Source organism: Candidatus Bipolaricaulota bacterium (assembly GCA_035528115.1).
Classification (GTDB): Bacteria; Patescibacteriota; Patescibacteriia; order UBA11705; family DATKZF01; genus DATKZF01.
Map to the genome: position 1 here is coordinate 1 of DATKZF010000002.1, position 57,671 is coordinate 57,671.

Sequence of the window (57,671 nt, forward strand, 5' to 3'; positions counted from 1 at the left end):
ATCGCTACGTTCCGCTCACCCTCACATAACACAGTATATGCGGTTCGCTCCTGCCGTCGCTCTCCCATATTTTTTGCCCTTATTTTCTGATAAAATAATAATGAAGTGAGCAAAAAACATCGCATATACTGAAACGTTATACGCAATTCAAAAAATATTTTTCTCAATGTAAAATGAAGATAGGCTTTCAAAGGAGAATAAATTTGATTTTTTCTTTATTTAAAGAGGGGGAATATGAATGAAAATTTTAAATTTTCGGGAACAAGAAGCGCAATAGAACAGGCTAAGTTAAGTGAAAAAGAATTACGAATCATAAATGGTGCTGGATTAACACCGGAGGACTTAGAAAAACTTCTTAGAAAACCTCCTTATGCAGAAGGTAGCTATGCCTTGATTTTTGAAGTAAATGAATCTGATCATAAAAATATTGCAAAAGTGTGGAAAAATCCTCAAAACGATGCAATTAGAGCGCGACATGAAAATGCGGCCTTGCGATTGTTGCGTAAACATAAATCTAAACAAGTACCTCGTAATTTAGGATATTTACATTCTGAGATAATTCTTTTTGAAGAAAAAATAAAGGGAAAGCATATAGTAGACTTCGATGAGCTTGCGATTTGTCAATTGGCAGAAACTTTGGCAAAAATACATAATATAAAGCTTAGCTCATATGGTAAATTGATTGAGCCAAGATTAAAGGGTACTCAAAAAGATTATCTTATGGCTGAGATAAGCAAATTAAGAGAATCTCTTTCAACTTCATCTGGAAAACCAGAATTACTTAAATTGATTGAGCAAGCGATAGATAAATTTGAAAATGCCGCAACGTCATCTCCGGAAGCTTTTAAAAAAAGAGTGTTCACGCTTATACATTTTGACTTGAATCGTAATAATATTTTGAAATCAAATGATAATAATAAGATTATAATTATTGATTGGGAACAGGCGGCTGCAGGAGATAATGCCATGGATATTGCAAAAATGTTTTTGAAATTGAATTTTACAGAGAAACAAAAAATGCAATTTATTGAAGAATACGGGAAATGGTTTGATAAAAATGATAATTCTTTTCAGGCTAGACTTGGGGTGTATGAGCCATTTGTTCTTATTAATTCAATTTTATGGAGGTTGCGGGTATTAAAAAATACGCCAAAAGAAACATCCTCTGCAAATGAAAAGGAGTTTTACGCTCGTGTTAAAAGTAATTTAGACTTAGAACTAATAAAACTAAAAAAATATTTATCATAAAAATTTAATTTATGTCCAAACTAGATCTACACATACACACTACTCATTCCGATGGCAAATTATCAGTGCCCCAAATAGCCGAGATTATAAAAGAAAAAAAAATTGAATACTGCGCTTTAGCTGATCATAATAGTATATCCGGCATTCAAGAACTCATAGACGCTCTTGAAGGTTCTGGAATTATCGTTATTCCAGCGGCTGAGCTGACAGCAAAACACAACAATAACGAAATCCATGTTTTGGCCTATGATTTTAATATAGCTTCGGCCGCGAAAATAATAAAAGAGCGCAATGAGATTGTGCATTCACAAAAAATAGAAGAAATGAAATTAGCTATTAAGCTTTCTCGGGAAGCGGGACTTGAGGTAACTGAAGGTCTCAGTCTTAACGAAAAGCAACCAGCAACCCTAACTATTGCTCTTGATATTTGCGCTAACAGTTCCAATCAAAACTTTTTTTTAAAAAAATTCGGCAAACAGCTAACTCCAGAAGATGTATTTTATGAATATCAGGCGCCTGGCAAATTTTGTGCAGTGGAAAGAGGCGGTGTTACTGTTGAATGGCTAATACAAAAATTTAAAGGGATCGCTCAAGATCTTATTATCGCTCATCCCTTCGTCTCTGTAAGCGTTGTCGCTCTGCCACTTAATGAATCTGAAATTAAAAATTTACTTAAAATGGGATTAACCGGCATTGAAGTCTACCACAATCGCACGACTGACGAACAAATAAATTTATTAAAAAAAATGGTTAAAGAAAAATCCCTCCATTACACTGGCGGGTCTGATTCTCATGGGAAGGAAAATGATACGCAGATAGGCCAGTACGGCGATTCCAGAGACATCCCTGATTTTTTTCTGACTAACCATAAATCAAATCTTATAAATAATTAAAAATATGTCCAATCTCATATTAATTAATGAAGTGACAACAAATCTTCGTTCTAATTTTAAAGAATTTAAATGTATACAATCAGCGTATCTTTATGGTAGCATCTTAACGGACAATTTCCATAAAAAAAGCGATATTGATGTTTTATTTATAGTCAAAGACATTAAAGACCGCCAAGCTTTTTTTAAAAAAATTAAAACCATTCGCACTAAAGAAAAAAAATTCAAACTAGATATAAACATTGTATTTGAGAGTGAATTTCGTAATCTTTGGCATATTTTTAGGCCACCAACATTTTTTGTCTGGATTAAGCAGCGAAATGCGTTGCTCTGGGGCAAAGACTGTATTCGCGATATTAAGCAAGAAAAAATAACGGTAAATTCCATATATAAGCGCGCGGTTGATTTAGCGCAAGGTTGCAGAGCGGTATACTTGAATGATAAAGATGTGGATTTTTGGGAAATAAAATATAGCAGATGGTTACGCGAGTTACAATATGGGATATTATATCTTTCTGGCGATTTAGAGCTTGATTCTAAGATCTGCGGCAGGAAACTATGCAAATCATTCCCTGAACTCAAAAAAGCCAGACTTCTTACTAAGAAACAATTACCCATTAAAAGTCTTTCTGAAATAGCAGAATCATTCGTACTTTGTGTTTATAATCATTTTGTAAAACCATGAAAATATTAATGCTTACATCTCGGTATGGCTTTGGATACGGTATGGGTTATTCTGCCTATAAAGAAGCAATGGCCTTAGCTGACTTAGGGGTTTCGGTTACTGTAGTTCATTGCTTCAATAGCCCTGAAATTTCAATGTTTTTTGATTCTAGGATTAATACCATCTATTTACCAATCATTAAATTGCCACTTATCGGTTTTTTTGTTTATTACTTTAAACTTAAAAATTTTTTAAAAAATGATCTCAAGATACAAGAATTTGATTTAATATACCTACAGTCCCTAGAGTTTGGCCTGCTTGACCTAAAAAAAATAAAGATCCCGATATATTATTTTGCCAGAAGCACAATGATTGGCTTACAAAAAACGTTACAAATGGAGCACATTAAAAAATCATTTTTGAATAAAATAATTCATTTTGTCCTTGCTTGTCTTGAAAAACGATGCATGCAATATGCTAAATTGATATTCGTAAAATCTATAATTATGGCCAAGGAAGTTGAAAGTCTTTATAATATCAACTCTCGAAAAATTGTCACAGTAATGGGGGGAATAGATGAAGTAAATTTCAAAATTACTAATAGTCCTTTCAACAAGGACCTCAGAGAGAAATTGTTCATACCGTCATCAGCCAAGATTATTCTTTATGCCGGAAGAATTGTCCCTCAAAAAGGATTGATTTATTTAATTAAAGCCTCCTTACAATTGCTAAAAAATTATAATTTTGTTGTTGTTATAGCAGGTTCTTGTACAGATAAACACTATTTGAAATCAATTACGAAACTTTTGAAAAATAATATCCACAAAAAATCATTTTATTTTTTAGGACATGTTAAACAGATGGAAATGTCTTCTATTTTTAATATCGCCGACTGCATTGTGACGCCATCTTTATATGAGCCCTTCGGCATGGTGAACTTGCAGGCAGCTTTTTTGGGTAAAGCGTTAATTACTACGAATACTACCGGTTCAATTGATGTTTTGCGAGATTATCAAAAGCTAACAATTGTCCAATCTGGCTCCGTTGAAGCAATTAGTGATTCCTTGGAAAGAATATTATTAATCAAGGACAATGTGGATATGCGACCTTATGATTTTAGCCAATATTCTTGGATGAATGTTGCAAGGAAGATATTAAGATTATTTAAAAAAATTTAGAAAGTTACATAAAAAGTGTTTTGGGCTTCGGTCATTCACCCCTTTAATTCCCCTCTGACAAAAATCCAAAACAAAAACAAATTTATATTATTTAAAAAAGCCTATCAAAATAAGATTGATTGAAAAATATTTTCTGAACAGCGTATAACACGGCGTATCTGGCTACACTTTAACCAAATTAAGACATTAATTAAATCGAAAAATTAAAGCGTTCCGCCCATATTGCTCGTTAAAGAATAATCAAAATATTACAAAATTCCCCGAATTCAAGACGAGCAACATCAGATATGCCGAAACGTTATCGGAAATAATTAAAAGTTTTTCCGCCTTCGGCGGGATTATTTGGGGGCTAATTTTTTTATTTTTTTATAACTCAAAACAAACTATGATATAATAAATATAGGCATTTCTTTAATTAACAACTTAACAAGTAATAAATTATGCAAATCTCAATGAGCAAAACGAGGGAGCAGTTTCCCTTGAGTACGAAAAAAGTTCTCAAAAAAACTGTGGCAGGAACGCTCGCAATATCAATAATACTATTTATTATCTGGGTCGTTATCGCCATTGCTATTGGCGCAAGTGATGGAAGTTCTGCTGGAATATTAGGAATAGCCACTTTTGGAATTTTTGGATTAATACTCCTCGTTGTATTCGGAACATATTTTTATCAAAAGTGGTATTATGCGGTATATTTTTATGACCTCACTGATGACTTCATTATTATTAAAAAGGGGCCAATCACGCCAAGCGAAATTACAATTCCGTATGAAAGAGTCCAGGATGTTTATGTTGATCAGGATTTGTTAGATAGATTGTTCGGAATTTATGATGTCCATCTATCCAGCGCGACAATTTCGTCTGGCATGGAAGCTCACATAGATGGCGTTGAAAAAGCGGCTGCTGATGGTTTACGCGGATTTTTATTACAGACTGTACAGCAAAAAATTGGCAAAAATCGTAATCAAAATTTTAATAATAATAACAATCAACCTAATCAATAAAAATATGGAAAATTTTTCGCAAACAATCACGGAAAAAAATTACCCAATAACCAAGCTATGGATTTTCAAAGCTCCAATCATAATTATATTGATGAATATAGTAGCATTATTTTTTGGATATTATTTTCCGTATCTCGTATTAGCTTTACCAATCATGTTAATCGCTAATCCCTTGATTAGAGCAAACTTCCATTATTCGTTAGATGATAAATTTTTTGGCGTAAAACAAGGTGTTATATCAAAAAAACAAAGAAGCTTGCCTTATGGCGTTATTCAAAATGTTTTTGTTAAGCAAGATTTATTTGATAGAATTTTCGGACTTGCTACTTTGAGAGTCGAAAACGCTTCACAGGCGGGTGGTGGCACCAAGGAGCGTTGGTGGAACAAAAGCTATGGTTCAAAATCTACCGCTTATGGACAGGGGGAAGGCGTTGGTTCTTCTGGAAATAAAGTAAATATCCCAGGACTTAAAAAACAAAACGCAGAAGAATTAAAAAGCTATATTCTCCAAAAAATAAAAGAAAATCCAATCGAAGACAGTCAATCGGGGTTATAAAAAAATAAAAAAATTTAGCCCCCAAATAATCGTTTTGCCATTCGGCAAAACAAAAACTTTTAATTACATCCGATAACAACGAGTATCCGGTTACGGCTTTTCCGAAAGCCTCCACCCAAATTTTTCTTACGCTTCACTTCAGAAAAACTTCGGATACTCGTAACGTTGTACGAAATTCCGACTAGTATTCGAGGTAGATTGAAAGTTTGTACAAACAAAAAAGAACGGTGATAATCCGTTCGTTAAATCAATGAACCCGTCGGAACTGTCGCACAACACCGAGTATGCGGTTACGTGAAGAAGAAATTATTGACTTTTCTTTTCAATTTTAATTGGGCTCTTTTCAATTTTTTCTCTCAGAAATGAAGAGGGGCAGGATTGCGAAGTTGCAATCCTGCCCCGATGTGGCACTGCGTCGTGCTACGGCTTGAACTCGTCGCGCGTACCGATCTGACCCGGCTGCAGGTTGGAAGGCAGGGCGTCGGAATTCGTCGCCCATACGATCTTCCCCGAACTCGAGGGGTACACCGGATCGCCACCGCTGCCGATGTGGACCGACTCACCCTGTCCCTTGCTGAAGCGGACGGGCTCACCCTGCCCACTCGTGAGATGCACACTTCTTGCCATGATGGCCTCCTATCTCCGTTACGGAGTATTTACTGAAGGTACAAGGATTTACCCAAAACGAGCTGTCCTCACCCTCAGGCAAAGATACATTACACCACCCTATGTAATCTGTCAATGGTAGGGTGACCCACGACGAAAGAATTGAAAAGAGCCCTAAATTAAGGAAAAAAAATCAATAATTTCTTCTTCACTCCACCCAAATCCCGCTCTTGAAATTGGAGGTTTGAAGTGATAAAATAGGTTTGTTGTTAAGTGAAAGTTTGTACTGTAAATGTAGGGCGGGACTTCGCATACTCGGGAACGTTAGCCGAAATTGGGCTGTTTTAATTCCTACATTTAAGATATAATTCACTTACTAATTAACCTAACCCAAATCATTATGGAATCAAAAAGCAATGTGTGGGCAATCGCCCTCGCCATCATCATCACCGCAGTTGTTGTCGGCGGTGGAATATACTGGTGGCAACAAGACAAAGTCGTTCAGGAAACACCCTCAACGGTGACAACTGATACAACAGACACAACAACTGCGGACAAAGAGGAGCCAAAAGAACCTCTAACTTATTCAACAAGTGGCGTCTCCGCCTCTGTTTCAAAAACGACAGCACCATTTGGTTACACCTCTGATCAATTGGTTTCAATGGCAGAAGAATGCGGTAATAGTCAAACGGCAAGTTATTTCAGTAATTTGGTTTCTCAATTCAGCGGTGCAACCAAAACCGTCTACAACTTCAAATATACTGGTGCTAGCCAAGAATCTGACACTTTCGTCGTAACACTTTTACCAAACGAAGCAGGCTACTCATCGCTTAATGATTTCAAAAAGGACTTTGATCAGTGTTACGCCGGCGGAGACGCTTATCCTAAAATGCTAAATAGTAATTGGCTCCTCTTTGTCAACTCCTGCGGAACAGGTTTTGATGATGGCTCGGGCAAACCGATTGGATGCCAAGAAGTTCGTGATGTTGTAGAACCAACGCTTAAACTGAATTAAAAAAACAGCCCAACATCGGCTAACACGCAGTATGCGGTTTCGCTCCCGTTGGTCGCTACACCCATATTTGGCAGTGGTAAGCTCCTCCGTCGCAAATTTTACCACTGCCAAACATCGCATACTGCGGAACGTTATGCGTAATCTCTTATTTTCCTTTGTTGTACCACCAAAGTAACCTGAGCACTTAACGGGCTTTCCTTCGTTTAGCGAGGAAAAAACAAACTGAACAATTGCTTTGCAACTGTATATAACAAATACTAAACGGTTCGTTTCACTCTCCCAAATTTTTGCCAATGAACGGGGGATTTCTTTGCTAAATGTAACATCTAAGTAGTTACAATAAAAAGATTTAAATACTCTAGAGTACCTACCATTAACTATGAACTCAAAAACTACTATTAATGGAATTAAATCTTTAATCTTAGTAGTTATGGGTATGATGCTTTAAACGCATCACATTGTCTTTTCTCTTCTTAAAAATTTTTGAAGTTGGTTTCTCCTGTGGTGTTCATTTCTGATTAAAACCACCTATAAAAAAATAACTAGGAGGCATTAAAAATGAAAACCGAAACAAGAATAATAACTGCAGCACTTCCCTTTGTAAATAATATCCCTCATCTGGGTAATATTATTGGTAGCCATCTTCCGGCAGACATATTTGCAAGATTTTGCAGATTGAAGAATTATAGAACCATTTTTGTTGGAGGTACTGATGAGCATGGCACAGCAATAGAGTTTGCTGCACAAATCCAAAAGAAAACACCAGAACAATTATGTACTGAACTATACCAAGAACATAAAGAAATTTATGATTGGTTTAAGATTAGTTACGACAATTTCTCCAGAACTTCAAGAACAATCCATCATGAATTAGTCAAAGACTTTTTCCTTAAATTATACAAAAACGGATTTATAACAGAAAAAACCATCAAAATTCCATTTTGCCTAAAATGTAAAAAAGGATTAGCAGATAGATATATTACGGGAATTTGCCCTCACTGTAGTTATGAGCAGGCAAATGGAGATCAATGTGAAAAATGTGCTACTTTAATTGATCCAATAGAATTAATTAATGCTCATTGTTCTGTCTGCAAATCAAAAGAAGTAGAATTTAGAGATACTAAACATTTATTTCTGGATTTAAGAAGTATTTCTGGAGATATTGAAAAATGGATTGATAATAATAAAAACCTCCGACAACAAGTTAGGAATCTTGCAAAGGGATGGTTAAAACAGGGAATCCAAGAAAGATGTATTACTAGAGATTTAAAATGGGGTGTTCAAGTTCCTTTAGAAGAATATAAAGACAAAGTATTCTACGTTTGGTTTGATAATGTGATTGGATACATTTCTGCAACTTATGAACTTTTAGGTGAGGAAGCACTTGAACTTTGGAAAGATAAAAATGTAAAGACATACTATTTTCTTGGAAAAGACAATATCCCTTTCCATACTATCTTTTGGCCTGGACAAATAATCGGACAAAAAGAATTTGTCTTGCCTTATAATGTAGTTGGCTACCAATATCTTAATTTTGAGGGACAAAAATTTTCAAAAAGTAAGAAAATAGGGATATTTTCAGATCAAGTAAAAAATAGTAATGTTCCTCTTGATTATTGGAGATTTTATTTAACAAACATTCTTCCAGAAACCAAAGACACTGATTTTTCAGTTGAAGATTTTCAAGAAAGAATCAATAAAGAACTTATTGGCAACTTTGGAAATTTTGTAAACAGAACCTTAAATTTCATCTGGAATAAGTTTGATGGTAAAGTACCCAAAATCTCTAATATTGACGAAGAACTAGAAAAAGAAATCAATCAAAGAATAAAAAAGATTGAGGAATGTTACGAAAAATGTGATCTTCGGGAAGTGCTGCAGGAAATTCTAAAATTATCAGATTTGGGAAACCAGTATTTCAACAAAAAAGAACCTTGGAAAACAGGTGATAAAGATTGCTTAGCATACTGCTATGAACTTTGCAGAATACTATCAGTATTGTTTTCTCCAATAATTCCAGACTCAACTGAGAAATTAAGAATTTTGTTGAATACTGAATATAAAGAGTTGAAAATAAACGGAAGGGAAAAGACAATTAACAAACCTGAAATCTTATTCAAGAAATTAGAGAATGAAGATTTGGACGAGTTTAAACTTAAAGCAAAGAAATCCCCTTGAGATAGTCTCGCTTTGCTCGTGAAATAATAGGTTCATTGGCAAAAACTACGGAAAGCCCTGTGCTCAGGAAAATAAGAGACTTCTCCGTTCCCTTCGGTCACTACGACCACGCTGCGCTCTCCTCCTTTGGTCGTCGGGACGCATAACAGCGATTATCCGAGAAATCCCTCGGCTCGGGATTTCTCCAAATTTTGGCTACGCCAAAACTTCGGATAATCGCGATGTTAGGTGAAATGCCCTTATTGGCTACTATTAATATGATTTTCCAATGGTTGATTTAAGCACTTTTATTAGTAAATGGATTATTATGATAAACTAAATTCACTTAATTTATAAATTTTTAAGTTACCAATTATGTCTAATACCGACCACAGAATCAAAGCTTATAATCCATCGGGTTTTTTTTGGATGAGTTTACTTTTTAGCCCTATGTGCGTTTTGATTATGAAATATCAAAACAGCAAAACTTTACCTAATGGCAAACTAATTAGGAAGCAAACAAATAAGTATTTATGGATTTTTATTTTTATACTTCTTGTGATTTTTGCATCCATTTTTTGGGAATCTTACACTTTAGCAAAGTGGGCGTATGATCAAAATAATGCACTTCTTTTAATCGAAATTAATACTTGGGGTTTTGATTTACATTCTGTTAAAACAGCGCTAAATGAATCTGCAAAACAATCACCTATTTTAAATGCTGCTATAAACATGAGCGATTACAGATCAATTTTCAATTTTATTGCCTGGATAATTTTTGCTTATTTTCTTGGCACCTCAGCTAAAACAACAGAATTGCCTGAATTCAATAAACTTAAGGAAAGCAAGAAATTGTACTCAAAAGCTCCGCTCCTTCCTATTATTCTTGGTATTGTAATTTTAGTAGGCGTTAATTATGCAATGGTTTATAGTTCCGCCTACAGTGCAAGCTATACCGCCAAGTATTTTTCACCAAAAACCAATGATTTGTTTGCGGAAGAAGAAGTTCCTCCAACAGAAGAAGGTAATTTAAATGAAATCACACCTCCATCAATTACCGATGATTCAGATAATGATTTAGTTATAAAAGAAGACGTTACTCCAACAGAAGAAAGTAATGTTTCAGTTAATAATATTCAATTAAGCAATAAAACATTTACACTAAAATATCCAAAAGATTATCAATTCGAGAAAATTGATGACAGAAACTATTTAATAAAAAAAGGAGGGAATGAACTCTGGAAAATAAACTTCAGAACCCTTGCTGATGTTGAAGAGTTAGACAAAAAATGCCCGCCAGATGACTGCATGCGTAACGAAGTTCCTCTGATACAAACTGATCGGTTTGAATATGAAATGAAATTATGGAAGGTTAAGGCAGATGCACAAAAGGATATTAATAAGGTAGATTTTGAATTTGATAGCTATCCAGTAGGCCACGATGTTGGTTATTTTCATTCATTTTCAAAATATTTCGATGATGTCAGAGTTGCATTTACAGGATATGACCCCAGTGATACTGGCTCAGCTTCATTCGATTTTATGGCCGAATTTGGCTTGTTGATAGAATTCACTTACTGAAAGCTACAAAATTAACAACTTATAAGTAAAATGAAATTAGAACATTACCTACAGGAAAACTTTAAAGAACCAAATTTATCTGCGCTGCCCAGATATTTAAAGCTGTCTATTTTTTGGCCTAATTTTTTTAGAAAATTGATCAATAGCTCTGAATTTAAAGGCTACACTGGTAAATTGATAGGCATAGCTATTCTTTTGGTTGAATTTGGAGTTATTTATTATGTTGTGAATTTATTTTCCATTCTTTTTGTCTATGGATACTATTCTTTGATTTATTTTCTTGATGGAGAGTTGTTGAACTCTTATAAAAGCATTGAGCATTTAAAACATTATCAAAATTACGTATTTTACTGGCTCAATTATTTATTTAGCTTACCGAGTAATATTATTTTACAAAGCCTGCTTTATACTGCGATTGTTTATGCAGAGACTGCCGTTGGTTCGTTCCTAGTTGCAATTTGGCTTAGGAATAATAAGGACATAAAATTTAAGAAAAAAATAGTTGCTAACTATCCGAATGTTGATTCTTTTAAAGCTTTTTATTCTAAAAACGACTTTAAAGAGGCGGCTAAAATCCTCAAGGAATACAAAAGTGCGACGTATTCTCAATTAATCAAAAAGTATCCCAAAAAGATTATCGATTTATTAGTGCTCGGTGATCACATTTCTTTTGTTGGCGGTAAAAAATTAACCAGAATGGCGTGCATTAAATGTATTGAAGAGGACAAAGATGAGTGTAATTGTAAGTAAATACTAAAAGTGCTTAAATCTTTGCTTGAGAAACAATAAGGGCACAACACCTAACAAAGTTTGTGGGGTTCATAAATTTCGCTAATTTGATGCTTAAATAGCGGTACCAAAATTTATTCTCCCAAATGCTTCGGCGGTGAGTCGCTCCGCTCCAAATTATACCGCCTCGCACTTCCCACAAACAGAAACGTTATACGACATATGACTTCGGGGGCACATTTATATATTACAAAGTTTATTTTTAAAATATGAAACCCATTTACATTAAAAAAGAGGTCGCACTCAAAAAAGTTTCAGCAAAATACAAGCCAATTGTTAAAGATGTTAAATCTGAATTGCTGAAATTTTCTGATAAGATTCACAGCATTTATTTGTATGGAAGTGTTGCCACAGGAAAAGCAAAATCTCCAACCTCTGATTTAGATTTAGTTGTGGTTCTAAAAGCAAAACCAACATCAAAACTTAAAACTCAATTAAAAGAATTAGAAAATTCACTATCACAAAAATATCAAAAAATATTCAGAGAAGTTGGTTTTGCAATCACTTACAAAAATGAAGTTTTAAGAGGCAAAGAAGCATTCGGTTGGAGATTTTTTCTCACAATTTTAAGCGTGAAAATTTTTGGAGATAATCTTTTTCAAAAAGAAATGAAGTTTAGCCCGACAAATAAATTAGCAAGAAATCTGCATTCAGATGTTGATGAAAATATTGAAGAAGCAAAGAAAAAAATCAAATCTTCAAACGATCAAGAGGCTAAACTTCAAATAAAATCAATAATGAAAAAGATTATCAGGACAGCCTTCTCTATTGTCATGCAGGATGAGAATTATTGGACTACTGATCTTGATGAAATGACAAAAATTTTCACTAAACATTATCCTGAAAAGAAACAACAAATAAATGCTGTTTTGAAATTAGCAAAAAGCAAATCGCCAGATAAAAAGAGTGCGACCTCAATTCTTAATAATTTTGGTAAATGGGTTTCATCGGAATATTTTAAAAGAGTGTAATGTGCCCCCTGCGTCATACGCTGCGCTCCACTTCGTTACGCTTGGGGACGCTGCGCTTTCGTCGCTACGCTCCTCACCCTCGTATAACAAGGATTATGAGGAAAATGGCTCGGCTCGCCATTTTCCCAAATTTGCTCCACTTCGTTCCGCAAACTTCTCATAATCCTGACGTTATACGCAATTCAAAAAATATTTTTCTTAAGGTAAAATGATGATAGGCTTTCTAAAAGGAATAAATTTGATTTTTTCTTTATTATAGAGGGGGATAATATTGTGTTTTCTCCGCTACAAAAACGATTTATTTATAAATTTTAGATTCTAAACATAAAGTATGGAAACAATAATTAGAAAAGATTCGGAAATTAAAGGGAAACACTCGCTGTTTTTTGTGGAGTTCATGGAAATGAGAAAGCTGGAGTATATGCGGTAAATAAAATTCTAAATAATATTGAAATCAAAACAGGAATTGTTTATTTTGTTTTTGCTAATCCTAAGGCTATTGAAGAAAACAAAAGATTTATTGATAAGAATTTAAACAGATGTTTTTTTGATAATCAAAATGGTGAGTCTTATGAAGAAAAAAGAGCAAAAGATTTAATTAAAATTTTAGAATTATCCGATGCCCTTCTTGATGTTCATGCAAACAATAGTCCAGAGACCATACCATTTGTAATTACCGACAATGGTTTTGATGTAGTCAAAAATATGAATTTTGAAATTATTGCTACTGGTTTTGATAATCTTGAACCTGGGGCAACTGATGGATTCATGAAAAACAAAGGGAAAATAGGAGTTTGTATAGAGTGTGGATATTCTGGCAAAAGCGAAGAAAATATAGATATAGCATACAATTCGATTATTCAATTTTTACAACATTTTAATGCTATAGACCACATAATCCCAAGCTATAATATCAAACAAAAAGTATTACATGTTGATAAAGTTCAAAAAGTAACATCAAAAGAGTTTAGTCTAATAAAGACATTTAAGGATTTTGAAATAATTAAAAAAGGTTTTGTTATTGCTAAAGACGAAATGAATGAATATTCTGCTGACAAGGATAGAGTAATTTTATTTGGAACGCCTGGAAAGCCGATTGGAGCAGAAGCATATATTTTAGGTACTTGGATAGAATAAGGAGTTTTGAAAATGAAATTCACCCCCAACCCCTCTTTCATTTTTCAAAACGGAAAAAATCAAATTTATAAGAAATGAAGAAAGCATATCATAATGAATAAGAACGAAAAATATTTTTTGAACTCAAGCCACGCTGCGCTCTCCTCCTTTCAGTCGTCGGGGCGTATAACAAGGGATATACGGTTCAGCCCTCGGCTCGAGCATCACCCAAATTTTTCTTTCGCTTACGCTACAGAAAAACTTCGTATATCCCAAACGTTAGGCGAAATTGCTTTTTGCTTTTACAAAGAAGAAGGCCACCGACGATGTCGCCGATGGCCTTGTGGATCTGGGGTGCGGGCGGCTCCTCGCTAACCCTTCTTTGACCAGGGAAAGTCCGAAGCGAACCAGATCAGGAGGATGATGGCCCAGAGTGGGCTCGCTGACTGTGTGATGTACATCCCATAGCCGATGAGTCCTGCGCCACTGACCAGAGCCACGGCGCCACCTACGTCCTTCGCGTTCATGAGGTACCTCGCTAGTTGCGAAAAAACAGATCCCCAACCATGAGGAGCCGCCCTTTCTGGTTGACAGAAAAACTACTCCAAACCACGTTTGGACAATGACTTTAACATATTACTACATCTAAGTCAACCCCTCACCGAGCAAAAAGCAATTTGTTCGCTCCGCTCACATTTGCTCCCGCTGGTCGCAAATTAAAAAAGCAACTACGCCTAACACTGCATAGCCGGCTCGTTCTTTTCCGAAAGAGCTCACCCAAATTGCCTCCTCAACAAATATGGTGTAAAATTCTACCACACTTATCTCGTCGGCAACTTCGGCTATGCAGGAACGTTAGCTGAAATAGCCTCAAATCCTTTCTTGTTTGTAGAAACTCACTAAATAGTAAATATATGCAAATTATCAAAAAAATATTCAACGGTAAAACCAGCAAATCAGTGTTAACTATGGGCATTGTTGCAACATTTCTCCAAATATCAATAGCCGCTTATGCTGTAATTAAGCCAATAAGTCTGAAGAGTGATTTAACACTTTTTTATGGGATTGTAGTTTTAGAGCTAATATTTTTCCCAATAAGTCTTTCAATAATTTTTTCTTACCTCCTAAATAAAGTTAAGTGGCTTGATAAAAAATCATTTCTGATCACATTCCTTGTTACGTCTTTATTTATTGTAACCGCTGTAATTTTGGGACAAATGGCTTGGGAACATATCATTCCTTGGGAATTTTGGCTTTTTTATAAATATATAGAAATACCTCTAGTCTTTACAGGACTAATTGGCATTCCCTTGATTTATCTTTTGGGATATTCCGGTTGGACAGTTTTCACCTTTGTAATGATAATTGGAATATTTGTTACCGCTTTTTTGGTTGCTGCTCTTTATTCCTACACAACCCATCTTGCAATCAATAAGAAAAAACAATCTTTTAGAATAATCCTTACAGTAGCCCTCATTTTATCTATTGGATGGGGGATATTTCAGGGAGTAAATGAAGCATATGTAAAAAGATTATCTCTAAAAGGTGAGTGTGCTGCAGGACTTAACTTTTACCAGTGTGACAATTACAGTAACCTTGGAAATAGTTACCACAGATTAAATGATGACATCTATTACAACCTAGGCTATGTAAACGCTGTAAAAATCGACGATGTCGACATTAATTCCTTTCAAGTGATCAATATCGATTCACTGCGTGTGTCAATTGCCAAAGATAAATACAGAGCATATGCCAATGGGGAAATAATACCAATAAACAATATTGATTCATGGAAAATCATGGAAGGAGTAGATAATTGGGGCTACTCATCAGACGATAAAAATGTATTTTTCGGAACAAATATTCTAGACGGTGCCAATCCAGAAAGTACATTTCTCATTGAAAACAGATATGCATGCAATAATGATTTTGTTTACTTTGGAGATAAAATTATTGAGGACGCAGATCCAAGCTCCTTTGTAACACTGAATTGTGGCGGCTACACAAAAGACGATAAATCATACTATTTTTATGGAGAAAAAATTATTGAGGATGAAACTGGATGCAGAGGTCAAGATATAATTGACAGCAAATGTGAAATAAAATGACAAGAGATTCGAGGCTACATCAGCTAACAGCGTATATCTGGCTACACTTCGTTTCGCCCATATTACTCCCTGCGGTCGCAACATCAGATATGCGCGAACGTTAGGTGAAATATTTTTTGAAAATTTTTTAGATTTTTAGTATTTTTAATAGGCTTTAAGTAATATTACTATGAAGAAGGAAACTATTCGCCAAATTCAAAGAAAAGTTATTAGATTGTTGCGTAAAAACAATAATAAACCTCTTTATCTGTCATCAACAGACAATTGTAGTGAAATTGCACGGTTGGTTGGTTGTTGGATTTTTGACAAATTACCTCAGGCTAAAATATATATTTTAAAAGGTAAAAATATACTAGGCACAAAAAAATGCCATGACATTTTAGCAGTAGAATACGACAAGCGCATTTCCCTTATCGATCCAACAGTGTGGCAATTTTTCAAGAATAAAAAGAGTATTCTTATTAAAACAACAGACAATTTGACGAATGGTTTATTTGAAGCCAGCAAAATATATCGCAGCAAATGGAAAGTCTCAGAAATATTTAAAAAGAATAATTATAAAAATGATGAACTTAAGAAAATTGTAGCTTCAAATATTAAGGACTTAAAATAAAAAACGTTATAACACCAGAGAGAAAGCCTATCAAAAATCAAAATTAAGGAACAAAAATTTTCAAAAAATACAACACCTAACACGCACTTACCAATACAGTTGATATTTTGGATTTGTTTGATGCAGTTTTTTTGCTTCAAATTTCTGCCGATACAATAAGAAAGAGATTGATTGAAAGAACAGAGGTAGGAGCATTCGGTAAATCGGATGATGAAATAGCTGATATCATGAGATGGAAAGATGAATTTGTCAAAACAATGATAACGCGTGGCGCAATATCAATTGACGCAGAGAAGGGTGTAAACGAAGTTGTTGAGGAAATTTTATTAAGGAGATTAAAATAATTTAACATTAGGCTGACTTATAGCAAAGCAGTCTTAATGCAAAAAAAAATATGAATAAACTCTATTTTATCAGCGGAGTGAATGGGGTGGGAAAAACCTCAATTATGCCTTTCCTAAAGACATTGTTGCCAAGTAATCAATTTGAAATACATGATTTTGATGAAAGAGGGGTACCGGAAAAGGCTGATGGTAATTGGCGTATTTCTGAAACTAAACACTGGGTAGATTTAGGAGTAGGATTGGGATCAAGAGATAAAAACGTTATCGTTTGTGGATTTGTAAAACCCGCAGACTTTCAGGAAATGCTATCGGATGATTCACTTGGCATCACTTTGATTTTTCTCGATGCAAGTCCGGAAGTTATTCGTCAGCGTTTAACTGGTCGATATACAAAAGACGGTTATTTTGATGAATCCCAAATGGTAATTGGCAAGCCAATTGATGTTTTTATTGATGGGAATATTTATATTTCAGGGCAAATGAAAAAAATATTTGAAGAATTAAATTGCTCAATCGTTGATACATCAAATTTAAGTCCAGAAGCAGTTGCAAGGCAAGTGGCTGAATTAATCCTAAATAATTTTAAAGTTTATATGGCCCCATAAAGGTGTTTTGGGCTTCGGGCATTCACCCCTTTAATTCCCCTTTGCCTTTCGCCCAAAACAGAAAAAGAAATTTGAAAATTTTTTAAAACAATTCCGACTGCTGTCGGAAAAAAGAAAAGGAATACATCAGCTAACAACGAGTATCCGGTTACGGCTTTTATCCAAAAGCCTCCACCCAAATTTTTCTTCCGCTACGCTACAGAAAAACTTCGGATACTCGTAACGTTAGGCGAAATAACACAATAAACATCTCTTATGAAAAAGTTGAAATTTATTCTAAGCATAATTTTTTTAGCTTTCATTGCAATTTCAATAATTTCTTACAATTATTATTCGTTAATAGATAATCAATCGAACCATACGGGGTTAGATTTAATGAAAGTTAAAATATTCTATCTAGGATTTTCATTAATTGCGATTGTTGTAGCGCTAATAATAAAATCAAATAAAAAAGCTAAAAAAAATTTCATTATTTCCAGTATATTAGGATTAGTTTTCATTTTTAACATTTGGATATTCGAAAAAACAGAAATTATGTTGTATTACGAAGATTGGGTTACCTGCTGCATGTAAAATTATTGTGTTTCATCGCCTAACAGCGTATAAACGGTTCCATTCGTTCACCCAAATTGACCAGTGATAAGCCTTCGGCTAGTATATCACAGGCCAACTTCGTTTATGCGCCGGACGTTACGCAAAATTCAAATAACCCAAAATTATTATGAAAAAACCACATTACCTTTCACCAGTTAGTAAAATATTTTCAGCTATCGCTGGCAGGACGGAACCAATGAAAGTAAGGATTGAAAATTATAATTTCGTAGTATTACCAAAAGTATTTCCATCTCATGAATTTAGAGCAGCAAAATGTCTCCCAAAAAGTATTAAAGAAATAATAAAAAACAAAACAGTACTATATATGGGTTGTGGTTTTGGTATGGTGGGTATTTATTCATTACATCATGGTGCGACAAAAGTTATACTAGCAGACATTAACCCGTATGCTGTTGAAAATGCAGAAATAAATAAAAAGTCACACAAATTCAGTGATGATCAAATAATGATTTACGAGAGTGATTGTTTTGATAATATCCCAAAACAGACATTTGATGTATTAATATTCAACCCACCGTTTAATACTAATGGTAAACCTACAAGCGACGTATTAAGAAAATCTCTATGGGATCCGGGTTTTACTTCATTAAAAAAGTTCCTGGGAAGTGCCAAGGACTATATGAATATTAGCAGTAAACTCCTGATATACTACTCAGACAGAGGTGATATTAAAACGTTGGAAAAATTATTTGGTCAATATTTGTATAGATGGAAGCTTTGGAAAGTGTTCAATAAAGACCAAAAATTTGACAATAGGATCTATGTTCTTATTAAATAAAATTATATTGGTAAATCCTATTAGGTTTTTTGAACTTCGTCTAACACGGCGTACACGATATTCCCTCGTTCACTCCGGTGGCCACTCGCTAGTCAGTCTCTCCGGCCGCGAGTGTACCACCTCCGTTCGCTCGGGACATCGCGTGACGCCGGAACGTTGCACAAAATCGCTCGCTCCGCCTGCCGGCAGGCAGGCAGGCTCGTTTTTTTTTAATTGCCAAAAACCGCATATATTGATAAAATTCAATTGGAGTTTGATGCCGGTTGCGAATCATTTCAATAAAAATGCTTTTAGAGAGCGCACAAGCAAAAGCGCCAAAGGAGGACGATCATGGGCTTTGGGACCAGACTGCCGACGAGCAACGACCCGCCGCCATCAGCTAAGGGCAAGAGTCCGTGGCTCGGGGCAAACGAAGAATTTGGCCTTGACGAATTCTGCCTTGTGATCAACCGCAAAACAAGGCAATGCGAGGGTTGCAAACGAATAACTCATGTTCGTCACCTGGACGCCAATGGAAGATGCCCTGACTGCCGATGACAAGGAGGATTCTCCAGCAGGGATTTCGCAACGAAATCCCTGCTGTCTAAAAACATTTTCATTAGAGATAAATTTCAATAATATGCGCTTCATGATCTGCGGGAGCATGCATTTTGCCAAAGAAATGCTTGAGGCTCAAAAAAGTTTGCAGGGACTGGGACATGACGCCAAAATTCCTTCAGACACGCTTGAGTGTTTGGAAAATCCCGAGCTGAACATGGATTTTGATTATTGCGTCAGAACTCAAATCGATAAAAAGGATTTTCAGCAAGTGGCTGACAGCGACGCGATTTTGGTTTTGAATTATCCGAAAAACGGCATCAAAGGCTACATCGGTGGAGCAACCTTGATGGAAATCGGCCTGGCCAGGCACTTGGGCAAAAAAATCTTTTTACTGCATGACATCCCTTCGGAAGACGAACTAAGATACGCGCTTGAAGTGCGCCTCACCTCCCCCGTTGTCTTGGGAGGCGATATCAAAAAAATAAATCAATTTATCTAAAAACAATATGACCGAAAGACCCAAAGTCGGAGTCGGAGTAATCATCATCAAAGACGACAAAGTTCTTCTCGGCAAAAGAAAAGGCGCGCTCGGCCAATGCACTTGGTGTTTCCCGGGCGGGCATTTGGAATACGGCGAATCTTGGCAGGAATGCGCCAAGCGCGAAACCATGGAGGAAACCGGCATTAACATAAAAAACATTCGCTTCGCTTCAACCACCAATGATATTTTTCAATCGGAAGGCAAGCATTACATTACCATTTTCATGGTGTCCGATTTTGATTCGGGGGAAGTTAAGGTGATGGAGCCCGAGAAATGCGAGGGATGGGAGTGGTTCGAATGGGATCAATTGCCCGAGCCGCTTTTTCTGGCCGTTAAAAATTTACTTGAAATCGGCTTTAATCCGTTCGATGAGAAATAAAACAACGGCCAAAGCCTTCGTGACTGATAAAAACAAATTAAAATAAAAGCCAACAATCCATAACAAAAAACTTATGCGAACAAAAAAAATCTTTTTATCCACGCTTTTTTTATGCTTGATTATGTTAACCGGTTGCAACGCCTCGGACACCGATGAATCCGAAACGACAAAAACCGACATGGGAGAATTTTTCAATGAGTATTGCGACATTTACGTCAATAAATTTCAAGCCAGGGACTTGGAAAGTTATGGCATAAAAATCACCGATAATATGGGCTATGGGTATTACAATACCATAGATGAGTGCGTCAAAGAGCTGCTGACAATAGACAACCAAGCCGCGGACGCTTGCTCTCTGTATGCCAAAACCAACGGACTGGATTGCGACAAGGCCGGACAAACGCGCCAAGAAAATTATAAAAAAAACATGACCAAAGATGGCTGCGTTCAAAACGGCAAAAATAACCGTTGCGCTTTGTTCGACACCTCTCAACCTCAATGGAGCGGGGCCGACACCGCGCAAATATCGGACGCCAACGTCAAATACACGGATTGCTTGCAAAAAGTAGACTATGCTTGCGGCGGACTGCCGGAATCCTGGTAATTGCTTTTAGCGGCATCGTTTGCGAAAAAACGCCACCGGGGATAAAATGAAAAGCATCAATATTTATGAAAAAATTATTATATTTAATTATAATCTGCGTGTTTGTTTTGATTCCTTCAATTTCTTGGGCTCAAACCGATTCCGGCCAAGCGAGCGAACAAATCTTCAAAGCCCAGGTGACCGAAATTTTGGATCAGCAAACGTTCACCAGAGACGACGGCTCGGTTTCCGAGCGACAAAAAATCAAACTGGTCGGACTTGAAGGCGAATGGAAAAACAAAACCATAATTTTTGACGGCACCTAATTTGATGTTTTATCCAATGCCAAATACGCGATCGGCGATAAAGTCTTGGTCAATTACAGCGTCGGACAGGGAGGCGAAGAAAATTTTTACGTGTTCGGGTTTTCCCGCACGGCCGCCATTTACTGGCTCGCTTTGTTATTCGCGATTATCGTCAATGTTGTTTACGATCAAACAACAGCCTTTTTTAACCTTTCAGCAAGTCTTGGACAGCGAAATGATCGCCGAAGAAGTGGTTAGAACTTTCACGGGTAGCATCGGTTTGGTGTTGGCCGTGCAATTCATTAAGGTTTTAAAAACCGATAAATAACTGAACCAGCAAGGCTTTAATATTGCCCTCTCCCCCATTTTCTACTATACTGGAAGCAATGAACGCGAAAAATTCGCCTTAAAATCCTATGCTTTCCATCATTATCCCCACCTTAAACGAAGAAGAACGCCTGCCCAGATTACTTGACTGCCTCAAATCTCAAAAGCCGGAAGACTGCGAAATCATAGTTTCTGACGGACAGTCGAAAGATCGTACCGTGGAAACAGCCAACCGATTCGGCTGCCGCACAGTGGTCAATCCGCCGAAAAACCCGGCAAGGCAAAGAAATGAAGGCGCGAAAATAGCCCGCGGAAATTTGCTTTTATTCCTTGACGCGGACACGCTCTTGCCCGATCATTTCCTTGAAAACGTTTTAAAAGAATTCGAAGATCGGCGGCTTGACGTGGCCGGTTTTTATTTTAAATTTCATTCGGACAAATTGAAATATAGAATCGCTTCCTCTTGGTGGAAATACAATTTCTGGATGTTTCACTTTTTTTACCCCATGTCAATCGGCGCGGCTATTTTGGCGGACAAGTCATTCCACGAAAAGACGGGCGGCTTCGACGAGTCGCTTTACATCGGAGAAGATCATTTTTATTCTAAAAAAATAAAAAAGGCCGGTGGTAAATACGGCTTGATAAAATCAGACACGATAATTTATTCGACTCGAAGATTTGAAAAAGAAGGATTTTTGAAGGTTAATCTGAAATGGTACATCGCGTCAATAAATTATCTGATTTTCGGACACCGAATGAAAAAAATCGTCAAATACGAATTCAACAATAGGTAATCCCTGTTTTAAAATGAAAAAAGTCTGCCGGTGCAGCAGACGGGGTGAAAAGGTTGGAGTGTTGCTTGGTTCATGCCGCCCTCATCGTTGTGAGGTAGCGCAGACCTTCATCAGTAGCGAGAGCTCTGAGCCCGAGCCGCTTGAGCATGCCTAAAGTCACCTCCTTGGCTTCGTCTTTTCTCGTAATATCGAGAATTCGCTTGAAACCGGCAGGCCCGAAACGCCGTCTCAGGACTTCGATCTCGCGATCGAAATCATCGCAGTGAGCGCTCATGACTCGGTCTCCTTTCCTCTGAAAATATGTAAACTACTTATTGCTGGCGATGAAGTCATCGATCATCTTACGGAATGAATCGTCTCCTTCCAAATCGAGGAACATTTTGTCTTTTTCTTCTCGAGGAAGAGTGCTGCCGATGGCCACGTGATACATCAAACATTCATTGAGTTTCGGCTGTCCGTGCTTGCTCCTCATCTTATTGACCTGCGCAACCATCGTATCGTAGAATTCCAGCACCAGATCGGAATCGTGATCATCCGTCAACTCCTGAAGTTTGCGCCGATAAATCCGCTCCTGCTCCAACATCTGCTCCGCCACGGCTCTGCCCTCCCCGCTTCCGCTTTGTCCTTCGATTATCGGCATAAAATAAATAGGTATCTTATTTCTCCTACCTTTATTTTACCGGACCTGGCATATTAAAGCAATATTCACCTTATTGTCAAATTTCCAAATATGTTCAAATGGATACTCTTTGACCAAGCCAATGTCTTAACGCACCATGTTTTTACCACCAAACCGCTTTATTGCGCTGACAATCAGTGCTTTCCGGCCAAAGATTTGGAAAAAATTTATTACAGCCCCGAATTCTCCGCTTTCGAACTGGGTAAATTGGATTCGACCGCTCTGATCGATTCTTTTTTAAAACAACACAAAATCTGTCTGACCGTTCAAGGCTATAAAAAAATTTATCGGGAAAGCATTGAGCCGATCTTCGGCATGAAGGAAATAATCGAAAAATTAAAACAAAATTTCAGATTGGCGACTTTAATCAATGAAGGCGCCGAATGGGCGGAGCATAAATTCGAAGCCATGGGGTATAAACATTTTTTTGAACGAAATATCATCTCCGGCGATTTGGGAATGGTCAAGCCGGATGAAAGAATTTATAAAAAAGCTTTGGAGATAATCAATGCCGCGCCGGACGAATGCCTTTTCATCGACGATTTGGAGAAAAATTGCCGCGGCGCGGAAAACGTCGGCATAAAAGCCATTATGTTCATCAGTCCTGAGCAATTAACCAGGGAACTTGAAAAACTTTCAGTAATTTAAAAACAAAAACGCCCAGCACCTTTTTGAAAGATAATTCATTTTTCAAAAAGGTGCTGGGCGTTTTTTATCGTTGATTTTACGGATTGGTGATTTCAAGCTTTATCTGGCCATTATAATTCGGAATGACCGACACCTGATAGTCAAAGGATGAAACCCGTTGATTTTGAAGACTTAAATAAAACGTTAAATTTCTTGGATTGGTATAAAACTGAAAATACCCGTTTGAATCCGTTGTTGCCAATAATTTATATGGCGATACGACATCATGAATTTCAACATATCCAATTCCTTCTTTTGTAACTTTATCCACGACCCAACCGGAAATCATTCCCTGATTGCTGTCATTGGGACTGTATGAATAGGTTATTTGTGGAGATTCGTAAGAATCATTGATTATTTCAAGCGTCATCTGGCCATTATAATTTGGGACGACAGACACCAGATATTCACCGCTGGGCGAAGCCCAATGATTGTGGATGCGTATCTTAAACTTTAATATCTTTGGGTCGGTAGAAATCTGAAAATACCCGTTTGAGTCGGTCGTAGCCAATACAAGCGGACTCATATATGAAGCGGCGGTAATTTCTACATTGGCAATACCTTGTTTTGTGACATTATCAATAACCCGACCGGAAATCATCCCATTGTTGCTATCATTCGGACTATAAGAATAAGTTACTTGCGGATATTTATAATTATTGTTATCCGGAGTAAGGCTGAAATCAGCCCTATACGAATTACCCAAAATTATTGACTTTTCAGCGGGATACAAGTTACCACTATACGCCTTAATTAAAAGGCTCTTGCCTCTAGTCCCGTAAAAATTAAATGAATACTCACCATTAATGTCTGTGCGGACATAAACGCGAGAGTTGCCCTGCAAAGCAGCTACTTCTACGGCCGGAATCGGCTGTCCGGTAACGCTGTTCGTCACTTTACCTCTAATTAAGAAGTATTCGAAATTCGGAATATTGCATGTCGGGCAAAGCGTTGGATTATTTATCTCGGGACGAATTTCAACTCTATAATCAGCAATGACTGAAACCTGATATCTAATTGATGTATCAGGAGAATAATCCAAATCCTTAGCGCTAAAATAAAGATTGATTACGCCGGGGACGTGATAAAAACTGAAATACCCATTAGAATCAGTAATCGGCTGATTTTTAAAACTAACCGGTTCACCGGCGACGCCCACCATAACATTGCCGATTCCTTTTTTAGTTGTTTTATCGATCAAAAATCCTGAGACTAACCCTTGCTTCACTTTATATCCATCAGGGGTTGGGCTATAGGAATAAGAAGCTGTAGGAATTTTTACTACCGTCTCTTCAACCGGATAATAAACAATGCTAAAATTCACCTGATTAGTATTACCCAATACAATGGATTTTTGATATGAATTGTAATTATCTTGCGACGCGGTTAAACGTATTGATTGCCCGTTTATTGCATATATCCGCAATGAATAATTACCGTTAACATCCGTTCTGTCTGAAGATGAATTTATTGAATTGGTTATCAAAATATTTGGTACCGGCTGACCATTCGCGCTATTTATCACCTTACCGCTGATCGTGAAGTATTGATAATTTTCGCTTACAGGAGTGGGCACTGTGCCTCCCGTCGGATAAACATAACCCGTATTCACCGAAATCTGCGACAAATCGGAATTGGTGATGCCAAGTCCTAATTTTCGCATCATGGTGTAAGCCGCGTCGGCACTACCCAAATAATATCTTCGTCCGTCCGAAGGATTAACATACCAAGCTTCGCCCGCGTGCTGAACCTGTAAAAATATTTTGCCTTTTTGATTATTGGCGAAATTTAAATCAACGACTTTGTTGCCGAATCGAATGATCGGGCTGTAGCCGTTTAAAACTTCCGTTTTATCTTCATAACCATCGCCATCGCTGTCGCGAGAATTGGGATTGGAACCGAGTGATCTTTCGATCACATCAGCCAAACCGTCGCCGTCAGCGTCAATGCCATCGACATTCCAAGTGCCCAAAGGGATTTTCATCAAATCCGCGTTGGTGATGCCGATCCCCAGGCTTCTCATTAAATTATAAGCGGCCGCGCCATCGGCCAAATAGATTCTTTTATTGTCGGCCGGATTGACATACCAGGCTTCGCCATGATTTTGCACCTGCAATAAAATCTTGCCGGACAAACGCTCGGACATGGTCTGGGCAGAGCCGGAAACAGGTAAAATTAGCGAAAAAACTAACAGAAATAAACAACTTGAGATAATCAATGATTTTTTCATAACTCACTATTTATTATTAACTTGAAATTTTAGCATATTAAAGCTATAAAGTCAAGCACTATTCCTAATTACAATTTAACATTTAAAATGGCTTTTCTTCAAACAAAAAACATCGAACAGATATCGATGCCGCTGAATGAATTTCAATTTTCAGGAAAAGATTTCTCCACGCGCCCTTATGGGCTTGGTCGAAATGACAAAAAGATACTACTCCCTATTCCCTTTTGCCTATTGCCTCAATTGCTACTGCCCCGCTTCCCTGATCGATTCTTCCGCAATATCGAGTTTTCCTTTCCTTCTCCACAACCGACGAGCCAAACCGTCTTTTAACCGCAACATCTCTTCGCTTTTCAATAAATATGAAATCAAAACAAAACAAGCCAAGCCCACTGAACCGGCCACCGCGCCCTGAATGAATATGCCCCAAAATTTTTGCATATCCACGACGCGACCTAAAATTTCCTTTGACAATTGAATGGCAATGGCCATGCCTATGGCCGCCAAGGACATTTTGCCCAAAGACGCGGCGATTCTTTTGATTCCGAAATCCCCGACTCTGGATCGCAAGAAAACGAACAGCAACGCGAAGTTAACCACATTGGAAACCGTAAAAGCGAAAGACAATCCCATCACCCCGTAATTTTCAACCAACAGCAAGCTTAGCGCTATATTGATGGTCATGGAAATCAAACTGATGATAAATGGAACCATAGTGTTTTGCATGGCGTAATACGCTCTGGCCAAAAGCGGGATCAATGACTGCGCGAAAAGGCTCAGAGCGAAAACCCCAAGCACGTCCGCGGTCAAAATCGTCTCGGTCCAACCGAATTGTCCGGCGCCCAAAACTATTCTGACGATTTGAATTCGCAATAAAATAAAAATAATGGTGAACGGCACGGTAAACAACAAAATTTGCCGCAAAGTCGTTTCCAGAGAATTTTTAAAATCTCCCATGTTCTTTTTGGCGAAAGCAATCGACATGGCCGGAAAGGCCGCCAATGAAAACGCGATGCCGAAAAGGCCTATCGGGAAGCTTTGCAGGTTCGTGGCGAAGTTGTAAATGGTAATGCTGCCGGCCGTGAGGGTCGAACCCAGAATCGTCACCACGATCAGATTCAATTGAGCCGTGGCGAGTCCCATGGTGCGAGGAATCATCATCCGGCCGATCTTTCTGATGTTTTTATTTCTCAATTGAAAAACGGGACGATAGCGAAATCCCAGATCAATGGCCACGGGCAACTGCAAAATCATGTGCAAAAAAGCTCCCAAAACCACGCCGATCGCCAATCCGTAAATGCCGACATAATCGACTATGAAAAAAGCTCCCAAAATAATGCCCAAATTGTACATGATCGGCGCCAAGGAAAAAAGCAAAAATCTTTTGAATGACTGGAGCACGCCTCCGAAGATGCCGCTGATGCCCAAAAAGATCGGACTCAAAAACATTATTCTGGTCAAATTCACGGTGACTTGCAGCTGTTCGCCGTTAAAACCCGGGGCGATGTATTTCATCAACCACGGCGTGGCGATAAATAATATACCGCAGGCCACGGTCAGAAAAATCAAAACCGTGTTCAAAACATTATTCACCAAATCCCATGCGTCTTTATTAGATTCATAACCTTCTTTGTCATGTTTTTTTAACAGCGAAGTGAATACGGGAATAAAACCGGCTGACAGCGCGCCCAAAATAACCAAATTATAAATCAAATCCGGCACGCGAAAAGCGGCATAATACATGTCCAGCTCGGCGCCGGCGCCAAATTGTGAGGCCAAGACTCTGTCTCGCACAACACCCAGAAGCCGACTGGCCAACGAAGCAATGCTTATAATGGCCGCGCCGGAAATTATCGACGAGCTTTTTGAGTTTAAAAATTTTTTTATTTTGCTTAAAGCTATCATTTACTTTATTGTTACGAGATTTACAAGATTTTTGTACAAAATCTTACAGATTATATAGTTCCATATCTTGTACTATCTGGTATGTAAATCTTGTAGATCTCGTAACTAACATATTAATTTAGCCATCATCAATTCCTCATTGGCCGGCACTACCAACACTTTTGCTTTGATCGGCAATCCCGATATTATCAATTTTCTGATTTGCCCGCTTCTTTCCCCGATTCCGGCGGTGAACGCAATGGCGTCAACTTTGCCCAAAACAGCGGCGTACGCGCCTATGTATTTTTTGATTCTGTAAACAAACATGTCCAAAGCGAGCTTGGCTGGCTTTTTTTCGGAAGCTAAAATTTCGCGCATGTCCTTGAAACCGGAGACGCCGTAAAACCCCGATTCGAAATTTAACATTTTTTCAATCGCGGGCAATTTATAACCTTTTTTATTCAAATGAAAAACAATGGCCGGATCGATATCTCCGCTTCTGGTGGCCATCATCAAGCCTTCAAGCGGCGTAAAACCCATGGATGTATCTATTGGTTTGCCATTTTGAATGGCGGAAATACTGCATCCCGAACCCAAATGGCAGGTTATCAAATTCAGCCGACTTAATTTTTTATTCAGTCTTTTTGAGCTGTTTTCAGCCACAAACTGATGAGATAATCCATGAAATCCGTAACGTCTGATGTTCATTTTTTCCGTCAGCTTCATCGGTAAAGGATAATACTTTGTCCGATCGGGCAAATCATGAAAAAAGGCGGTGTCAAAGCAGGCGTAGTTTTTAGCTTGTGGCAACAGCTTTATAACCGCCTTAATTCCTGCCAAATTATGCGGATTATGAAGCGGAGCCAAGTCGTTTAATTTTTCCAATTCCTTAATATTTTTTGAATTGACCAAAAGCGGTTTATAAAACTTTTCTCCGCCATGAACATAACGGTGTCCGACTTTTTTCATGGATGAAAGATCGATTTTTTTCGATGTCAAAAACAAAAAAACAGCGGTAATCGCCTCATGATGATTTTTTATTTTAACTATAGTCTTATGGCCGTCAAAGTCGCAAAACGATTGACCGCTAATTTGCTCCACTATCCCTGCATGAAGCTTCTTTAAATTTTGATCAAACAATTTGAATTTTACACTGGAGGAACCGGCATTGATTATTAATATCAAATTTCCCATACCAAAATTACTCAATTATAAGCTCTCCCTCTCCAACCGGCGCCAAATCGGCCGCATTGCCTTCATCAGTGTCTATTTGAAACGATTGGTCGAAATTCCCTTTCACGCGAATAACAACTTGGTCAAAAACCAAAGCGCGGTCGCCGCCGACTTTTACCTTAACAATATCGCCGTTCTTTAAACCAAGCTCCGTAGCTTGCGACTCGGAAAGATGAACATGGCGCTTGGCCACTATCAAACCTTCCTTTAACTCCGCTTCTCCCGCCGGACCTATGATTTTGATGGCTCCGGAACCGGCCACATCTCCGGAAACCCTGAGCGGGGCTTCGCTGCCGAGAAAAAAAGCGTCCGTTCTGGAAATTTCAACTTGCGTGTTCACTCTGACCGGACCGATCACGGTCACGTTTTCCAATTGCCTTTTCGGACCGACTAAAGTCACCTTGGCTGAACTGGCGAATTCGCCGTGCTGGGATAATTCTTTTCCCGGCTCCAATTTATAACCCTTGCCGAATAATTTTTCCAAATCCTTTTGACATAAATGCAAGTGGCGGGCGGAGATTTCTATTTTCATATTTTTTTGAATTTACAAGATTACAAGATCAGTGTACAAGATATACAAGATTCCTAATCTTGTGACTTTTTCTGATGCTCAGGATCATTTACGACTCGACGAACCTGAACTTCTTCGCTATTAAATAAAATTATCAGGCCTAATCTCAAATCTGTTGCCACAAGATATTCATATAATTGATCAAAATGTTTTTTTATTATTTTTTTTCCGACTTTCAATTCAACTAGCATTTTATTTTCTATCAAGAAATCCGCTCTCCTTCTGACAGAGTATTTCCCCTTATGCAATAAATTTATCGCATATTGCCTTTGGACACGAATGCCCTTCTCCATTATCATTTGATAAGCTATATCCTCATAATATCTTTCCCTGAAGCCAAAATCATTTTCATTATAAACCTCAAAAAATATTCCAATTATCTTATCACTCAAATCTTTATAATAAAACTCTGGCATATATTAACAATCTACAAAATCACGAGATCAACGTACAAGATACCAAATACGCTAATCTTGTACATCTTGTAATCCGTATAATCTTGTAACGCAATATCTTGTAATCTCGTAAATTAATTATTTACTTAAAAGTCCGTTCTGCGCCCCGATCTTCGCCACCACTGCTCCGCTGTTTTTCAATCCCAAATCCAAAGCTTTTTTCGCGTCATGATCGTATTTTATCAATCCGGCCAAAAAACCCGAGCCGAAAGCATCGCCAGCGCCGACTGTGTCCACGACGTTTTTTCCCATGGCCGGCAGATGATAAAACTTGCCCGCCGCGTCCAAAAGATTGGCGCCGCCGGCGCCTTCGGTCACCACCACGGCGATCGGGCCGAGTTGCTTTAATTTATTCGTTAGAAATTTCACGTTGTTTAATTTCGAACTTTTTCCAAAAAAAGTCATGACCAGTTGTATTGCTTCGTCTTTATTTACAATCAAAATTTCTGTCTGCGTTAAAAACGGCAACATCAAAGAAACCCGATTAATTTGCTTTTGTCCGGGGTTCCAAACGATAAGCGAAGCGTCCTTTCTGGCTTTGTTAAAAACTTTTTTTAATTCAACTTCCCAATTTTTCTGGCTTTGAGCGGCGACATAAAAATAATCGGCTTTGAATTCAGTGAGCAGGGTTTGAGAATAACTAAAATTTGCGCTCGCGCCTTTGTGAGTGAAAATGACGTGATCTTTAAATTTTTTCGAACCCAAAATAAAAGAAAAGCCGGTCAGCTCTTTTTTATTTTTTAAAATCAAGGAAACATCAATTCCGTTTTTCTTGAAATTCTCAAGCATCTGATCGGAATCATCTCCCACGCAGCCCACCGGCGCGACTTTGATCCCCAGTTTATTCAAACCAAAGGAAACATTGCCCGCTCCCCCGCCGAAATTATAATAAACCTTATCAATCGGCAGTTTGGCGCCGTACTCGAAAGCGAACATTTTCTGGCGCGTCAAATCTTTTTTGTTTTCAATGACAAAAACCTCGTCGCTGAAAAACTCGATGTCTTTGATCAAACTTCCAAAAACGGCGACCTGATATTTCTTCATAAATTTATTTTAACTTTTCGCTTAAATAATCTTTCAACTCTCCAACCTTCACTCTCTCCTGCTTCATCGAATCCCGATCTCTGACCGTCACCGAATCATCTTTTTCAATGGTGTCAAAATCAATGGTCACGCAATACGGCGTGCCGATTTCGTCTTGTCGTCGGTAACGTTTGCCGATATTGCCGTTGTCGTCAAATTCAACCAGCCAATTTTTTCTCAAGGAATCATAAACTTCTCTGGCTTTTTCAACCAGCTTGGGTTTGTTTTTAAGCAACGGAAACACGGCCACTTTGATCGGCGCCAGCGATATTGGAAATTTCATCACCACTCGTTCGCCATCATCAAGTTTTTCTTCATTGTACGCTGACAGCAACGCAAGCAAAATACTTCTTTCCAAACCGAAAGTGGGCTCAATCACGTGCGGAATATATTTTTCTCCGGTTCCCGGATCCGTATATTCCAATTTTTGACCGGTGGCTTTGGCGTGACTGGTCAAATCAAAATCGGTTCGATTAGCCAAACCGAAAAGCTCGTTGAAACCAAACGGATAATTATATTCAATATCAACCGTCTTTTTGGAATAATGACACAATTTTTCCTTCGGATGTTCGCGACGACGCAAATCTTTTTTATCCGCTCCCAGACTCAAAGCGAAAGATTCCTGATCGTCCAGCCAAGTATCAAACATCTTTTTCCATTTGTCTTTGGGAGAAATGAAGTATTCGATCTCCATTATTTCAAATTCCCTTAACCTAAATATAAAATTGCCGGCTACGATCTCATTGCGAAAAGATTTACCGATCTGGGCGATGCCGAAAGGAATTTTAACCCTGGACGAATCCAAAACATTTTTAAAATCAATAAAAATAGCGCCGGCTGTTTCCGGGCGCAAATAAACAACACTTTCAGCTTCGTCGCTGACATTGTTCATTTCCGTTTTGAACATCATGTTAAACCCGCGCGCTTCCGTCCAATCAATTGACCCGCACACCGGACACTTTATCTTTCCTTTTTTCAAAACTTCGTTCATTTTCTTCAAATCGCCTTCCAAATCAAGCCCGGTCGCGTCTTCGACCAAATGATCCGCGCGAAATCTATGTTTGCATTTTTTGCAATCCACCAAAGCGTCGTTGAAGCCTTTGGTATGCCCGGAAGCTTCCCATAATTTGGGATGCAATAAAATGGGACCGTCAATTCCCACGATGTCGGGTCTATTGTGAACAAACGTTTTCCACCACAAATTTTTAATGTTTTTTTTCAGCTCAACGCCGTAAGGCCCGTAGCTATAAGTTCCGGCCAAACCTCCATAAATTTCCGAACCGGGATAGACGAAGCCTCGACGTTTGCACAAGCTGACTAATTTTTCCATTGTATCCATATTTTTTCATCGATCACGTATCATGGATCACATATCATTTCGAAATGCCCCATGTTCCATGACTATATAGTCATTATTTCCTTCCTCTTCTTCTCCGCCATTTCTTCCAGGTTTTTGTTTAACGCTTCCACGTGTTTATCCAGTTCCTCGCGATAAGCGTAGCGATTGTCTTCGGTGAGTTCAGAAGCTTTAAACGCTTTTTCAATTTCTTCTTTCACCTTGTCTCTCAATTGCCTGACGCTGATTTTGGCGGTTTCCAATTTCTCGCCCAAAAGTTTAACGAGATTTTTCCTTGACTCCTCGGTCATTTGCGGAAAGACGACGCGCACCACCGTATCGTCTATTGAAGTGCTAACGCCCAAATTCGCCTCAGAAATGGCCTTTTCAATGCTTTTGAGCAATGTTTTATCCCAGGGCTCGATTCTAAGCGACCGAGCTTCGGGCACGGAAATGCTGGCCAATTGCTTCAATGGCGTGGGCGCGCCATAGGCGTCCGCGAAAAGCCCCTCGACCATGGCCGGATTGGCTCGACCGGTTCTGATTTTCGATAATTCCTCTCGAAAAAAATCCATGGAATTTTCAAAAGCCTCTTTAAATTTGCTTATAAATTCATTCATACGTTTAATTAATAACTAATTTAACTTTTCAAACCACTCTAACTATGAACTTTTAAATTATTGCTCGTACGATCTTACCCCCAAATAAATGACATTACCGTCCTCCGGATGCACGGTCAAGGCTCTGCCCGCTCTCGTGGTCGGCAATTTGGACGCGCTCCAGGTCTCGCCGCCATCCGCGCTGCGATAATAATTGGTATCGGTCGCGTAGTATATCTCATTGCCGTTTTTGGGGTTGATGGCCATGGAAAATATTTTGGTAGCATCGGGTTCTGTCAATAATTTCACTTCCTGCCAAGTCGCGCCGCTATCGACCGATTTCAAAATTCCGTAACCGGTGGCGTACAAAAGTGCGCCCGTTTGCCGAGACTGGGCAATTTCAATCGATCTGCCAGCGTTGCTGAATTCTCTCAATTGATCTCGCAAACTCTGCCAATTTTGACCGCTGTCCGAGCTTTTATAAAGATAATTTTTTTCCGTGCCCACGTAAAGCTTGCGAGAATCATCTTTATCCAAAACGATTTGATTGACTCTTGAAGGAAAATTATAAAGTCTTTCCCAATTTTTTCCGGCGTCCTGGCTTTTATAGAAATCCCCGGAATCAAGTCCGATATAAACCATGTCGGAATTGTAATAATCCACCGTCACCGCGGTCACCAATTGTCCGGCCGCCACCTTGAATACGTCTTCCCATTCTCTGGCGCAAGTCGAAGATTTGACCAATCTGGTATTGATGGCTACATAAATGGCGCAAGGATTTTTCGAATCCACATCCACTCCTCTGACAAAACCGGAATTCAAATCATCCACGGGCATCCAGCCATTGCCGTTATTGATCGAATAAAACAAACCATTTTCCGCGGTGGACAAATACAGCACGTTCGAATCGCTCGGATCAAAAGTAAAATCCACCACATTGACGTCGCCGATCGTTCCCGGTGTCGCGCCCGGAGTCATCAAGTCCACTTTTCTTCCCCAATTTTCTCCGTTATCCGCGGAAATGAACACACCGCCCAAGTTTTGATCCGTCTGTTTATCGCCGCCCAATTTGATGCATCCCGACAGCGAAATCATCAATAAAATCGCCGCGCAGACAACTGATATTTTTTTTGGCATAAATTCATGCTTTTAGAAAAAAGTTTTCTAAACTTAATTTTATATTTATATTTTTAATAATATCTTGCCTTAAAGATTCCACTCCGAATAGCAGCGCCGTCAAATGATCGCAAGAAAACCTGCCGCGCAACTTGAGCAAATCATCGGCCAAATGAATGTTGGAAATTTTTTCCGCCGCGCCCATTTCCGTCAAGAGCAAATCCCTGAGCACAATCGACCATTCATTGGCGTCGCTTAGCAAATCATCTTTTTTCTTTTGGCTGAATTCATCCGCGAAAAAAAACTTTTCCTTGACGCCACCGCAAAGCGCGCGCAAAAAACCGGCCTGATTGTCTTGGAGCGCCGAATATTGGTCGCCGTTCGACAAAAGTCTCATCGCCCTGGTCGGCCGGCCGAGCGCCAACCTCGAAAATATTTTCGCCTGATCTCTCGACGCGCTTTGTCCGAGCAAATAATCGTATATGTCCGCTTTGGACACGGCCGAGAAAGAAAACGATTGGCATCTGGACACGATCGTGTCCAAAAGATTGTTCTTTGATCGGGCGATTAAAATAATCACCGTCTTTTGCGCCGGTTCCTCCAGCGTCTTTAACAAGCTGTTGCTCGCCTTTTCATTCAAAGAATCCGCCTGCGGAACCAGCACGATTTTATATGAATTTAGAAACGCTCTTTTACTTATTTTATCCTGCAAACCTTGCACTTGCTTGATCGAAATCTGCGTTTTCGAATCATCGCCCTCGCTGTTCAATTCCCTTTCCAAAAAATTTACGTCCGGATGAATGTTTTTCTCGAATTGCCGGCAATGGGAACATTGATTGCAAGGAACCTTCAATTTAGAATCCGAAGCTCCTTCTCTGAATTTCTTATAATTTTCGCAAAGTAATGTTTTGGCGAAAAGCTTGGCGGTCAAGGTTTTGCCCACATTATTGGGACCGTAAAACAAATACGCGTGAGTAAAAGACTCATTTTTCACGCTCTTTTGCAAAAACTTTTTGATTTTCTCCTGACCCAAAATCGGCCAGTCGAATTCCAAGTCTTTCATAGATTATTATAGCATAATATTCATGAAGCATGAATAATGAAACATCAAACCCTCAAAGGACGGGGGGGCAGGCAGGTTGTCCACTTTTTGGCGTCAAAAAGTGGGTCGGCGCCGCCCCAAATGGGCAAGCCGAAACCCATTCTAATTTTATAAAAGCAAGGTTTATAAAAAATTTTTGGACTCTTTTAATATTGTCAAATCTCTCTGTAAGATCATCTTTCCGATTTGATCGTCTGTTGTATCATTTTCAAATAATTCAATAGCTTGCTCAAAATTAACCCAGAGCAATTTAAAACCGAATGCTATTTCTTTATCTGTAAAGGATGTTTTTCCTTTATTTCCATCAACAACGGCCACATAACAATAAGAAGTGGAGATTTCTTTAACATTGTCACGGTACTCCTTAATAATTCCCAACTCTTTAATATTCTTTATTTCACATCCGACTTCTTCCAGGCATTCTCTCTTTAAGGTTTCAATAGGTGTTTCATTTCCCTCAATTCCGCCACCCGGCAATTTATGATAATCATATTTCCCCACATAAAGCAAAGCCACCTTGAATTCTTCATCAAAAATTACGGTTCTGGAAGCTTTTATTACTTTATAATCGTCCCTTGGCAAGGCCTCCCTTTCCCTAGCTCTTTGATAAATTGTTTTCAGCATTTTCATAATCGCTCCTTGTTTTCGTAATTTTTGTAGCCGATTAGTAGATTCGTAGCTTAATCGCCCAAAATCACTTCCAACGTCTCGCGAGCGCATTTTTCCCATGAAAATCTCTTTATATTTTCAAAACCTTTGGCGATCAATTCTTTTCTTAAATTTTCATCAGCGTCAATTTTGTTCATGGCTCGGACAATTTCTTCTTTGCTTTTCGGATCGATCAATAAAGCCGCGTCTCCCGCCACTTCGGGCAAACTGGTCGTATTGGAACAAATCACCGGGCAGCCGCAGGCCATGGCTTCCAGCGGCGGAATGCCGAATCCTTCATACAAACTCGGAAAAACCAAGGCTCTCGCGCCGGCCGTTAATTTTGACAAGTCCTCGACGCCCACCCAGCCCGGCGTGATAACGTCTTTTTGCAAGCCGAACTTTTCAATGTTTTCTTTGACGCGCTCAAAACCGTGCGTCACGAACCCGGAACCGGTTTTTGTATTGCCAACTAAAACCAACTTGCACTCCGGTCGCGATTTTTTGAATTCAGCGAAACATTCCACCAAAAACGGCGTGTTCTTTTTTTCTTCCAGTCTGCCCGTAAAAATGAAATAAGGTGAATTCAAACCGTATTTTAATTTGATTGATTCGATTTCTTCAGCCGGATAAATTTTATAATTGCCGGCGTCAAATCCGTTATAAACCACTTTTATTTTTTCAGCCGGAATTTTAAAAACATCCATTATTTCTTTTTTGGAAAATTCGGAAATGGTGATTATTTTCCAAGCAGAAAATTTGGCGAAACGAAGAGCGTATTTATGATAGACAATATCGTACCAAGGATAAATTTTCGGAAAGCGCTCAAAGCCTATATCATGCATGGTCACCACGGTTTTCTTCGGATGAAAAAGAGGAATGACATGCGCGGACACGAACAGCCTATCAGGCTCCTTTCCTGTTTTATCTCGTACATCTTGTAATCTGTATAATCTTGTACAAAAATCTCGTAATCTCGTAACCAACATTTCATAAGACAACCGAAACTGCGTCCACAATCTGCCCGGCGGCCAATTCAAAATTTTCTCCTCAAAATTTTCAGGACAGTTTTCCAGCCCATCTTTTAGCGGAACATTGGTATATAAAAAATAGCGGTTTTCTTTATCCAATTTTTTAAACCACTGAATCAAATGATATGAATACCACTCGGTACCCGTTTTATTGGGCTTATTGGCCCGAGAAGCGTCGATGCCAATTAACATATTAGGTTATTAGGTAATTAGGTTATTAGGCAAAAACCACTATCCTGTGAATCTAAGAACCTAATAACCTACAAGCTCGTTACCTGGTCGCAAGTATTGATCTTTTATACAAATCCAAATTATCCAAAGCCACGCCCGTGCCTTTGGCCACGCAAAGTAGCGCGTCGTCGGCGATATAGACCGGCACGCCGATGGCTTTGGAAATCAAGCGATCTATATTTCGGAGCAAGCTGCTGCCGCCGGACATGATGATGCCTTTATCGATCACGTCAGCCGATAATTCCGGCGGCGTGATGTGCAAAACTTCCTTGGTGGAATTGATAATGCCGTCCAGTTCTTTTTGCAAAGCTTCGGTCACGTCATTGGAATTCATTATAATGGTCTTCGGCAGCCCCGTGATCATGTCCCGGCCGCGAACATCCATGGTCGGCGGACCTTCTTGATACATGGCCGAACCGATTTCTATCTTTATCGCCTCCGCAGTCCGTTCACCGATGGCCAGATTGTATTTTTTCCGAGTGTAGTCGGCAATGGCTTGATCGAATTTATTTCCGCCGATTCTAACTGATTTTGAAGTGACAATGCCTCCCAAAGAAATAACGGCGACTTCGGAAGTGCCGCCGCCGATATCGATAATCATGTGTCCGGAAGCGCTGCCTATCGGGATATTGGCGCCGATGGCGGCCGCGATCGGTTCTTTGATAATGTAAGCGGCTCGCGCGCCCGCCGTGATGGTGGCGTCGATCACCGCTCTTCTTTCAGTCGAAGTGATACCGGCCGGCACGGCCACCATGACCTCGGGCCTGAAAATTTTAATACCGCCCAACGCTTTATTTATGAAGTATCTGAGCATGGCTTCGGTTATTTTGTAATCGGCTATTACTCCGTCTTTTAACGGCCGGCAGGCGACAATGGTGTCGGGCGTGCGACCGAGCATTTCCTTGGCCTCATCGCCGACAGCCAATATTTTTTTATCGGTCACTGAAATCGCCACAACAGAGGGCTCGTTGATCACGATCCCTTTTTTGGGCAAATGCACCAGCGTGTAAGTTGTCCCCAAATCAATGCCGATTTTTTTTATAAACATATTTAAGCGTATTCTTGAGTATCTTGTAATTCCTGCCTACCGGTCTTCGACTCCCGTTCGGCCACGAGCTCACGGCCGAGTGGCGAGCTCAGACTCGAGGAGCAGGCAGGCGTAACAAATAACATAAAAGATTGATAGCCGATTGTAATTCGTAACACGCGCTTCATGCTCCATCCTCCCTTTTTTTCATCTCCAGCAATTTATCCAATTTTATCTTGGTCTCCTGTTCCAAAAAATATTTGTTTATACCGGGCAAAAAAGAAAGCCACCGTCTGAGCAAGTCTATTATTTTACTCACGTTGACTTTAACCTTGTTCAATAAAATTTGAATTTTTCCGGCCGTGATTTTTCCTTCGGCAGCGAATTTTTTCTGCTCGGAAGCGGACAATTGAACATACAGTTCATAAATGTCTTCTTGCATCACATCTTGAATGGATTTCAGCTGAATATTCGCCGGCGCGGCCGTTTGCGAGGCCAAATGACTCGCCGATTCCAAATCCAAAGCTCCGCGAACATCTTCCTTGGCTGAAGCTTCAAATTCTTTTTTTGCCGCGGCCAGCTTTTCGTGAGTTAACCTTTCTTGCTCTTTGACTTCTTGCTCTGCTTTTTCTTCCGAAACCTTTTCCAAAGCCGGCTCGGCCGGCGTTAACTTTTCCAATTGCGCGTCCTTTTTTAATGGGTCCATTGGGGTCATATGAGTTTGATTAAGTGTAATATTTTTTTGATTTTTTTGCAAATTTTGCCAAATATCATTATAAATTGTATCATATAAATGCCCCCCTTGACAAATCTCTTGTTTTTTTGTAAGGTATAACAAATATGAAAAAAGCAAGATTAATCTATACAATTTACGCCATAATCGCCCTGTTTATCGTGGCTTTGCCGGCCATGACCGCTTCGGGTGCGTTTTCCGATATGCAAAACGGCCTGGAAGTATTTAATCAGCACGCGGGCTTGCCGCAGGCAGGGTTGAACCAGTTGGTAGGCAGCATTATTAAACAAGCGCTGTCATTGCTGGGCATTTTTACCCTGATTATAGTCATGTATGGCGGCTTCTTGTGGATGATTTCAGGCGCCAACGAAGACAAAAAGAAAGAAGCCAAAGGAGTCTTCGTCAATGGCCTGATCGGCCTGGCCATCATTTTAATGGCTTATTCGGCCGTAAATTATATCTTTGACGTTTTTCAGAGCGCTACCATGAGTATTGAATAAAATTACATAATAATAAAAGACAGCCTAATCGGCTGTTTTTTTGTTTAATATCATCGATCCTTCACATTTCCAGCACCAGGGGTCTGGGGGAAAAGCTGAGCCATAGCGCGATCCTGGTAATTTAATCGTCGCATCGCGAATCTTTTTCCCCCAGAACTTTCCTGCCTGCCGCCTGCCTGCCGGCAGGCAGGGCAGGCAGGTTGCCTACTTTTTGGTTACAAAAAGTAGGTCGACGCTGCCCCAAATGGGCAAGTCGAAACAAGCCTGCTTAATCTATTTTAAAAGACAGCCAAAACGGCTGTTTTTTTGTATTCGCCAAGTATTGACTTTTTTAATAAAATATGATATAATTAAATATCCGAAACGGAAAGGAACGACCATGCAATGGGAGTACTTGCTGGGATCCCTGCTGACGCTGTTCATTATGGCGTACGGCATGGCCAAGATCCTCGGAGTCCAGAAAAAGTTTGTTTCCGTCTCCAAAAAAGGCGGCCGCAAGCTCACCCGGGGAATCGTCAACCTTGTCCGAGAAGTCATCGCTCTGCCGTTTCGAATGATTCGGTGGGGCTGGCGCCGCCTGTCGAGGTGACGCCATGGTTTCACGGATTTTGCACAGCCACTCGCCTCGCGGGTGGCTGAAATCTTTTTAAAATGTTATAATAAAATCAGTTGAAACAAAAATACAAAGATCGTATGGCGAACAAATATCCCACGCTTAAAAATTCCGCGGGACTGACCTGGCTCAAAATAAAAAAACCGAGAAAAAAAGAAATCGAGTATTTGCAAAACAACTACCATTTTTCAATGGTGCATTTAAACGATTGCCTGCCTCCGCTGCAACGGCCGAGACTGATCGAACACGACGATTATCTGTTCATGATTTTGACTTTCCCCGTCTATCAAGCCAAGTCAAGAAAGATAGTGCCTCTAGAAGTGGATTTTTTTATCAGTCAAAATTATTTGATCACCTGCCAGGAAACCGATTTTTTACCGCTTGATCGATTGTTCGAGCAATATCGAAAAGACAAAAAATTACCCTCGGCTTTGGGGTCGTCCCCAGGATCTCTTTTATATGAAATACTTAACGATTCCATCGACAACGCTTTCCCCATGCTCAATCATATCAGCAATGACATTGAAACGCTTGAGGACAAAATATTTTTAACTAAAAAATTCAAAGAAAACGTCATTCACGATATTTTGATTGCCAGAAGAAATATCGTCAGTTTCAAAAAATCGATTCAAGCTCACAAGGCGGTCATCAGAAAAATGGTGGATAAATCGACCAAATTTTTTCCGACCAAACGGCTGGAGACGTACTTCACCAACGTGGTTGACGATCTGAAAGAAATTTGGGACACGCTGGACAATTACGGTGGCACCATTTCCGCCATTTTCGAAAGCAATGAATCCATTTATTCCGACAGATTGAATTCAATCATCAAAACTTTGACCATTTTCTCGGTAATCGTCTTCCCGCTGACCCTTTTGGCCGCGATTTTCGGCATGAACACGACCATGCCCCTGGTAGACACGCCCTACGGCTTTTATAAAATTGTGGGCTTGATGGCGTCAGGAACACTTATCATGCTGACCATTTTTAAAAAGAAGCACTGGCTCTAAACGACTACGAATCTACGAACATTCTACCTATACTACCAAAACAATAATATGACGGAGATCCTGTATAAAGATTTAAGTTATGTATTAAATGGCATCTTCTTTGACGTCTATAACACAATCGGTTACGGAAAACGGGAAAAGGCCTATTGCCAAGCGATCATAAAAGCTTTATACAATAATAAAATAAAGTTCCTCTATCAATTCAAAGTCCCTTTAATTTATCATGAACATAAAATCGGCAATAGATATGCGGATTTTTTTATTGATGATAAAATTATTGTCGAAATCAAAGTTGGAAAAACAACTTCATCTGATTTCAATCAAATAAAAGAATACCTGAACGTATCCGGATTAAAATTAGGATTATTAGTTGCATTCAAAAAAGAAGAAGTGAAAATATATAGAGTCCTCAATTTATATTAATCATCCTTTCCTAGTCTCCATGTTTTCGTAGGATTCGTAACCTTCCGTAGTTTCGTAGTCTTAAATTTCCTTCAAGACTTTCTCCACGTCTTTTAACGTCTCCACCTTCACCAGCCTCTGCCTCGCTTCGCTCGCGTTGGGGAAACCTTTGAAATAAAAAAGTAAAAATTTTCGCATTTCCATTATTCCTTTGTTGCCTTTCGTCTCAAACATCAATTTGGCGTGCTCAATAGCCATTTTTTTTATTTTTCTCAAATCCCAATTTTTATAATCCCCTTTTTTCAAATACTCTTTTATCAATTTACCCAAATAAGGTTTTTTCCACAGCCCTCTGGCCAGACCGACGCCATCAACTCCGGTCTTATCAATCATTTTCTTGGTCGCTTCGGGCGAGTCTATTCCCCCATTGCCCAAAACAATTCCCTTAAAAGTTTCCTTAACTTTTTTAATCATTTCAAAATCAACAGGGCCGCTGAATCCTCCCTCATAACTTCGACCATGGATCATGACCGCGGCCACGGGCAAATCTTTTATTTTTTCAATCAAATCAGTGGCGTAAATGATTTGCTCGCCTTTTTTTATGGAAGCGCGAATTTTAATGGAAACCGGCACCTTGGCCGCTTCGCAGACGATTTTAATTATTTCATAACAATTATCCAAATCTCTCATTAAAGTGACTCCCCCGCCATGCGCCACCACTTTTCTGGCCGGACAGCCGAAATTTATATCGATACCGTCATAGCCGAAACTTTCAACGATTTTCACGGCCTTGGCGAACATTTCCGGACGTTTACCAAAAAGCTGGCAGACAACCGGTTTTTCTTTTTTATTAAATTTAAGCATTTCCAAAGTCTTTTTGGCATCATAATGCAGCGCGTCAGCGGAAATCATTTCCGTGTAGACAACGTCAGCGCCGTATTTTCGACAAATCAAACGAAAGGCGGAGTCAGTGTATCCGGCCATGGGCGCCACGGCGATGATCGGCTTTTTCAATTTTTGCCAAAAATTCTTCATCTGAAATTTCTATATTTTAATTCAAAACCATAAATCTTCTCAAAATTCTTTTTAAAATCAGCTTTGCTTTTTATTTTTTTCAAACTTTCAATCAATGAAAGCAGTTTTTTCGCTCCATATTTTTTTACCAAAAACGAAACCGCATTGCCGGATTCCTTAAAAACGCCCGGACCGGTTTTTTTATAATATCTTAAAAAACTTTTGTATTCATTCATTTTTTTATCCAATTGACCCGATAAAAACAATGAAGTCCCTTCCCACAGCCAATCGGGTTCCGCCTTTCCATTTGATAATTTCAAAAAAAACAAATGCGCCAATTCATGTTTGATCAATTGATAATAATCTTTGTCCGAATATTTATGAATGCTTTCCGCGTTATAATTCTCGGGTCGCAATATGTAAATCTTGCCTTTATGAGCCCAACCGACAAGCCAACGAGGGGTCTTGTAACCCAAAAACTTGTCAATCTCTTTTCGGTCATTGACGAATCGAACCTGCGGTTTTAATTTCAAGTCAAAAAAAGCTTCAAGCTCTTTTAAAGCTTGCTCGTAGAACTTTTTTATTTTCATTGGCATGATAAATTTTTCTTTGGGCATATGATCACAAACTATAAGTCACAAGACTGGACAATTATTTTAAACGGTTATTATCCCCGCGTCCAAGCTGTCGCGAGTTCCGCTTGTCAATCACGCTTTTTCCTGTTTTACTCTCAATCTCTTTTCTGGCGTTGCCGGCCACGTTCCCTCCTTGTCGCGCCACGACTTTATTTTGATCAAGATTTTTAGGCTCATGCTTTCGTGAAATTTCAGTTGTGGCGGTTTCAGCCAACATATTCAAAACCAACTCCATATTAGTCATATTGTCCCGCAAATTTTCTTTTTGAAGTTTCTTTAATCTTTTATATTCTTTGGTGGTCATTCCCGCCCAGGCTTCGGTAATTTCATCGGTTAAAATAGCGAATTCCCGTCCATCGCTAACCCCTCGATGTTCCCATTCATCAGTTAAAGCTTTACGTATCTCAATGCTTTTTAATCTTTGATTTATCCATTCCGGGCCATAGCCTTTTTGCAGATAGGTTTTTAACGCGCGATTGATAGCCAGCTCTGGATCAGCGGTTTCTTCCAATCTTTCATATCCAACCCTTGCCAACCATAACTTGAAAGGCTCCGCGTTGGGAGAAGGTATGGACTGAATAAGTCGAAGCATGGTTTCCGTATCAGCGGCGTCAGCAAGGCGCATTTTGCCGTCAGCGGCAATCATTTTCAAAGCGTGACATTTTGTCACGGTTTCATTTCCGCCCTCTTTAAGCAGTCTTTCCTTAAATTTCCGCCAATATGCCTGCGGGTCAACGCTCTTGGTCAAAACCGCAATTACATCTGATACGGCAAAATACCACAGCTCTTTATCCTCGTCCCAATGGCGACGGATTTGCTGGCCATCAAAGATAGCGATTGTCTTATGCTTTAATTGTTTTTTAGCCATATTTTTTCTTGTAAAAACAAATTGTAGGCCGGCGCATCACCCGGATTCCTGCATCTCAATTATTTCGAGCCTCGATACCCCTACCGCAACCGCGGATCATTTTTTAAATACCTCATATCCTCCGGCCGTATCCTCCACCTCCCAGCCCAAAACCTCAATCTCTTTGCGAAACGAATCAGCCAGCTCAAAATCTTTTTTCTTTCTGGCCGCCAATCTGTCTTCGGCCAATTTTTTGATTGCCGCCGGAATCGCTTCAGGATTTAGATTTTCCAAGCCCAGCCCCAATATCGAATCAAATCGAAGCAGCGTCTCTCTCTTGTTAGCTTCTTTTTCTTTTGACTTGATCAAGTCCCAAACGATCGCCAAGGCCTGCGGAGTACTAAGATCGTCATTAATCGCTTGATGAAATTTTTCTTCCCAGGCCGGCAAAACCTCGCCCGGATTTTCACCCCAGCTTAAAAAATCCCGTTTTAATTTGCATAGAGCGCTTTGGGCCGCGGCAATGGCCTCGAGAGAAAAATTCAATTCCTTTCGGTAATGAGTATTCAAAAGCAAATAGCGGTAATCAAGCGGCTCGAATCCTTTCAAATGCAAATCTTTGAGCGTGGTTATATTGCCCACTGACTTGGCCATTTTTTCATTGTTCATCAAAATAAAATTGTTGTGCAGCCAAAATCGAACGAACTGTCGGCCGGTCGCCGCTTCGCTTTGGGCGATTTCATTCGAATGATGCACGGGAATATGATCAATGCCGCCCGTGTGAACATCAATCGTCTTGCCCAAATATTTCATGGACATGGCCGAGCATTCGATATGCCAGCCCGGAAAGCCGACGCCCCACGGAGAATCCCACTCCATGTCGCGCTTTTTGTCCTTTGGCGAGAATTTCCACAAAGCGAAATCGGTCGGCTTTTTTTTCTCGCCGATTTCAATTCTCTTGCCCGCTTCAAGTCCGGCAATATCGAGCCGCGCCAGTTTGCCATAATCTTTTAATTTGGAAGTGTCGAAATAAACCCCATCCGAAGTTTTATAAGTAAAGCCTTTGGCTTCAAGTTTTTTCACCAAATCAATCATCGCTTTGATATGGTCGGTCGCCTTGGCCCAGACCATGGGCTCAAGATTGTTGAGCTTAATAAAATCGCTTTTGAAAGCTTCAGTGTAATACTCGGCGATTTGCCAGGCGGTTTTTCGCTCAGCCGCCGCCTTTTTGGCGATTTTGTCCTCGCCGGAGTCTTCATCTCCGGTCAGGTGGCCGACATCAGTGATATTGATTACCTGCCAAACTCGGAATTTATTATAGCGCAAAACTCTTTTTATAATATCGGCAAAAACATAACTTCTGAAATTGCCGATATGCGCGTAGTCGTAAACGGTCGGACCGCAAGTGTACATTGAAACTGTTTTACGCCACCAACGAATCGGCCTGAATTTTTCCTTTTTTCGAGATAACGTGTTGAATAAATGTAAATCCATAATTTTTAAATAAAAAATCAAATATAAAATATAAAAAACAAATATTAAAAATAAAAAAAATTGAATGCCTCATTCGTCCCAAAGGGATCCCATTGGGATAAATTTGTAACTATTTGTAAAATTCGTACAAAATTCGTAATTTGTAACCTTTTCTCAATTTTAGCAAATTTGGCCAAAAAATCAAAAAAACATCCCCTTTCCCGGAATGCTTCATTCGTAATCTCCCAAATCCATGTTTTCGTAGTATTCGTAAAGATTCGTAGTTTCGTAGCCCATCACTCTTCTTTTTCCTTCACCAGCATCATGGCCAAAATCGGCAACCCCAGCCAAACCAATCTGCCAATATCGCTAACAAAAACTTCCCTGGTTACAAAACTGAAATTATTCAAAAAACTTGATGGCAAAAAAGTGAAAATCACGCTGATCAAAAGCCCGATTTGCAAAAAGCTGAACACGATCACCTGCCACCACGCCCCGGAGCTGTCGCCGATCACCCGGCCCACGGCCGACCGCGAAATCAAGAAAAAACAAACCACCAGTAAAATGATAAACACCGTGGCCTGCAAAACAAAGGCGTTATTGATGCTGATCGAGCCTTTCAAATACTTTGACCATGGAATGGTGTAAGCGATGGCCAAAGTGATATACAAAGACAATAAAACCACGATGATTCTGCTTCTGCCCATGGCAATGCCGTAAAGCAAAGCGCCGACGGTAAAAAAAAGCAAAACGATCAAATCCCAGCTGGGATTCACCCAATCGATTGTTGTAAACCAATCTATGACTGCGGACATAAATTTCTGTTTTTATTTTATGAAGTTTAAAACAATTGTTTCATGATTCATGATCCATGTTTCATGATAAGAATATTATAACACAAACCGATTCATTTAGGCTACCTTTTTCATCATTTGAGATTTAATCTCAAGAGGTAATTTCCTTTCCCAGCGAACTAAACTCTCTTCAAGATCCGCTTTTTCCGCCTTATTCGGCCAAACTGACACGGCATCCGCGACTAATTCTATTGAGCTGATTACCCTGTTTACAAATTCAGGATCGTCCATATAAGCATTTTTACCGACCATTTGTCTTAAAGCTCCCATAAAACCGATTAATTCATCAGGATCCTCGTTCATTTTTTCAAAATCTTTTTTTGCCTTTAAAAGCTCATCCAAACCTTCGCTTATTTTCAAAGCGGGCATTTCTCTGACCTTATCATTATCCTCATCGACCTTCGCTCCTTTCAGCTCCTGCATGCCTTGCAATACTTCTTTTACGCCCAGAGCGTTAACCCCCCGCAAAGCGTTAATCACTTTATCCTCCGAACCGTCAAACATGGTGGCGTCTTGATTAAAAAGCCGGACGATTTCGCCAACCGCAAAATTTCTCTCGCGCTCGTCTTCGGAATTCAAATCTTCCAAAACCGCGTCAGTGGCCGAGCCGCCTCCCTGTTCTACTCCTTTAAATGGATTCCAACCCATATTTTTATAAATCCAATTTATTTAATAAATCTTTTTGTTCTCTGGTCAAATTTTTCGGCACATTGACATCAATTATCACCCAATGATCTCCTCTTCCATAGCCGCGCAGCTTGGGAATACCTTTGCCTTTTAACCTAAACTTCGTACCCGGCTGAGTGCCGGCCGGAATTTTCAAACTTACTTCGCCGTCAATCGTATTTATTTCCATTTTATCACCCAATGCCGCTCGCGCAAAGCTTATCTGTTGATTACTTAAAATATCATAACCGCGGCGTTCGAACTGATCGCTGGGTCTGACGCGAATATGGAGGTACAAATCACCGGCCTCGCCCGAGGAAGCCGCTTCGCCGCGGCCGCTCAATTTGAGAGATTCGCCGTTGTCTATGCCGGCCGGAACGCTGACTTTAATTTCCTCATTTTCATTAACAATACCCATTCCTTTGCAACGAGAACATTTTTTCTCTATTTTTCGCCCTTTGCCTCCGCAGTCCGGACAAGCTACCTGAGTTTGAATCGCTCCCAAAATTGTTTGTTGAACCCTGCTTTGCCGACCGGAACCTTTGCAAGCCGGACATTCGTAAATTTTCGATCCCGGCTCAGCTCCGTTTCCCGAACAATTAGGGCAAACAATATTTTTGTTCAGGGAAATTACCTTTTCCGCGCCAAAAACCGCTTCCATGAAATCGACTGTCAAATCCATTTCAATATCAGCTCCTCTGGCTTGGCGACGACTTCTAGAGCCGAAGCCGAAGACATCGCCAAAGATATCTCCCAAGTCGCCCATGTCGAAATTAGCGGATGAAAAACCGCCCCCGAAAGGATTTTGGCCGGAAAACCCGCCGAATCCTCCGGCTCCGGCCTGGTCGAATGTCGAGCCGAATTGATCATATTGCTGACGCTTCTTTTCATCTCCCAAGGCCTGATAAGCCTCATTGACTTCCTTGAATTTCTGCTCATTGCCATCCGGTTTATCCGGGTGGTATTGATGCGCGAGTTTTCTAAAAGCGCGCTTTATTTCGTCTTGCGAAGCGTTTTTTTCAACTCCCAATGTTTTATAGTAATCCTTTGAAGCCATAATTTTTACGCTCTCTCCCCGAAGCCCACTTCGTTTTTGGGCATATCCGCGATTTCGATTTCGCCAAAAGTATTTTCATACTTTTTCAAATTGTCCTGCAGCGCCAAGACGATTCTTTTCAAATGTCCGGGCGTGGTGATGATTCTGGCATTAAGCGTGCCTTGCGGCGGAAAAATGTTGAGAAAGTCCAAAACAAACTCTTCTCTGGTGTGAGTAATCTGCATGGCATTGGCGAAAATGCCCTTCAAATCCGCGTCTTGAGCTTTGATTTGAATCTGTTTGGGTGGCTGTTGATTCTGGAAATTTTGATCATTCATATTGACAAATAATTAAAAATCGGTTAGATTATATTGAACCGCCGAAAAGGCGCTGACAAGGAGGATCGAGATGTACGCGATCATCTTTCGTCCCGGCGCCAATCTGTTTTGGCGCGGGACATACGGAAAGTTCGTCAACCGGGTGAAAATGGGAGAAATCAGCGTTTCATCCATAGCCATGCCGACTCCATCGCCAAGCGCGAAAAAACTTCGCGTGCGATGCGGCTCCGGCAAAGACAAGGAGGTCTTCATCCCTCTCGTTTTGCTGATGGCGGTCGTCATCGGCATACGAAAAGGCGTGCTCTTTCGCGGCCAAGTGGTGCGGCACCTGTTCATCAGCGAACGCTGGGTGACCGTGCAAATAAATGAACAAGCGCTGTTGAATCTCCTGCCCGGAGAGAGAGGCCAACGATTGGCCAAATCTCTGCGCGGCAAGTTGAGGATCCCCAGAGAAATGATCAAGATCTGCCTTGACGTCAGACCCGTAGCCGAAGGCGGCACCCAGATCATCTGGGACGCCAACGGCTCTCAGAATCCATTCATCAAGAAGGAGTCATAGACCAAAGCCCTCGAGCCGCGGTCTATTTTTTTTCTTTAAAATCCCCTTCTTGCGTCTTTTCTTTTTCGTCTTTGGGTTGCTCAGCGTCCGGTTTGGTTTCAGCGCCCGCCTGTTGATTGGCCGCGGCTTGGTTTGAGGCCGCGTACATTTCAGCGCCTATCTTTTGCGCGGCTTGACCCAAGTCATCGGTCGCTTTTTTAATCGCCTCGAAATCATCGCCGTCTTTTATTTTCTTTAAAGCTTCCAATTTTTCTTCGAGCGACTTTTTGTCCTCGTCTTTTATTTTGTCAGCTTGTTCTTTAATCAATTTTTCCGTGGTGTAAATCAAACTTTCCGCGATGTTTTTAGCTTCAATCGATTCTTTTTTCTTTTTATCTTCCTCGGCGTGAGCTTCGGCGTCTTTTTTCATTTTCTCGATTTCGTCTTTGGACAAACCCGAAGAAGCGGTGATGGTGATATTTTGCTTTTTGCCCGTGGCCTTATCGGTCGCGGAAACATTCAAAATGCCGTTGGCGTCAATATCGAAAGTCACTTCAACTTGCGGAATGCCTCGCGGAGCCGGCGGTATGCCGTCCAAAATGAATCGACCCAAAGCTTTATTGTCCCCGGCCATTTCGCGCTCGCCCTGCAAAACATGAATTTCAACCGAAGGCTGATTGTCCCCGGCCGTGGAAAAAATTTGAGATTTGGAAGTCGGCACCGTGGTGTTTCGCTCTATCAATTTGGTCATCACCCCGCCCAAAGTTTCCAGTCCCAAAGAAAGCGGAGTCACGTCAAGCAATAATACGTCTTTGACATCGCCCTGCAAAACGCCGGCCTGAACGGCCGCGCCAATGGCCACGACTTCATCCGGATTGACTTCCATATTGAGTTTTTTGCCGAAAAACTCTTCGACTTTTTTCTGAACCAGCGGCATTCTGGTCATGCCGCCGACCAAAACGACTTCGTCTATTTTCGATTTGTCGAGCTTGGCGTCGTCCAGCGCTTTCTTGCATGGCTCAATCGTTTTCTCCACCAAATCCATGACCAGCTCTTCAAGTTTGGCGCGAGACAATCTCAAATCAAGATGCAAAGGACTGCCGTCTTTATCCTGAGTGATATAAGGTTGATTGATCAAAGCTTCTTGGCTGGAGCTCAATTCGTGCTTGGCTTTTTCCGCGGATTCTTTAATTCTTTGCAAAGCCATTTGATCCTTTTTCAAATCAATGCCATTTTGCTTTTTAAACTCTTCGACTATCCAATCAATAATCTTTTTATCGAAATCATCTCCGCCAAGATGCGTGTCCCCGTTGGTGGACAAAACCTCAATGGTATCGTCGCCGATATCCAAAATGGAAATATCAAAAGTGCCGCCGCCAAGATCATAAACCGCGATTTTCTGATTTTTCTTTTTATCAAAACCGTAGGCGAGGGCCGCGGCCGTCGGCTCATTGATGATTCTTTTCACCTTCATGCCCGCGATCTCGCCCGCGTCTTTGGTCGCTTGTCTTTGAGAGTCGTCGAAATAAGCGGGCACGGTGATGATCACCTCTTCGATTTTTTCGCCCAATTTGCTCTCCGCGTCAGCTTTCAGTTTTTGCAAAATCATGGCGGAAATTTCCTGCGGCGAAAACTCCTTGCCATCCATAGCCACTTTTATACCGGAACCGGACTGTTTTATTTCGTATGACATGTTCTCCATATCCTCTTTCACTTCCGCGTCATCGGCTCGGCGGCCAATCAATCTTTTCACGGAATAAACAGTGTTCTTCGGATTGGTCACGGCCTGGTGTTTGGCTGTCTGCCCGACCAGTCTCTCCCCTGTTTTTGAAATCGCCACAATGGACGGAGTGGTTCTGTTGCCCTCCGAATTTTCCAAAACCTTGGGCTTGCCGCCCTCGACAATGGCCATGCAGCTGTTGGTTGTTCCCAAGTCAATGCCTAGAATTTTACTCATATGTGTTTTACAAATTTACGAATGCGTTACAAAATTTGTAATTATTTGTATCATTTGTAATCGATTTGTAATTTGTAACTCTTTAATATTTACTCACCCGAAGCGAAGAAACTTTCCTCGCCTCGAAAAGCAAACATTTAATTAGAGGGCTATAGAAGCCTTAAGAAGGCTAAAGAAGTAAATGGGACAAGAAGATTAGAGATTTATAAGGTATAAGACAATCTCCAAAAAACTCATAAAAGCCCTCTTTTCATCTTGACTCCCATACCTTTCAAGCCTTATCAAGCCCCCTTAAGCCTTCTTCCCGTTTTTATTTTTAGCGATCACTTTGACTTTTTTCGCGGACGGCGCTTTTTCTTTCGGAATCACGACTTTTAAAACTCCGTCTTCGAATTCGGCCGCGGCCTTATCGCCCTGCACGTGCGCGGGCAGAGCCAGCGAGCGGTAGAAACCGCCGGCGTGAATTTCCTTTCGATAATAATTTTTCTCTTCCACTTCAGACTTTTTCTCGGTCTTTCCTTTAATGGTCAGAATATCGTTTTCAACCGAAATATCCAATTTATCAGGATCAATGCCCGGGAGTTGAGCTTCCACAATGACATTGTTTCCTTTTTCATACATGTCGATGGCCGGCAAAAACCCGGCGATCGCGCCGCGTTTCATGTCGTCGAAGATTTTATCGAAATCCCCGAACGGCTCCATGAACGGACTCCATTTGATTAATGGCATATTATTTTCCCCCTTTGTTAGCCCATTGAAGACTAACATTATTTATTTTTTTAGATGCTGGAAGATAGATTATGGGTTTGGATGCTGGAATTTTTTCTGTTTCTAGCCTCTAAACCCACGCCCAGCCTCTAGCATCCCAAATTATTAATTTTTTACTTAGAAACAATTACTTTTGCAAAAACAACGGTCTCTTTATTCAATTCATATCCCGGCATTACCTCTTTAACAATCACTCCTTCTTTTTCATCGGACGTTTCCTCCCCCACCGCTTCGTGCAAAGTCGGATCGAATTTTTCGCCGACGGTCTTTATTTGCTCCACTCCCCAATTTTTCAAAATCTCATCCAATTGCCGCTTAATGCACATAAACCCTTTCACCCAATTATCGTCTTTTTTATTTTCGGGCACGCTTTTTTCAGCCTGGCAAAACGAATTTAAGACCGGCAAAATCCCGACAATCAAATCTTTTTTTATGAATTTGCCCAGCTCCGCTTGCCTGGCTGACGATTCTTTCAACAAATTTTCATAATCCGCTTTGGCGCGTTGCCAGCCGGCCAAATTTTCCGCGGCTCTGTCCGTTAATTCCTGAATCTTCTTCGGCCAATTTTTATCGTCTTTTTTTCTTTCTTCTTTGCTCATATTAATTCAATTCTTCTGTTAAAAATTTTAACAATGATAAATTATTCTCATAATCCATTCTGGTCGCGCCCAAAATGACTATTAAATGATTTTTAACCGGAATCATGGCCGAACCGCAAGCCTCGCTGAATCGATTTTCTTTGCCGATTTCTATTTTTATGTCTTTTGATTCAATCCGTTCTTTGAAAATATTGAAGATCACCTTATCCAATTCATCCAACACCGAGCTCAATTCAAAAATCAAATTTCTCTCTTCAAATTCCGGCTTGGAAAAAAGATTGCTCAAGCCGGTATAATAAACATCATTTTCCGCGAACGCCACGATCACCGCGTCCCCGGACGCTTCAGCCACTATTTTGGCGATTTCTTTCAAACCCTGCCGAACATCTTTGCCCATGATTTTCTTTTGCTTTTTTATTTTCTCGGCGATGGCCGATTGAAGCTTTTTTCCTTTGATGAAATTTTCCAAATAAAATTTGTAACCTAGCTCGGTCGGGATCCTGCCCGCTGACGTATGCGGCTGATAAATAAAGCCCGCTTTTTCCAATTCGGCCATTTCATTTCTGACCGTGGCCGAGCTGACTTCGTCTTTTAATTTTCCGACCAGAAACCCGGAAGCCACGGGCTCGGCCGTCTTTATATAGTGATTGGTTAAATTTTTGAGCAATTCCTTCTGCCTTTCTTTCATATTAGCAGTCTTATTATGTGAGTGCCAATTTCATTATAGCAATATAAAAAAAGGTGTCAAGGATTATGACTACGAACCTACAAAATACTACAAATACTACGAAAACAAAGCCATATTAATAATATTCGTAATTATTTGTATTAAATTCAAAACCTTTTATTTGTAAATTCGTAACCATTGGTAACCACTTAAATAAATATTCGTAACATTTGTAACCATTCGTAACAAAACAAAAAAAACTACAGCCAAGTCTAGCTTATTAGATGTAGTAATTTGTAATCCACCCAAATACCTGTCCCATTTGTAATTATTCGTAATAAAACCCAAATAATTTTTATTTTTAATAATTTGTAACCACTCAATTGCCAATTCAATTTGTAACTATTTGTAATAAAACTTCAAAAACAAAAACTAAGGCTATCTTAATAGCGGCAGTCATTTGTAATAAATTTAAAACCGCCGATTTCATGCAATCAGCGGCTGTCTTCACTGAAATAGAAGTCCCTGTCCGGCCGCAGACTGTGCGGCAGGTTCTGCGCCGCCCAGCTCATCAGCCTAGCCACGGCCACCACGACCAAAATGTCGCCGCACTCAGCCGCTTTCATCCAGTGGATGAAAACCGCGTTCATGAAGAGCTCGGCCTTCTTTGTCATCGGCTTGATCTTGATCTCGCCAACGAAACTCAACTGATCTTCGTAGAACCGCATGGCCAGAAACGCCCGGCCGTCGATCGACACTCCTTCAAGCAAGTGAACATCCGGAAAGGGAAGACCATCGGGCTTCAAGGAAAACATCCTGGCCGCGCCCGGGTTTCCGATGCGCGTCTGAATCAACCCTCCCTGTTGCGAGAACAAGGCCACGAAAAGCCTCCTCCCAACTATTGAATACGGCACCAGCGCCACCTCTTGATCTTGTTGCACCTGAACCTCCTTCATAGTCTCCTCCTTGCGTGATAGTGGTTGGCAGTCGAGAACACGTTATCGAAAAAGGCGGTCATTGTCAAACAATGCGCGAGCTTTTAGGTAGTAGCTTATTAGCTTTTCAGGTAGCTCCCAACCAGCCAATAAGCTGATTTGTAATTATTCGTAATTTCTAGGCAAAGGCAAGCTTAATAGCTTCAGTAATTCGTAATAAAACAGGTAAACCTAAACCTAGCTTGTCCTATTAGATTCTACTATTCGTAATTTTAAAAACGCTACCCAGTGTGGTAGCGTTCCTCCTAAATCTTGATTCCCTCCTTGACGAAACCGTTCCGAATTCCCACCATGGCCGCTGCCAAGACGATGATATCGTCGAGGATGGTCCTGGCTCCGGGCCGGAGAATGTATGAGTTCGACGCTTTCTCGAACAACTCGTCGTGCGTCGCCAACACCCCGGGATATCGTTTCCACTCTCCCAGATCGCCGGGCAACGGGACCTCAAAGGCCGTGGACTTATGCTGATTCGCGAGCAACCGCTTGACCTCGGTCAGCGCATATTCCGCCGGCTCGTGGAGTTCAACGATGCGCATGCGCAGATCCTGCGCCGCCAAATGCGCTACCTCACGCGCGCAGTAAGTGGCGCTGCCCTTGCCTACCTTGAGTGAAGCCAACAAATTGCTTCGTTCACTTTGCAAATCCCTCTTTTTGGGATTCGCCCCCTTGCCTTTTACGTTGCCGTTCGGCTGTTCGGCAAACAGCTTGGGACGTTCTCTGAGCGGGCAGTCCTCATAGTGCTCGCATCGCTCGCCTTTCATCGGATCGCTCGGTCCGGCAACCCTTTCCTTGCCGAACCAAAACCCTAGACTCGCGAGGCACGGCTTTCTTCTCGATTCCCAAATCCCCCGTAGCTCTCCCTCCACGGCATACCTCCTCTTTCGCTGCGTCACGGTTGATTACTGTCGAAATTTTATTAAATTTAGAAAATAATGTCAATTTTTTAAATTCAAAAAAGCGTCTTTTCAAAAACAAGACGCCTTAATCGCCCCGAACAAAAAAATTGTTCTCACAATAACTTTTTACCCCATTTCGCCTCCCCTTGCCACCAAAGAATTGTATGCATCCATCAATTTCAAATAATATTCACCTGAATTATACTCTTTTTCCGCCTTTTCCCTAGCCTCATTTCCCATTTTTATCAACTTCTCCTTATCATTATACGAAGACTCAATAATTTTTTTCAGCGACTCAATATCGCCGACTTTAACCTGATAACCGGTCTTTTCTTCATCAATCAATTCCTGCATGGCTCCGCGTTGATTGGCCACAATGACTTTGCCCAAAGCCATGCCTTCGAGAATGGTCAAGCCGAAAGTTTCATAATATTTGGACAAATTGAGCACCAAACGAGCGCCGCTGACCTCTTTAATCAAAGCCGACCAGCCGAGGTGAGGAATAAACTCGATATTTTTCAAATCTTTCGCCAAATCTTTTATTTTCGCTTCATCCGGACCCGAGCCGATTATTTTCAAATGAATATTCGGCAACCCTCTCATGACCTTGATCAAAGTGTCATATCCCTTGGCCATTTCCAATCTGCTGTATGAAATGATGTAATCTTTTAATTCGCTGGTCGCGTGAAATCTGTCCAAATCAATAAAATGAGGCAAGACCCTGATTTTCCCCTCGGGCCAACCCCATTCCACAAACTTGTTTTTGGTGAAATTACTCGGCGTCAAAAACAAATCAATGTTTTTTTGATAAACATTCATTAATCGATGAATGGTCGATTCAACGGCAATGGCCAGTCCGGCCAACCGGGAATTCTTGAAACATTTCTGAAACACCGGTTGATAGTATTTATAGCGTTTGCATTTTTCGCACACATCCGTTTTATTGAACAGCGTGTAATTGGGACAAATCAATTTATAATCATGGACGGTCATCACCGATGGAATATTTCTTTCTTTGGCCGCGGATAAAATCGACGGCGATATTTGATGATAAATATTATGATAATGAATGACATCCGGCTTGAATTCATCCAGCATTTTTGCGAATTTTCTTTTGGCGTCCAATGAATAAATCATTCGACCGATCATCTTTAAACCGGTCAAACTGTAAATAGGCTTTGACATATCCACATAGCTGACGAAATATTTATCAAAATCGCTCTGCTGATTTTGCGGGTGATGCATGGAAAAAAACGCGACCTGATGCCCCTCTTCCGATAATAACCTGGCCTGCTCGAACATGGAAATTTCAGCGCCGCCTTTCGGGTAAAAAAACTTATTGACCAGCAATATTTTCATATTTTTCAAACTTTTAATTTTTCTTTTTGCGCCAAGGAAACCACGCAAGCCAGCGTCAACCAGAAATAAAACGCCAACGTGCGCACTTCAAGGTAAGTGCCGAGCAAGGCTTGAAAACCGACGGCCAAAACAATGCCCACGCAAGCGAACGACAATGCCCGCAAAAACTTATCCTTGGTCGATTTATATACTTTTAAATTATAAACCAACAACAGCACAAAAGCCACCACATAAGCGCAAAATCCCACAATGCCGGTCTCTCCGAGTAATGAGAACCAATTGTTATCGATATAACCTTCAGTGCCGTAAACGCCGAAAGGCAAGCTCAATTTGTCGTAAACGGTCGTATTATGCAGAGCCGCCACCGCTCCCCCGCCGTATTGACCGGGTCCGGCCCCGAAAACCGGATACGCGGGCAAAACCGTGGTTAACGTATTTACGAAAAAATACAACCGGCCGAAATAATAATATTCTCCCCGCCATCTGGCCAATGAAAACGCTTCGAAAAATCTCTCCGAGATGGTTTGACCGGGCACGTCCGTCAAATATTTCACGGCAATGCCGGAGTACAATAAATACGAAGACAGCAACGCGACCAAAATCACGAAAACGATAAGCACTCTTCTGTCTTTTCGTAAAAAAATCGCAATGAATAAAAAAGCTCCCAAAAAACCGAACCAAGACGCGCGCGAATAGGTCAAAATCAAAGCGGGAAAACCCAAGATAAAAATCAGCCATTTAACATATTTCTTTCTGATAAATTCCGGGTTGTAATACATCAGACCGACCGCGATCAGCAAAACCAAACATAAAAATGTTCCCAGCTGATCATATCTGCCCATAAAGGCGCTGACTCTCTGACCCGGCTCCCAAAATTGATCAGTGCCTGAAGTCAGCTGAATGTCGCCGTAAAACTTCCTGTCTTCGGGAATCAAAATACTGTCCGCCGGCGCTCCGATAGCCGCCTGCAATACGCCCACTCCACTTTGAAAAACCAAAATTATCAACAACACTTTGATAATTTGTTTAATAAAATTTTTGTCGAGATTCAAATATACTATGGTGTAAAAAAGCAAAATAAATCGGATTATTTGCCTGATGCCCAAAACTGAAATCTTCAGTGGCACGAAATTAACCACAGCTGAAATTATCATGACAATAAAAAAAATCAGCATGGGAATGTCAATCGGCGTTTTCTTATATTTTCTGGTGTACAAAATTTTCAAAAAAGCGACCAGCGTCAATAAATACAACAAGCCTTCGCTGAAATATCTGGCAAAGATATATATCGAGTCCGGGACATATTTTAAAACAAACGGTTCAAAAGCTATATAGGCGATCAAAAAAAGCAAGATTAATTTAGGTCGAAGAAACGTCAACACAACGAAAATCGCGCCGACGAAAAAACTTATGGCGAGCAGCGGCGAATAAAAAACTATCATCGCGCTGGCGAATACAATCACGATTGATAAAAAAACAATCTTTTTTAAATTAAGTCCTGAAAATTCGTCGTCCGAAAACGACTCCATTTTTTTTAACAAAGACATATTTACAA

59 protein-coding genes and 1 pseudogene are annotated in these 57,671 nt (G+C 40.2%); 29 read left to right on the plus strand and 31 right to left on the minus strand.

Translation table 11 applies throughout. The annotated features are described in order from the left end of the window. Positions 1 to 234: 234 nt before the first annotated feature. From VMX18_01335 to VMX18_01445, 23 genes and pseudogenes are all read left to right on the plus strand, one after another. Positions 235 to 1,248, plus strand: coding sequence for an aminoglycoside phosphotransferase family protein (locus tag VMX18_01335; GenBank protein ID HUT22033.1), 1,014 nt, complete (start codon positions 235 to 237; stop codon positions 1,246 to 1,248). A gap of 11 nt (positions 1,249 to 1,259) precedes the next feature. Then, entirely contained in the window at positions 1,260 to 2,141 is an 882-nt protein-coding gene (locus VMX18_01340; protein ID HUT22034.1) for a PHP domain-containing protein, read from the plus strand. 4 nt (positions 2,142 to 2,145) lie between these two features. Next, positions 2,146 to 2,823: a nucleotidyltransferase domain-containing protein gene (locus VMX18_01345; protein HUT22035.1), complete on the plus strand. Its 678-nt coding sequence runs from the start codon at positions 2,146 to 2,148 to the stop codon at positions 2,821 to 2,823. Next, the gene (locus VMX18_01350) at positions 2,820 to 3,980 is read left to right on the plus strand and encodes a glycosyltransferase family 4 protein (GenBank protein HUT22036.1); all 1,161 of its coding nucleotides are present in this window, start codon (positions 2,820 to 2,822) and stop codon (positions 3,978 to 3,980) included. The genes VMX18_01345 and VMX18_01350 overlap by 4 nt, the downstream gene beginning before the upstream one ends. Before the next feature lie 440 nt (positions 3,981 to 4,420). Then, positions 4,421 to 4,984: a PH domain-containing protein gene (locus VMX18_01355; protein ID HUT22037.1), complete on the plus strand. Its 564-nt coding sequence runs from the start codon at positions 4,421 to 4,423 to the stop codon at positions 4,982 to 4,984. 4 nt (positions 4,985 to 4,988) lie between these two features. Beyond that, complete coding sequence (locus tag VMX18_01360) at positions 4,989 to 5,540, plus strand: PH domain-containing protein (GenBank protein HUT22038.1); 552 nt, start codon at positions 4,989 to 4,991, stop codon at positions 5,538 to 5,540. A gap of 1,006 nt (positions 5,541 to 6,546) precedes the next feature. After that, positions 6,547 to 7,161 (plus strand): hypothetical protein, encoded by a 615-nt coding sequence (locus VMX18_01365; protein ID HUT22039.1) that lies wholly within the window; start codon positions 6,547 to 6,549, stop codon positions 7,159 to 7,161. 558 nt (positions 7,162 to 7,719) lie between these two features. Then, positions 7,720 to 9,339, plus strand: a complete 1,620-nt coding sequence (metG, locus tag VMX18_01370; GenBank protein HUT22040.1) for a methionine--tRNA ligase — start codon at positions 7,720 to 7,722, stop codon at positions 9,337 to 9,339. 444 nt (positions 9,340 to 9,783) lie between these two features. Next, on the plus strand, positions 9,784 to 10,899 hold the full coding sequence (locus VMX18_01375; protein ID HUT22041.1) for a hypothetical protein: 1,116 nt from the start codon (positions 9,784 to 9,786) through the stop codon (positions 10,897 to 10,899). Positions 10,900 to 10,929: 30 nt separating this feature from the next. Then, complete coding sequence (locus VMX18_01380; GenBank protein HUT22042.1) at positions 10,930 to 11,649, plus strand: hypothetical protein; 720 nt, start codon at positions 10,930 to 10,932, stop codon at positions 11,647 to 11,649. Between the two features lie 248 nt (positions 11,650 to 11,897). Beyond that, positions 11,898 to 12,659, plus strand: a complete 762-nt coding sequence (locus tag VMX18_01385) for a nucleotidyltransferase domain-containing protein (protein ID HUT22043.1) — start codon at positions 11,898 to 11,900, stop codon at positions 12,657 to 12,659. 384 nt (positions 12,660 to 13,043) lie between these two features. Next, positions 13,044 to 13,796, plus strand: a pseudogene (locus VMX18_01390) (succinylglutamate desuccinylase/aspartoacylase family protein). An 893-nt stretch (positions 13,797 to 14,689) separates the two neighbouring features. Next, a complete protein-coding gene (locus tag VMX18_01395; protein ID HUT22044.1) occupies positions 14,690 to 15,883 on the plus strand; it encodes a DKNYY domain-containing protein in 1,194 nt (397 codons plus the stop codon). Positions 15,884 to 16,052: 169 nt separating this feature from the next. Continuing rightward, on the plus strand, positions 16,053 to 16,496 hold the full coding sequence (locus VMX18_01400; protein ID HUT22045.1) for a hypothetical protein: 444 nt from the start codon (positions 16,053 to 16,055) through the stop codon (positions 16,494 to 16,496). A 107-nt stretch (positions 16,497 to 16,603) separates the two neighbouring features. Continuing rightward, a complete protein-coding gene (locus tag VMX18_01405) occupies positions 16,604 to 16,840 on the plus strand; it encodes a hypothetical protein (protein ID HUT22046.1) in 237 nt (78 codons plus the stop codon). 50 nt (positions 16,841 to 16,890) lie between these two features. Beyond that, entirely contained in the window at positions 16,891 to 17,445 is a 555-nt protein-coding gene (locus VMX18_01410; protein ID HUT22047.1) for a hypothetical protein, read from the plus strand. A gap of 721 nt (positions 17,446 to 18,166) precedes the next feature. Continuing rightward, positions 18,167 to 18,838, plus strand: coding sequence for a methyltransferase (locus VMX18_01415; GenBank protein ID HUT22048.1), 672 nt, complete (start codon positions 18,167 to 18,169; stop codon positions 18,836 to 18,838). Positions 18,839 to 19,328: 490 nt separating this feature from the next. Further along, a complete protein-coding gene (locus tag VMX18_01420) occupies positions 19,329 to 19,877 on the plus strand; it encodes a hypothetical protein (GenBank protein ID HUT22049.1) in 549 nt (182 codons plus the stop codon). A gap of 7 nt (positions 19,878 to 19,884) precedes the next feature. Then, a complete protein-coding gene (locus VMX18_01425; GenBank protein ID HUT22050.1) occupies positions 19,885 to 20,298 on the plus strand; it encodes an NUDIX hydrolase in 414 nt (137 codons plus the stop codon). Between the two features lie 73 nt (positions 20,299 to 20,371). Beyond that, positions 20,372 to 20,902: a hypothetical protein gene (locus VMX18_01430; GenBank protein ID HUT22051.1), complete on the plus strand. Its 531-nt coding sequence runs from the start codon at positions 20,372 to 20,374 to the stop codon at positions 20,900 to 20,902. A gap of 65 nt (positions 20,903 to 20,967) precedes the next feature. Further along, a complete protein-coding gene (locus VMX18_01435) occupies positions 20,968 to 21,207 on the plus strand; it encodes a hypothetical protein (protein HUT22052.1) in 240 nt (79 codons plus the stop codon). Positions 21,208 to 21,361: 154 nt separating this feature from the next. After that, on the plus strand, positions 21,362 to 21,514 hold the full coding sequence (locus VMX18_01440) for a YibE/F family protein (GenBank protein ID HUT22053.1): 153 nt from the start codon (positions 21,362 to 21,364) through the stop codon (positions 21,512 to 21,514). A gap of 88 nt (positions 21,515 to 21,602) precedes the next feature. Next, a complete protein-coding gene (locus VMX18_01445; GenBank protein ID HUT22054.1) occupies positions 21,603 to 22,307 on the plus strand; it encodes a glycosyltransferase in 705 nt (234 codons plus the stop codon). A 307-nt stretch (positions 22,308 to 22,614) separates the two neighbouring features. Here VMX18_01445 and VMX18_01450 read toward each other — a convergent pair whose 3' ends face one another. Continuing rightward, entirely contained in the window at positions 22,615 to 22,947 is a 333-nt protein-coding gene (locus VMX18_01450) for a hypothetical protein (protein ID HUT22055.1), read from the minus strand. Positions 22,948 to 23,037: 90 nt separating this feature from the next. Here VMX18_01450 and VMX18_01455 point away from each other — a divergent pair, with 90 nt between their 5' ends. Further along, positions 23,038 to 23,634 (plus strand): HAD-IA family hydrolase, encoded by a 597-nt coding sequence (locus VMX18_01455; GenBank protein HUT22056.1) that lies wholly within the window; start codon positions 23,038 to 23,040, stop codon positions 23,632 to 23,634. Positions 23,635 to 23,710: 76 nt separating this feature from the next. On the opposite strand, the gene VMX18_01460 is transcribed toward VMX18_01455, so the two are convergent. The 14 genes from VMX18_01460 to VMX18_01525 all read right to left on the minus strand — a co-directional run bounded on the left by VMX18_01460 (position 23,711) and on the right by VMX18_01525 (position 38,931). After that, positions 23,711 to 25,903, minus strand: coding sequence for a carboxypeptidase regulatory-like domain-containing protein (locus tag VMX18_01460; protein HUT22057.1), 2,193 nt, complete (start codon positions 25,901 to 25,903; stop codon positions 23,711 to 23,713). 243 nt (positions 25,904 to 26,146) lie between these two features. After that, positions 26,147 to 27,805, minus strand: coding sequence for a murein biosynthesis integral membrane protein MurJ (gene murJ, locus VMX18_01465; protein ID HUT22058.1), 1,659 nt, complete (start codon positions 27,803 to 27,805; stop codon positions 26,147 to 26,149). 105 nt (positions 27,806 to 27,910) lie between these two features. Continuing rightward, positions 27,911 to 28,978 carry an acetate/propionate family kinase gene (locus VMX18_01470; protein ID HUT22059.1) on the minus strand — a complete coding sequence of 356 codons (1,068 nt, stop codon included), beginning with the start codon at positions 28,976 to 28,978 and terminating at the stop codon, positions 27,911 to 27,913. A 7-nt stretch (positions 28,979 to 28,985) separates the two neighbouring features. Beyond that, positions 28,986 to 29,549, minus strand: coding sequence for a phosphate propanoyltransferase (gene pduL, locus VMX18_01475; protein ID HUT22060.1), 564 nt, complete (start codon positions 29,547 to 29,549; stop codon positions 28,986 to 28,988). A gap of 53 nt (positions 29,550 to 29,602) precedes the next feature. Continuing rightward, positions 29,603 to 30,004 carry a GxxExxY protein gene (locus VMX18_01480; protein HUT22061.1) on the minus strand — a complete coding sequence of 134 codons (402 nt, stop codon included), beginning with the start codon at positions 30,002 to 30,004 and terminating at the stop codon, positions 29,603 to 29,605. Positions 30,005 to 30,121: 117 nt separating this feature from the next. After that, positions 30,122 to 31,087 (minus strand): PfkB family carbohydrate kinase, encoded by a 966-nt coding sequence (locus tag VMX18_01485; GenBank protein HUT22062.1) that lies wholly within the window; start codon positions 31,085 to 31,087, stop codon positions 30,122 to 30,124. 4 nt (positions 31,088 to 31,091) lie between these two features. After that, entirely contained in the window at positions 31,092 to 32,465 is a 1,374-nt protein-coding gene (locus VMX18_01490; GenBank protein HUT22063.1) for a glycine--tRNA ligase, read from the minus strand. Positions 32,466 to 32,527: 62 nt separating this feature from the next. Then, a complete protein-coding gene (frr, locus tag VMX18_01495; protein ID HUT22064.1) occupies positions 32,528 to 33,082 on the minus strand; it encodes a ribosome recycling factor in 555 nt (184 codons plus the stop codon). 57 nt (positions 33,083 to 33,139) lie between these two features. Beyond that, positions 33,140 to 34,198, minus strand: coding sequence for a hypothetical protein (locus tag VMX18_01500; GenBank protein ID HUT22065.1), 1,059 nt, complete (start codon positions 34,196 to 34,198; stop codon positions 33,140 to 33,142). A gap of 4 nt (positions 34,199 to 34,202) precedes the next feature. Further along, on the minus strand, positions 34,203 to 35,240 hold the full coding sequence (gene holB, locus VMX18_01505) for a DNA polymerase III subunit delta' (protein ID HUT22066.1): 1,038 nt from the start codon (positions 35,238 to 35,240) through the stop codon (positions 34,203 to 34,205). A 162-nt stretch (positions 35,241 to 35,402) separates the two neighbouring features. Further along, positions 35,403 to 35,909, minus strand: coding sequence for an NUDIX domain-containing protein (locus VMX18_01510; protein HUT22067.1), 507 nt, complete (start codon positions 35,907 to 35,909; stop codon positions 35,403 to 35,405). A gap of 50 nt (positions 35,910 to 35,959) precedes the next feature. After that, positions 35,960 to 37,150 carry a glycosyltransferase family 1 protein gene (locus VMX18_01515; protein HUT22068.1) on the minus strand — a complete coding sequence of 397 codons (1,191 nt, stop codon included), beginning with the start codon at positions 37,148 to 37,150 and terminating at the stop codon, positions 35,960 to 35,962. Between the two features lie 79 nt (positions 37,151 to 37,229). Next, positions 37,230 to 38,237: a rod shape-determining protein gene (locus VMX18_01520; GenBank protein HUT22069.1), complete on the minus strand. Its 1,008-nt coding sequence runs from the start codon at positions 38,235 to 38,237 to the stop codon at positions 37,230 to 37,232. 163 nt (positions 38,238 to 38,400) lie between these two features. Next, a complete protein-coding gene (locus tag VMX18_01525; GenBank protein ID HUT22070.1) occupies positions 38,401 to 38,931 on the minus strand; it encodes a hypothetical protein in 531 nt (176 codons plus the stop codon). Between the two features lie 125 nt (positions 38,932 to 39,056). Between VMX18_01525 and VMX18_01530 the strand changes: the two genes are divergently transcribed. The 4 genes from VMX18_01530 to VMX18_01545 all read left to right on the plus strand — a co-directional run bounded on the left by VMX18_01530 (position 39,057) and on the right by VMX18_01545 (position 41,495). Continuing rightward, on the plus strand, positions 39,057 to 39,449 hold the full coding sequence (locus VMX18_01530; protein ID HUT22071.1) for a hypothetical protein: 393 nt from the start codon (positions 39,057 to 39,059) through the stop codon (positions 39,447 to 39,449). A 211-nt stretch (positions 39,450 to 39,660) separates the two neighbouring features. Next, positions 39,661 to 40,038: a hypothetical protein gene (locus VMX18_01535; GenBank protein HUT22072.1), complete on the plus strand. Its 378-nt coding sequence runs from the start codon at positions 39,661 to 39,663 to the stop codon at positions 40,036 to 40,038. A gap of 104 nt (positions 40,039 to 40,142) precedes the next feature. After that, complete coding sequence (locus tag VMX18_01540) at positions 40,143 to 41,072, plus strand: magnesium transporter CorA family protein (GenBank protein ID HUT22073.1); 930 nt, start codon at positions 40,143 to 40,145, stop codon at positions 41,070 to 41,072. A gap of 48 nt (positions 41,073 to 41,120) precedes the next feature. Next, entirely contained in the window at positions 41,121 to 41,495 is a 375-nt protein-coding gene (locus VMX18_01545) for a GxxExxY protein (GenBank protein HUT22074.1), read from the plus strand. A 60-nt stretch (positions 41,496 to 41,555) separates the two neighbouring features. Here the strand turns inward: VMX18_01545 and VMX18_01550 are convergent, their stop codons facing one another. The 8 genes from VMX18_01550 to VMX18_01585 form a co-directional block, all read right to left on the minus strand. Beyond that, positions 41,556 to 42,509 carry a tRNA-dihydrouridine synthase gene (locus VMX18_01550; GenBank protein HUT22075.1) on the minus strand — a complete coding sequence of 318 codons (954 nt, stop codon included), beginning with the start codon at positions 42,507 to 42,509 and terminating at the stop codon, positions 41,556 to 41,558. After that, a complete protein-coding gene (locus VMX18_01555; GenBank protein ID HUT22076.1) occupies positions 42,506 to 43,105 on the minus strand; it encodes a hypothetical protein in 600 nt (199 codons plus the stop codon). Before VMX18_01555 ends, VMX18_01550 begins: the two co-directional genes overlap by 4 nt. Positions 43,106 to 43,139: 34 nt before the next feature. Then, positions 43,140 to 43,991 (minus strand): Bro-N domain-containing protein, encoded by an 852-nt coding sequence (locus VMX18_01560; protein ID HUT22077.1) that lies wholly within the window; start codon positions 43,989 to 43,991, stop codon positions 43,140 to 43,142. A gap of 96 nt (positions 43,992 to 44,087) precedes the next feature. Continuing rightward, positions 44,088 to 45,464, minus strand: coding sequence for a cysteine--tRNA ligase (gene cysS / locus VMX18_01565; protein ID HUT22078.1), 1,377 nt, complete (start codon positions 45,462 to 45,464; stop codon positions 44,088 to 44,090). Positions 45,465 to 45,739: 275 nt separating this feature from the next. Beyond that, positions 45,740 to 46,258 (minus strand): hypothetical protein, encoded by a 519-nt coding sequence (locus VMX18_01570; protein ID HUT22079.1) that lies wholly within the window; start codon positions 46,256 to 46,258, stop codon positions 45,740 to 45,742. A gap of 96 nt (positions 46,259 to 46,354) precedes the next feature. Next, positions 46,355 to 46,945, minus strand: coding sequence for a hypothetical protein (locus tag VMX18_01575; GenBank protein ID HUT22080.1), 591 nt, complete (start codon positions 46,943 to 46,945; stop codon positions 46,355 to 46,357). 4 nt (positions 46,946 to 46,949) lie between these two features. Continuing rightward, positions 46,950 to 48,020, minus strand: coding sequence for a molecular chaperone DnaJ (dnaJ, locus tag VMX18_01580; GenBank protein ID HUT22081.1), 1,071 nt, complete (start codon positions 48,018 to 48,020; stop codon positions 46,950 to 46,952). Positions 48,021 to 48,025: 5 nt separating this feature from the next. After that, positions 48,026 to 48,337, minus strand: a complete 312-nt coding sequence (locus tag VMX18_01585) for a DUF3467 domain-containing protein (GenBank protein HUT22082.1) — start codon at positions 48,335 to 48,337, stop codon at positions 48,026 to 48,028. A 70-nt stretch (positions 48,338 to 48,407) separates the two neighbouring features. Between VMX18_01585 and VMX18_01590 the strand changes: the two genes are divergently transcribed. Next, positions 48,408 to 48,896, plus strand: a complete 489-nt coding sequence (locus VMX18_01590) for a hypothetical protein (GenBank protein HUT22083.1) — start codon at positions 48,408 to 48,410, stop codon at positions 48,894 to 48,896. 22 nt (positions 48,897 to 48,918) lie between these two features. On the opposite strand, the gene dnaK is transcribed toward VMX18_01590, so the two are convergent. The 8 genes from dnaK to VMX18_01630 all read right to left on the minus strand — a co-directional run bounded on the left by dnaK (position 48,919) and on the right by VMX18_01630 (position 57,663). Beyond that, positions 48,919 to 50,832: a molecular chaperone DnaK gene (gene dnaK / locus VMX18_01595; protein ID HUT22084.1), complete on the minus strand. Its 1,914-nt coding sequence runs from the start codon at positions 50,830 to 50,832 to the stop codon at positions 48,919 to 48,921. 291 nt (positions 50,833 to 51,123) lie between these two features. After that, on the minus strand, positions 51,124 to 51,561 hold the full coding sequence (locus VMX18_01600; GenBank protein ID HUT22085.1) for an Hsp20/alpha crystallin family protein: 438 nt from the start codon (positions 51,559 to 51,561) through the stop codon (positions 51,124 to 51,126). A gap of 152 nt (positions 51,562 to 51,713) precedes the next feature. Beyond that, the gene (locus tag VMX18_01605; protein HUT22086.1) at positions 51,714 to 52,199 is read right to left on the minus strand and encodes a nucleotide exchange factor GrpE; all 486 of its coding nucleotides are present in this window, start codon (positions 52,197 to 52,199) and stop codon (positions 51,714 to 51,716) included. Between the two features lies 1 nt (position 52,200). Then, complete coding sequence (locus VMX18_01610; protein ID HUT22087.1) at positions 52,201 to 52,887, minus strand: hypothetical protein; 687 nt, start codon at positions 52,885 to 52,887, stop codon at positions 52,201 to 52,203. Positions 52,888 to 53,360: 473 nt separating this feature from the next. Next, positions 53,361 to 53,822: a hypothetical protein gene (locus tag VMX18_01615; protein HUT22088.1), complete on the minus strand. Its 462-nt coding sequence runs from the start codon at positions 53,820 to 53,822 to the stop codon at positions 53,361 to 53,363. A 284-nt stretch (positions 53,823 to 54,106) separates the two neighbouring features. Next, positions 54,107 to 54,622 carry a hypothetical protein gene (locus VMX18_01620; GenBank protein ID HUT22089.1) on the minus strand — a complete coding sequence of 172 codons (516 nt, stop codon included), beginning with the start codon at positions 54,620 to 54,622 and terminating at the stop codon, positions 54,107 to 54,109. A 261-nt stretch (positions 54,623 to 54,883) separates the two neighbouring features. Beyond that, a complete protein-coding gene (locus VMX18_01625) occupies positions 54,884 to 56,116 on the minus strand; it encodes a glycosyltransferase (GenBank protein HUT22090.1) in 1,233 nt (410 codons plus the stop codon). Positions 56,117 to 56,121: 5 nt separating this feature from the next. Beyond that, positions 56,122 to 57,663 (minus strand): O-antigen ligase family protein, encoded by a 1,542-nt coding sequence (locus VMX18_01630; protein ID HUT22091.1) that lies wholly within the window; start codon positions 57,661 to 57,663, stop codon positions 56,122 to 56,124. Between the last annotated feature and the right edge of the window lie 8 nt (positions 57,664 to 57,671).

Bases quoted from the DNA above. Each gene is read 5' to 3' on its own strand.
- VMX18_01590 (HUT22083.1), top strand. From the start codon at position 48,408: ATGTACGCGATCATCTTTCGTCCCGGCGCCAATCTGTTTTGGCGCGGG.
- VMX18_01500 (HUT22065.1), bottom strand. From the start codon at position 34,198: ATGCCAAAAAAAATATCAGTTGTCTGCGCGGCGATTTTATTGATGATT.
- VMX18_01350 (HUT22036.1), top strand. From the start codon at position 2,820: ATGAAAATATTAATGCTTACATCTCGGTATGGCTTTGGATACGGTATG.
- VMX18_01620 (HUT22089.1), bottom strand. From the start codon at position 54,622: ATGAAAGGCGAGCGATGCGAGCACTATGAGGACTGCCCGCTCAGAGAA.
- VMX18_01440 (HUT22053.1), top strand. From the start codon at position 21,362: ATGTTGTTTACGATCAAACAACAGCCTTTTTTAACCTTTCAGCAAGTC.
- VMX18_01490 (HUT22063.1), bottom strand. From the start codon at position 32,465: ATGGATACAATGGAAAAATTAGTCAGCTTGTGCAAACGTCGAGGCTTC.
- VMX18_01385 (HUT22043.1), top strand. From the start codon at position 11,898: ATGAAACCCATTTACATTAAAAAAGAGGTCGCACTCAAAAAAGTTTCA.
- VMX18_01600 (HUT22085.1), bottom strand. From the start codon at position 51,561: ATGCCATTAATCAAATGGAGTCCGTTCATGGAGCCGTTCGGGGATTTC.
- VMX18_01455 (HUT22056.1), top strand. From the start codon at position 23,038: ATGTTCAAATGGATACTCTTTGACCAAGCCAATGTCTTAACGCACCAT.
- VMX18_01525 (HUT22070.1), bottom strand. From the start codon at position 38,931: ATGACCCCAATGGACCCATTAAAAAAGGACGCGCAATTGGAAAAGTTA.
- VMX18_01345 (HUT22035.1), top strand. From the start codon at position 2,146: ATGTCCAATCTCATATTAATTAATGAAGTGACAACAAATCTTCGTTCT.
- VMX18_01395 (HUT22044.1), top strand. From the start codon at position 14,690: ATGCAAATTATCAAAAAAATATTCAACGGTAAAACCAGCAAATCAGTG.
- holB (HUT22066.1), bottom strand. From the start codon at position 35,240: ATGAAAGACTTGGAATTCGACTGGCCGATTTTGGGTCAGGAGAAAATC.
- VMX18_01425 (HUT22050.1), top strand. From the start codon at position 19,885: ATGACCGAAAGACCCAAAGTCGGAGTCGGAGTAATCATCATCAAAGAC.
- VMX18_01365 (HUT22039.1), top strand. From the start codon at position 6,547: ATGGAATCAAAAAGCAATGTGTGGGCAATCGCCCTCGCCATCATCATC.
- VMX18_01445 (HUT22054.1), top strand. From the start codon at position 21,603: ATGCTTTCCATCATTATCCCCACCTTAAACGAAGAAGAACGCCTGCCC.
- VMX18_01420 (HUT22049.1), top strand. From the start codon at position 19,329: ATGTTCGTCACCTGGACGCCAATGGAAGATGCCCTGACTGCCGATGAC.
- VMX18_01340 (HUT22034.1), top strand. From the start codon at position 1,260: ATGTCCAAACTAGATCTACACATACACACTACTCATTCCGATGGCAAA.
- VMX18_01605 (HUT22086.1), bottom strand. From the start codon at position 52,199: ATGAGCAAAGAAGAAAGAAAAAAAGACGATAAAAATTGGCCGAAGAAG.
- VMX18_01480 (HUT22061.1), bottom strand. From the start codon at position 30,004: ATGCCAGAGTTTTATTATAAAGATTTGAGTGATAAGATAATTGGAATA.
- VMX18_01380 (HUT22042.1), top strand. From the start codon at position 10,930: ATGAAATTAGAACATTACCTACAGGAAAACTTTAAAGAACCAAATTTA.
- VMX18_01570 (HUT22079.1), bottom strand. From the start codon at position 46,258: ATGTCCGCAGTCATAGATTGGTTTACAACAATCGATTGGGTGAATCCC.
- murJ (HUT22058.1), bottom strand. From the start codon at position 27,805: ATGATAGCTTTAAGCAAAATAAAAAAATTTTTAAACTCAAAAAGCTCG.
- VMX18_01335 (HUT22033.1), top strand. From the start codon at position 235: ATGAATGAAAATTTTAAATTTTCGGGAACAAGAAGCGCAATAGAACAG.
- dnaK (HUT22084.1), bottom strand. From the start codon at position 50,832: ATGAGTAAAATTCTAGGCATTGACTTGGGAACAACCAACAGCTGCATG.
- VMX18_01415 (HUT22048.1), top strand. From the start codon at position 18,167: ATGAAAAAACCACATTACCTTTCACCAGTTAGTAAAATATTTTCAGCT.
- VMX18_01430 (HUT22051.1), top strand. From the start codon at position 20,372: ATGCGAACAAAAAAAATCTTTTTATCCACGCTTTTTTTATGCTTGATT.
- VMX18_01510 (HUT22067.1), bottom strand. From the start codon at position 35,909: ATGAAAATGCTGAAAACAATTTATCAAAGAGCTAGGGAAAGGGAGGCC.
- VMX18_01515 (HUT22068.1), bottom strand. From the start codon at position 37,150: ATGTTAATTGGCATCGACGCTTCTCGGGCCAATAAGCCCAATAAAACG.
- VMX18_01435 (HUT22052.1), top strand. From the start codon at position 20,968: ATGAAAAAATTATTATATTTAATTATAATCTGCGTGTTTGTTTTGATT.
- VMX18_01560 (HUT22077.1), bottom strand. From the start codon at position 43,991: ATGGCTAAAAAACAATTAAAGCATAAGACAATCGCTATCTTTGATGGC.
- VMX18_01540 (HUT22073.1), top strand. From the start codon at position 40,143: ATGGCGAACAAATATCCCACGCTTAAAAATTCCGCGGGACTGACCTGG.
- VMX18_01485 (HUT22062.1), bottom strand. From the start codon at position 31,087: ATGAAGAAATATCAGGTCGCCGTTTTTGGAAGTTTGATCAAAGACATC.
- VMX18_01625 (HUT22090.1), bottom strand. From the start codon at position 56,116: ATGAAAATATTGCTGGTCAATAAGTTTTTTTACCCGAAAGGCGGCGCT.
- VMX18_01630 (HUT22091.1), bottom strand. From the start codon at position 57,663: ATGTCTTTGTTAAAAAAAATGGAGTCGTTTTCGGACGACGAATTTTCA.
- VMX18_01550 (HUT22075.1), bottom strand. From the start codon at position 42,509: ATGAAGAATTTTTGGCAAAAATTGAAAAAGCCGATCATCGCCGTGGCG.
- frr (HUT22064.1), bottom strand. From the start codon at position 33,082: ATGAATGAATTTATAAGCAAATTTAAAGAGGCTTTTGAAAATTCCATG.
- dnaJ (HUT22081.1), bottom strand. From the start codon at position 48,020: ATGGCTTCAAAGGATTACTATAAAACATTGGGAGTTGAAAAAAACGCT.
- VMX18_01460 (HUT22057.1), bottom strand. From the start codon at position 25,903: ATGAAAAAATCATTGATTATCTCAAGTTGTTTATTTCTGTTAGTTTTT.
- VMX18_01585 (HUT22082.1), bottom strand. From the start codon at position 48,337: ATGAATGATCAAAATTTCCAGAATCAACAGCCACCCAAACAGATTCAA.
- VMX18_01615 (HUT22088.1), bottom strand. From the start codon at position 53,822: ATGAAGGAGGTTCAGGTGCAACAAGATCAAGAGGTGGCGCTGGTGCCG.
- VMX18_01520 (HUT22069.1), bottom strand. From the start codon at position 38,237: ATGTTTATAAAAAAAATCGGCATTGATTTGGGGACAACTTACACGCTG.
- VMX18_01610 (HUT22087.1), bottom strand. From the start codon at position 52,887: ATGAAAGAAAGGCAGAAGGAATTGCTCAAAAATTTAACCAATCACTAT.
- pduL (HUT22060.1), bottom strand. From the start codon at position 29,549: ATGAAAATAGAAATCTCCGCCCGCCACTTGCATTTATGTCAAAAGGAT.
- VMX18_01575 (HUT22080.1), bottom strand. From the start codon at position 46,945: ATGGGTTGGAATCCATTTAAAGGAGTAGAACAGGGAGGCGGCTCGGCC.
- cysS (HUT22078.1), bottom strand. From the start codon at position 45,464: ATGGATTTACATTTATTCAACACGTTATCTCGAAAAAAGGAAAAATTC.
- VMX18_01410 (HUT22047.1), top strand. From the start codon at position 16,891: ATGAATAAACTCTATTTTATCAGCGGAGTGAATGGGGTGGGAAAAACC.
- VMX18_01355 (HUT22037.1), top strand. From the start codon at position 4,421: ATGCAAATCTCAATGAGCAAAACGAGGGAGCAGTTTCCCTTGAGTACG.
- VMX18_01545 (HUT22074.1), top strand. From the start codon at position 41,121: ATGACGGAGATCCTGTATAAAGATTTAAGTTATGTATTAAATGGCATC.
- VMX18_01450 (HUT22055.1), bottom strand. From the start codon at position 22,947: ATGCCGATAATCGAAGGACAAAGCGGAAGCGGGGAGGGCAGAGCCGTG.
- VMX18_01530 (HUT22071.1), top strand. From the start codon at position 39,057: ATGAAAAAAGCAAGATTAATCTATACAATTTACGCCATAATCGCCCTG.
- VMX18_01400 (HUT22045.1), top strand. From the start codon at position 16,053: ATGAAGAAGGAAACTATTCGCCAAATTCAAAGAAAAGTTATTAGATTG.
- VMX18_01375 (HUT22041.1), top strand. From the start codon at position 9,784: ATGAAATATCAAAACAGCAAAACTTTACCTAATGGCAAACTAATTAGG.
- VMX18_01470 (HUT22059.1), bottom strand. From the start codon at position 28,978: ATGGGAAATTTGATATTAATAATCAATGCCGGTTCCTCCAGTGTAAAA.
- VMX18_01555 (HUT22076.1), bottom strand. From the start codon at position 43,105: ATGCCCAAAGAAAAATTTATCATGCCAATGAAAATAAAAAAGTTCTAC.
- VMX18_01360 (HUT22038.1), top strand. From the start codon at position 4,989: ATGGAAAATTTTTCGCAAACAATCACGGAAAAAAATTACCCAATAACC.
- metG (HUT22040.1), top strand. From the start codon at position 7,720: ATGAAAACCGAAACAAGAATAATAACTGCAGCACTTCCCTTTGTAAAT.